The following is a 57671-nucleotide window of genomic DNA, read 5'->3' as shown; positions in this document are numbered from 1 at the left end:
ACTTTTCAAACATCGGAAGCAAGTAGGATTGGGGCTTCGGGCGTTTCAAACGCCCGGAGAAAGAGAAAAATCGAAGCCACAGTCGCTTGAGAGCTTTTCAAAAATCCGGAAGCAAATGAAAAAACAAAGTCACGGGCGTATTATGGATAAATCACGTATTGAGCTTGGATTTAAATTTTTGCTATTTAAATAGTACTCGTTTCATGTAGATAAGGACTTAGTTTAAACGTGATAAAATTTAAAAGCGCCCGTCTTATTGGCAAAATGCTCTGAGGTAAGGAAAAGTGATTTTTGTTGATTGTGTTATATTTCCCACGTAAACCATCTACCGTGGCCATCCGTTTCACCTATTTTTTTTGTGTATTCTTTTCCATTCAGATAATAATCAAGATGTAAGTCTCGATCCCATATATTATTGTATATGTGGAAGATTTCCCTCTTTTGGCCAATCTCTTTCACACTTTCAACTAACGTTCTTCTCGTTTCTATCGGCATTTGGTTGGCTACGTGAGTATGAAAAATGCAAATGGTGTGTTCTGTTGCAATATTCTTTGCTAAATCTTTTAGTAAGCCTACACCGTTCCCTTCGATTAATTCTAACTTACTTTCTCGCACATAATTGGCTGCTTTTGCAAACAGAGATCTCCTTTCATGGTGATTAGGCCAAATAAGCGAATTTAGCCAGAGAAAATCATCATCATTTGATAAATCAATAACATTAAGATCAATTCCAATCCTTGACGCTACAGGTGGCGGAGGTCCGTGTAAAAATGGGATGCTGCCACCTTTTATATCAGAGGATATATGAACTTTAGAATTTTGATTGCCAAAAACTTCAGATGTCCCGTAAGAATAACTATATTGGTCCCATAAAAGCTGTAAACCAGCACTAGTTCCAATTTCGATTAAAGCTAATGGTCTTTTAGTTATTTCAAAAACGTGTTTAAAAGCGGGATACAGATACGAACAACGTCTCACTTCATTAGTCTGGACTAATCTGCTTTTTAAAATATCTATAATTTCTTTTACATAACGTTGGCAGAAATTTTTAAATGCTAGAAATGAATCATTCGGTATCCTTGGATTTGTAACTATACTTGGATAATATTCTTTTAATTGATGGACATTTCCTTTTAATAATAAGTAATGAACGGCACCCAAAAACAAATTAGGAATTGGTTGGCCTTCTCTGGAGTTTGTAGCTAAATCAAGTAGATCCTTCTCTTCAGCGATTGCCAGAGAAAGAGATTTATATAATTCGCTTGAACCTTCACATTCTTTTTGTGCAAAATCAATAAATTTTTGAGAAAGATCGATTTCCAATATAATTCTCCTCTAATTAACGGGCATTTTTATTATTATTTTACCATCTGATGATGTATTTTGGAAACGCTCGCAAGTTTTCATTTGAGAGTGATATAATATAATGAATTAATTGAAATATTTGATATATGATAATAAAGGGACGTGAGTACATGCAAAATCCTTTAACTTTTATTGATTGGATGGACGTGAATGCTAGCTTAAATAAGTTACTTAGTTTTCAAGAAACTCTACAGATTCTTCCGATGAATTCTGGGTTTGAAGCTGAAGTTGTAAAAATTTGCTTAGATAAAGAGTGTTTCGTACTTAAAACATGGAATAAGAGCTCCAAGCCAGATATACAATTCCAGTATCAATTGTTGAAAAGACTTTCAGAATATGGCCAGTTTGTTTCCAAACCTGTTTCTTGGGGGATCGATAAAGACGGGAACCAAGCTTTGCTAACTCCATTTGATGGATATCCACTTCGTAAAATTGATAATGAAATGCTAAAGGAAATTGCTACCATTTTCACTAGTATTCATCAAATTCCAATTAGAGATTTGGTAGATTTAAATATTCCAAAATACGAATTCATTAACTATTTTTTTCCAGATATCTGTAACTACCCAGACCTTTATCCGCTTTTAATTCATATAGTGGACGCGGCCAGTTTGCGACAAGATCGGCTCATCCATGGTGACTTTCATTTGGAAAATATAGTCGGAGATCAAGGGGAACTAAAAGTTATTGATTGGACAAACGGGCAGCTTGGAGACTCAAGGTATGATTTTATCTGGTCACTGGCACTTTCGAAAATATATAATCCGATCAATGAATTTCCTCCCATTTTCGCATCTACTTATTTATTACAACTTCCAATGGAAAAAGATGAGATTGATATTTTTGAAGCACTAGCTTATATGAGATGGATTTTACTGTATCGAAACGGTCATGTACCTGTGATCCATAATACGATTAAAAAAGTAAGAGAGTTCATAAGCAACAATCGATATCTAAAAGAAAAAGACTTGTTGTGAAAAAATGGAAATATATTACAAGGTATGAAGCAAGGGAGTAGAGAAAAATGAAGGATTACATAATCCCAGCATTAATTTCTTTTGTAGCAGTTGTTATTTTATCACCATTATTAATTAGATTTTTGAAAAATATGGAACTTATTCAACCTATTAGAAAAGAATTACCTGAAAATCATCAACTAAAAAAAGGCACTCCATTAATGTTTGGAGTGATCCTCTTTGTTGGAATTGTCGTTGCATTGTTTTATTATCCTACTCCATTTATGTTTTTCTTATCCATTACTTATATTTTATTTAGTTTTATTGGCTTTTTAGACGATTTTTGGAAAGCCTCTCGGAAGGATCCCGGAGGCGTCTCTGGCAAGACAAAGTTAATTTTCCAATTTGTTTTTACAGGTCTTTTGCTTTTATATATTATTTGGGAGTTAGGATTAGATACTGAAATTCACATTTATAAAAATCTTTCTTTTGAGCTTCCCATAGTACTTTATATCATCATTATCGCTTTATTTGTAGTAGGTTCGGCTAATGCTATTAATTTTACGGATGGTTTGGACGGTCTTTTAGGAATTGTGGCGATACCTACGTATTTTTTCTTTTTTATGATATCAGAGAGGGTAGAGGTGCAAGCATTTAGTTTAATTATGATTGGCTGCTTGTTAGGTTTTCTCATCTATAATATCTTTCCCGCTAAAGCGTTTATGGGGGATACTGGTTCTTTGGCGATTGGTGGCTCACTTTCTATTCTAGCTGTCTTGGAAAAGGTAGAAATTTTAATTCCGGTATTATTTTTAATTTATTTTGCAGAACAGTTATCTGTCATTCTACAAGTCTTTTATTTTAAGCGTACAGGTAAAAGGATTTTCAGAATGACCCCGATCCATTACCATTTTGGTTTAAAATACGGATGGTCAGAAACGTCGATTGTAACGATATTTGGATTTATCTCTTGGGTTTGTACATTTATCTGTTTTGTTTATTGGCGATATCTCCTTCATTCATGAATGGAGCAAGAGTCATGCCTAGGATTAGTAACGGAAACCAAGCAATACAGACAACGATGGAAAGTAAAAAGGGACGGGAATCTGCAACCGCATAAAGTGAGGCGCTTAGGAAAAATCCAACCAATAAGTAAAGAACGGTTATTTCCATAAAGATCAGACTCCTTTTTAACAGTATATGGAGAATGATTGGGAATGTTTGGGGAAAAGGAGTGGCCCTTCATTTTGTGTTCATGCACAACTAATAAGTGGCTTTGAATTGGGGACTAGTCTTAAGGCTGTTTTATCCTTTAGCAGTCTAATAGAATATGAAAATCTGTTTTGTATTGACTGATAACAAGATAAATAATAAAATTAAGAAAAATAAAACTTATTTTTTTAAGGGAATAACAACAGTAGTATCTGAATTGAATAAAAGAGACAAAAAATTTAAGTTCGTTTACATTTGTTGGCGAAATCACGGGTTTCCCGTCCTTTAGGATGAATTTATGGGGGCCTTTTATTTTATATTAGGGAGTGGAGAAAAGATGAGTCAGACGAGCCAAGTAGAGAAAGGTTATTTCGGAGAATTTGGTGGCAGTTTTGTCCCGCCGCAACTTGAAAAAGTGTTGCAGATTCTCGCAGATCAATTTGAGAAGTATAAAGATGATGAGGAGTTTAACAGGGAGCTACAATATTATTTTGAAGACTATGTTGGAAGGGAGTCTCCGCTTTATTTTGCCGAACGGTTAACGAATGAATTGGGTGGAGCAAAAATTTATTTAAAGCGTGAGGATTTAAACCATACAGGGGCTCATAAAATTAATAATGTTCTTGGACAAATACTGCTAGCCAAAAGAATGGGTGCTAAACGAGTGATCGCCGAGACAGGTGCAGGTCAGCACGGTGTGGCAACGGCAACCGTTTGTGCGATGTTTGGAATGGATTGTACGATTTATATGGGGGCAGAAGATACGAAGCGCCAAGCTCTCAATGTTTTTCGGATGGAATTACTCGGCGCGAAGGTAGTTGCTGTAACAAAAGGGCAAGCTCGTTTAAAGGAAGCGGTTGATGAAGCATTAGCTGATTTAGTTGCAAACTATGAAAATACATTTTACTTATTAGGGTCTGCTGTTGGACCACATCCATTTCCAACAATGGTTAAGCATTTTCAATCGATTATTAGTAAGGAAAGTAAACGACAAATTCTCGCCAAAGAAGGCAGACTTCCTTATGCAGTTCTTGCTTGTATAGGGGGAGGAAGTAATGCTATCGGTTCTTTTGCTGATTATCTTGAAGATGAGGAAGTGCGCTTAATTGGCATTGAACCAGCTGAAGCAGCTACTTTAACAAAAGGAACAACAGGTGTCATCCATGGATTTAAATGTCTTGTTTTACAAGATGAAGAGGGAAATCCACTTCCAACATATTCAATAGCAGCTGGATTAGATTATCCTGGTTGTGGTCCAGAACATAGCCAATTGAAAACTACTGGTCGGGCAGAATATGTTACTGTTACAAAAGCTGAGGTTTTAGAAGCTTTCCAAATTTTATCTAAGACCGAAGGAATTATTCCTGCGCTTGAAAGTGCTCATGCTGTAGCTTACGCATTGAAACTTGCTCCAACGGTAGGTAAAAAAGAGAGTATCATTATCAACATTTCTGGTCGTGGAGATAAGGATGTTGAACAAGTGTTTGCAATGTTGAAAGATCAATAAAGTAAAAGGCTTCCATAAAAATATTGGGAGCCTTTTACAATTATATATGTTACAAGAAACAGAAAAGCCCCCCGATTGAAGGGGACTTTCTCATAGAGTGAAGTGTGTACTTTCATAACAATTAAAGGGCGTTTGCTTTTGCCTTAGTTGGTTATGGGTGATGGGTCAATAAGTAAATGGGAACGGGTCATTGGTTAGCGCTCTCAACTAATATTGAAGGAACTTCACTCCATGCCTTGGCAGGGAGTCTCACCCGACCAAGGTTAGAAATATTTTTCGTCATTAAAATCGAGCGTAATGGAATAATTTTTTGCATTGATTAAATTTGATAATTTATGTGCATCTTTTTCGAGTTGAAGCGCTTGGATCCGATAGGCTTCAGGTTCAAAAAGTGCCACACGGTAAACAGTTGTATTTTCTGCATAGCCATACTGGATTTCTTCTTTATTTGCTGCACCGAATTCTTTGTAGAGTCTTGCTTTAGCACGAAGTTGGGTCGCAAGTTCGATCGCTTCAACGATAGATAATTCTTCATTTTTATATGTGATCGTATTATCAATATTTGCACGATACATGAGTTTGTCCAATAGACGGGCATCTGACCTGACGTCGTCAAGTTCTAGTTCAACTTGAGCGACTGTTCTAGGACCAGGTTCGACTTTCTCGCCCTTTTCCACATTGGTGAACGCAACGCGATGAATCTCTTCTTCAAGTTCATGTATCCTTTTTGTTAAAATACTTTTTAACTTTACTGCTTCCGCAAGTGTTATTTTCCCCATATTATCTTGGTCTCCTGTCCGTTATTTTCATTTGTATTGGATAAGAAAGTTTAAATAATGGGCTAACGCTTGGTCTAGACTTCAGCCCCTATGCTTTTCTTAGTTTATCATGGGAGGAATCATAACAGATGTATTTTATTTTAGGCATATGGTAAAAATTGGATATATAATGAACATTCCGTGTCAGTTATTGCATGTTTGTCAATTATTATATATAATATTAAAGTCGACTTTAGAAGAAGGAAAATGCGGGTGTAGTTTAGTGGTAAAACTACAGCCTTCCAAGCTGTTGTCGTGGGTTCGATTCCCATCACCCGCTCCATACATACCAACGCAGGGTCTCGTATCAAAAAAGAACGAGGCTTTGCGTTTTTTTGCAACTGAAATTGTTTTTGGAATGCATGTCTGATTGGAGGGACACTTATGGATTATCGACAACTAAAAGAAGATATTATCTCGTATAGTAAGAGAATTGGTATCGATAAAATCGGTTTTGCGAGTGCCGATCCTTTCAGCGAGCTTAAAAATAGATTAATTCGCCAGCAGGAATTAGGATATCAATCTGGTTTTGAACATAAGAACATTGATGAACGAACAGAGCCTTCTCTCATTTTCGATCAGCCTCGCTCGATTATCGCAATTGCACTCGCTTATCCTTCCAGAATGGAAGAACCCCCAATTGGGAAAAAGGGGGCACGGCGTGGATTATTTGCACGAGCTTCATGGGGAATAGATTACCATGTTCTAGTCCGGGAGAAATTAGAACAATTAGGCGCTTATATTGATAGTTGTGTACCAGAAGCGCGCTTTAAATGGATGGTGGATACTGGTGAGCTTGCTGATCGCGCTGTAGCCGAAAGAGCTGGGATTGGTTGGAGTGGGAAAAATTGTTCGATCATTACACCTGAATTTGGTTCATTCGTATACCTTGGAGAGATGATTACTAATTTACCCTTTGAACCAGACGAGTTGATGGAAGAACAGTGTGGCGAATGCCGAAAATGTTTAGATGCCTGTCCTACAGGTGCCCTTGTTCAGGGAGGGCAGCTAAATGCACAACGTTGTATTTCCTTTTTGACACAAACAAAGGATTTCCTTCCGGATGAATTCCGTACGAAAATCGGAAATCGCTTGTATGGATGTGATACGTGCCAAGTTGTTTGTCCGAAAAATAAAGGGGTAGATTTTCATAATCATCCTGATATGGAACCTTATTCTGAAGTCACAAAGCCGCTTTTACAGCCACTTTTAAAAATTTCAAATCGTGAATTTAAGGAAAAGTATGGCTTTATGTCTGGCTCATGGCGGGGAAAAAAGCCGATTCAGCGCAATGCTATCATTGCCTTAGCCCATTTTAAAGAGGAAGAAGCAGTGGGGGATCTAGTAGACGTTATGAATGGGGACCCTCGCCCAGTAATAAGAGGAACTGCCGCCTGGGCACTCGGTAAAATCGGTGGTGTGGAAGCTGAAAATGCACTATTAGAAGCGAAAAGCCGAGAGCAAGATGAAGATGTTCTTATTGAAATAGAAAAGGGATTGCAATTTTTTAGCAAGGAGTAAAAATGTGTGAAAAAAGACGAGCTGGCCATGCCAGTCTCGTCTTTTTTCATCTATCCGAGTTTCGACAAAATTCGGGTGGTGACAGGCACGGGGTGTGCATATATATCAGTGAGGAGGGATGGTTGTGCGCAAGCAGTTGGCTAAACAATTGGAGGAACGGATAGATCAGGTCGTGAGAAGGCGTAAGGTTGAGGAAGAAAAAATCGCACGGAAACATGAGTTATTTGCAAAACGGAATGCTGAGATTGTAAAAGTTATGGCGACTGGAAAGGTATTATCTAGAAATTCCGGTGAAGAGTTTGATGATATTCATTATCGGGTTCATTTGAAATATTTAATAAAGCAACCTGGGAAGATCTATATTGAGGAAGAAATAGAGAATCGACAAGCGGCGGTGTTTAAAGAGACGATTGTAGAAGATCGAGAAATAGCAGTGCAATTTCCTACTGGTACAGATGATTTAACTTTTTTTTATGAGGAAAATTCAGAAGAGAATAGGTCTGCTTTTACGTATAATCGATTAGAGGTCGTTCGTTACGCGGAGAAATGGTGGGATAATTATAATCCTGCATATGAAGCATTTGAGGTAGATTGTACGAACTATGTTTCTCAATGCATTCACGCAGGAGGGGCACCGATGCGCGGATATCCAAATCGTTCAAAGGGTTGGTGGTATCAAAATAAGAATTGGAGTTATAGTTGGTCAGTTGCAAATGCGTTAAAAAATCATTTAGGGAGTTCGACTATCGGTTTACGAGCAAAAGAAGTCAAAGATCCTCGTGAATTACAACTAGGTGATGTTATTTGTTATGATTTTCAAGGTGATGGCCGTTTTGACCATAATACAATTGTGACAGGAAAGGATGCGGCTGGAGAGCCACTTGTCAACGCGCATACGTATAATAGCCGAATGAGGTATTGGGCATATGAGGATTCCACTGCTTATACACCCAATATTCAATATAAAATGTATACAATTATAGATGACGCTTGAAAACTTATTGTATAATGGCACAGTGGGGAAAAGAAAGAGAACTTTATCTACTTTTATAAGATTTTTGAATGAGGTGAACACTAGTGCCAAATCACGTTGTTTTATATCAACCAGAGATTCCGGCAAATACAGGTAACATTGCTAGAACATGCGCGGCAACAGATACACAATTACATTTAATTAGACCACTCGGTTTTTCGACAGATGATAAAATGTTGAAGCGTGCTGGACTTGATTATTGGCAGCACGTCGATATTACTTATTATGATTCTCTAGATGAGTTTTTTGCGAAGAATGCTGCTGGGGAATATTATTATTTATCTAAATTTGGAAAAGTTCCACACACATCGTTCGACTATTCGAACTCAGAAAAAGATCACTATTTTATGTTTGGCAGGGAAACAACTGGCTTGCCGAAGGATTTAATTGCCGAGAATCAAGAAAGATGTTTGCGGATTCCAATGAATGACAATGTACGGTCACTAAACTTGTCAAATACGGCAGCAATTCTCGTATATGAAGCATTAAGACAGCAAAACTATCTAGGTTTGCATTAAAAAATTTGTTAAACAGAAAAAAGAAATCTCTGTAGCCTTTTTTGGCTATGGAGATTTCTTTTTTTCCGAGTGATGTAAATATTGCTGTGTAAGATCAATAATATCTCTTATTTCATTTGTAAAAAAGGTTATTGTCATTTTTTCTTCAATATATAATAAAACACTTTCTATTAAAAAAATACGTGGTTCGTTTGTCTGTAGTTCTGTATAAAGAAACTTAATGGTCTCTTGTTTTTCCTGTTCACTTTCCATGCGTGTAAGAAGGATTTTTAATTTTGTTATTAATTGAGTTTTCAGATCCTCTACACTTTTACCTTCGTTCGTTTCCAAACTAGAAAGCCAGTTAGATGGAAAGAAGGGGCGCTTATCCTGATTTTCGGCTTTAGCAATCGCCTTTAATTTATTTAAAGCAAAATAGGTCATTTCTCTAAATTCAAAACTCTTTTTTGTGCCAAGCATCCAAACATGGATCATTTGTTGAATTGTCCCCAAAAAAATGCAAGCGTAATCGAGAGCATATTTTCTTACCTTTTCTCCAAGTACATCAATGATTCTCTGTGATATCCAAATTAATTCCTTTTCAAAATACTTTTTCATAAAAACCTTTAAATCTGGATCTTTAGAATGAAAGACAGATTCAAATAGAGGAAGTAAATTCTGTTCTCGATTCATTTTCATACGCACTAATACTTGCTCTATAAATACATCCTCATCATCTTTAGCTTTTCCTAGAGCCAGTTCTTCGCGCACTTCCTGAGCATTGCTTCTAACAAGTTCAAGAATAGCAATTAAACAATCATTTTTCGAGGCGAAGTGATTATAAAATGTGCCTTTCGCAATTTTTGCATTTTCTAATATATCTTTAATAGAAGTAGCTTGGAAACCTTTTTCAAGAAATAGGCGGTGAGCTACTTCGATAATTTGTCTTTTTCGTTGGTTCATGTTCTCACCTTTATACTATTGGTCTATTTTTATTTTACATATATGACGGTGTTTAAGCAATTTTATTGTTGTTTTTAAAATTTATTGTTGCTTTTTATAGACCACGAGTATAGAATGTTTAAAGTAAACAATCGAGCCTATAATATAAATGATATATAAATTGATTGGGGGAATTAATTTGGATATAGAATCCATGCAAAAGAAGCCGCCATATGGAGCAATTGCGGTTCTTTTTATTGGTGCTTTTGTTTCAATATTAAATAATACATTAATTAATATTGCGTTACCATCCATTCGTGAGGAATTTGCAATTGGTCCCGCTACAGTACAATGGTTGGCAACAGGATATATGCTTGTGAATGGAATACTTATTCCAGCAAGTGCTTTTTTAATTCAGCGTTTTTCAAATCGTAAGTTATTTATTACAGCGATGAGTTTGTTTACTTTAGGTACGATACTGGCTGCAGTCGCCCCAAGTTTTGCTTTGTTGCTAGCTGGAAGGATGACGCAAGCCGCAGGTTCTGCTATCATGATGCCTTTATTAATGAATGTTATGTTGACCGCTTTTCCAGTAGAAAAAAGAGGAACGGCAATGGGATTTTTCGGCCTCGTTATGATTGTTGCTCCGGCGATTGGTCCTACGTTATCTGGGTATCTCATTCAAACTTTTAATTGGAGAGCTTTGTTCTATGTTGTTCTTCCAATTGCTGTAGTCGTTTTACTTTTGGCAATCTTTAAATTGAAAAATATTACTCCTCTTAGGAAAGTTAATTTAGATTTTCTTTCGTTGCTACTTTCAAGTATAGCTTTCGGAGGAATTTTGTATGGCTTTAGTTCTGCTGGGGATACAGAGGTTGGTTGGGATTCGCCAAGAGCCTACGTTCCTATTGCAGTTGGAACTGTTATGCTTCTTCTCTTTATTGTTCGGCAATTAAAATTAGATGAACCTTTACTTGAATTCCGTATTTATAAATATCCGATGTTTGCATTATCGTCTGGAATTTCAATCGTTATCGCTGTTTCGATGTTCTCAGGGATGATCTTAACGCCAATTTATGTGCAAGAGTTAAGAGGGATATCTCCGATGAATTCTGGATTATTGATGTTACCAGGTGCTTTAATGATGGGGATTATGTCTCCGATCACGGGCCGTTTATTTGATAAATATGGGGCGAGGATTCTTGCTGTTGTTGGATTATCAATCATGATTATCACAACATACCTATTTTCGAAATTAACGCTCGAAACATCCGTTCTACACCTTATGTTTCTTTATACATTTAGAATGTTTGGAATGTCGATGGTTATGATGCCTGTTATGACAAATGGGATGAATCAGCTTCCAATGAAGGATAATCCTCATGGAACAGCCATTAATAATACTCTTCAACAAGTTTCCGGTGCGATTGGAACAGCATTTATGATCACTGTCATGTCAAAAAGGGCTTCTAGTTCGGGTGAACAATTGGCCGCTAACGCAGCTTCTAAAGCTGATCCGAATGTGCAGCCGACACCAGAAGCACTTGAGCAAATGAAAACAGCAATCGAACATCAAGCAATGTTGGATGGAATCACCCATGCATTTTTTGTTTCAACATTAATAGCTGCTTTGGCATTAGTTCTGGCTTTATTTATGAAGAGGGTAAAACCACCAATGCCTGAAAAAGTCAATATGGAGAAAGTGGCAAGCACGAAAAAGGTTGCAACAGAATAGAGAGGAAGAGGAAACACGGCGAGAAATAAGCCGTGTTTTTTTCTTTGGCACAAGATTGTCAGTCCTAATTAAAAAACCCCCTTTAGTTAGATTATTAATCCAACTAAAGGGGGCATTGCACAAACGATGCTTTAAAATTTATTGTTTATTCGTTCCTGGTTTATCCTCATAACCAGATGTAAAAATAGCGGCTAAGAATGCGATGCAGACGCCAATAATGATGATCACTTTCATCTGTATGTATGCCTCCCTTTTAATCAAGTACCTCTATTTCTTATTATAGCCCATTTTTTTAAGATATGGTCTATTTTTCTAAAAAGTTTCATGGCAAAAGTACGAAACATTTGTGAATTTGACAAGCTAATGGAATTAATCATGTTTAGTTGTCCAAGCGCATAGAATGAAATAATCATCTCTCATCACACCAATTGGGGAGGTTTCTATGGATATTTTAAAGAAGATTGAACAGTACCGATCACATGAAGAGAATTTGAAATGGGAAGGAACATTATCGGAATATTTGGAGCTGCTGGAAGAGAAGTCTTGGATCGCACAGTCCGCCCACTCTCGAATATATAATATGATTAAGGATGCGGGTGTTGAGGAGGAAAATGGCAGGAAGAAATACCGTTTTTTTAGTGAAGATATATATGGGTTAGAAGAGGCGCTTGAAAAATTAGTGGAGGAATATTTTCATCCTTCTGCAAAACGTTTAGATGTAAGAAAAAGGATATTGTTATTGATGGGGCCTGTAAGTGGTGGTAAATCGACACTTGTCACATTATTGAAAAGAGGATTGGAAGCTTACACTCGGACTGACAATGGGGCTGTATATGCGATTAAAGGTTGCCCAATGCATGAAGATCCCCTTCATTTAATTCCACCGCATCTTCGTGACGATTTTTATCAGCAATACGGGATTCGAATTGAGGGGCATTTATCACCGTTAAATACATTACGTCTAGAAGAGGAATACGGAGGACGAATTGAAGATGTGATTGTCGAGCGTATTTTCTTTTCGGAGGATAAACGTGTCGGTGTCGGAACATTTAGCCCTTCTGATCCAAAATCTCAAGATATAGCTGATTTGACCGGAAGTATCGATTTTTCTACGATTGCCGAATTTGGATCAGAATCAGATCCTCGTGCTTATCGTTTTGATGGAGAGCTTAATAAGGCGAATCGAGGCTTGATGGAATTTCAAGAAATGTTAAAATGTGATGAGAAATTTTTATGGCATTTATTATCGCTAACCCAAGAAGGAAATTTTAAAGCTGGAAGGTTTGCACTAATATCAGCAGATGAATTGATCGTTGCACACACAAACGAAACAGAATATCGATCGTTTATTGCTAATAAAAAGAATGAAGCTCTTCATTCCAGGATTATAGTAATGCCAGTTCCTTATAATTTGAGGGTGTCTGAGGAAGAACGCATATACGAAAAAATGATTCGTGAAAGTGATGTAGCTGATGATGTTCATATAGCACCACACACACTTCGAGTAGCAGCTATGTTTACAGTTCTTACAAGATTAAAGGAAACGAAACGTGGCGATGTCGATATAATTAAGAAAATGCGCCTGTATGACGGTGAAAATGTGGAAGGCTTTAATTCTGCTGACGTCGATGAAATGAAAAATGAATTTCAAGAAGAGGGTATGAGTGGGATTGATCCACGCTATGTTATAAATCGGATTTCATCAACGATCATTCGGAAAGGAATTACTTCCATAAATGCCTTGGATGTATTACGTTCTTTAAAAGAGGGGCTTGATCAGCACCCATCCATCACTCAAGAGTTAAAAGAGAAATATTTGAACTTTATTTCAATGGCCCGAAAAGAATATGACGACATTGCCAAGAAAGAAGTTCAAAAAGCGTTTGTTTATTCCTATGAAGAGTCTGCAAAAACACTTATGGATAATTATTTAGATAATGTAGAAGCTTATTGCAATAAGTCGAAACTAAGAGATCCTTTAACAGGTGAAGAAATTAATCCAGATGAAAAATTAATGCGTTCCATCGAGGAACAAATTGGTGTTTCTGAAAATGCAAAAAAAGCATTTAGAGAGGAAATTTTAATTCGCATTTCGGCACTTGCACGGAAAGGGAAAAGCTTTGATTATAGGTCACATGCTAGATTGCGTGAGGCGATCCAGAAAAAACTTTTTGCTGATTTGAAGGATGTAGTCAAAATCACTACTTCTTCAACAACGCCTGATGAACAGCAATTGAAGAAAATTAACGAAGTTGTCGCCCGTCTAATTGATGAACATGGGTATAACTCCACTTCGGCTAATGATTTGTTAAGGTATGTAGGTAGTTTATTAAATAGATAAGTGAAACAATATTAGAATTTGCACTAACTTTCAGAAAAAAATAGGCTATCCTTGGAAGAAAGGATAGCCTATTTAATATGATAAGTAGTGCTTAATATAGCGGTTTGCTTCAGCTACTTGTCCACTACGAGTATTGTCCAAATCTAAAAGTAATTTGTAAATAAATTCGTTTTTTTGCATAGGATAGAGTAATTAACGCTTACAAGATCATTAGCTAAAAACCCACTGCCATATACTATGCAATTTTTCGGTAAGTGTGAATAAATTGAAGGAGGGTAAAATGGTGAAAAAGGAAGATCAACACCAGTTTGTGATTTCTCAGGAAGATTGGTCCCTCCATAGAAAAGGTCATGATGATCAACAGCGTCATCAGGAAAAAGTGCAGGACGCTATCCGTCAGAATTTACCTGATTTAATTACGGAAGAGAGTATTATCATGTCCGATGGACGGGATGTAGTGAAAATACCGATACGATCATTAGATGAATATAAAATTCGTTATAATTATGATAAAAATAAACATGTCGGCCAAGGAGATGGAGATAGTCAAGTAGGGGATGTTGTTGCCCGTGACGGATCTCCACAAAAGGGGCCAGGTAAAGGTCAAGGGGCTGGAGATGAGGCTGGAGAAGACTACTATGAAGCAGAAGTATCGATGATGGAATTGGAAGAAGCTTTGTTTAAAGAATTAGAATTACCTAATTTACAACGAAAAGAACAAGATGCAAATCAAGTAACACATATTGAATATAACGACATACGTAAGACTGGGCTCATGGGCAATATTGACAAGAAGAGAACGATGCTCTCTGCTTTTAAACGAAATGCCATAAAAGGAAGCCCAAGTTTCCACCCTATTTATCCAGAAGATTTAAAGTTTAAAACATGGAATGAAGTTCACAAGCCTGAATCCAATGCAGTAATCCTTGCAATGATGGATACGAGCGGCTCAATGGGAATCTGGGAAAAATATATGGCGCGGAGCTTCTTTTTCTGGATGACACGCTTTTTGCGAACGAAATACGAATCCGTCACTATTGAATTTATTGCCCACCATACGGAAGCAAAAGTAGTGACAGAAGAAGAGTTTTTCTCTAAAGGAGAAAGCGGCGGGACAATATGTTCTTCGGTTTATCGAAAAGCTTTGGAGCTAATCAATGATAAATATGACCCGAGTCGATTTAATATTTATCCATTTCATTTTTCAGATGGAGATAATCTGACTTCAGATAATCCGCGTTGCTTAAAACTGGTGAATGAAATCATGGAAAAAACAAATATGTTTGGATATGGAGAAGTTAATCAATACCAACGAAATTCTACTTTAATGTCGGTTTATAAACATATAAAAAATGAAAAGTTCTATTATTATATTTTGAAGGAAAAAGCGGATGTTTTTCATGCGATGAAGAGTTTTTTTAAGAAAGAGGTTGAACAGCAGATCGTCTAAAAAATATGCTAAAAATCCTGAATTCTGTTCAGGATTTTTTATTTGATTCCACTTTAAGTAGATTCAGCTTTTTCTACTTTACCGCGTTGAACTATTGACTAAATCTGTGTTGAAGTGTAATATAGCATAAATATTATTACTAGAATAAAAAATTGCTATTTTACAAAAATAGGGGGAATCGAAATGAGAAAGAGTTGGAAAGGACTGACGTTGGCAATCTTCTTAGTGACTTTGCTAGTAGGGTTAGCAGCATGCGGTCAATCTTCATCAACACCTGAAACAAATGGTGGTAAATCTGAACCTGAGGAAAATCAGCCAGAAAAAAGTGGAGAGAAAGAAAATGAGAAAACATTTAAAATTGGAGTTACACAAATTGTTGAACATGACTCTTTAAATGCGGCTTTTGATGGTTTCAAGAAAGCATTGGAGGATGCTGGTCTTAAAGTTGAATATGATATTAAAAATGCCAATGATGATAAGAGTGTCAATACGACTATTGCCTCCGATTTAGTTAATTCTAATGTCGATTTAATTTTTGCAAATTCAACTCCTAGTGCTCAAGCTGTAGTAAGTGTGACAGATGAAATTCCTATTGTATTTACTTCTGTAACGGATGCTGTTGGAGCGGAATTAGTTGAGTCGATGGAAAATCCCGGTGGAAATGTAACAGGAACAATTGATACTCATCCTGACGCGATCCCGAATACAATTAAATTTTTGGCTGAGGAACTTGGAGCAAAGAAAATTGGAATGGTTTATAACTCAGGGGAACAAAATTCCCGTGCGCAAGTAGATATTGCAAAAAAGGCTTTAGAAGGAACAGATGCTGAAATTGAAGAGGCAACAGTCGCTACTTCAGCAGATGTTAAACAAGCAACAGAATCTCTAATTGGAAAAGTCGATTCTCTCTATATTATTACTGATAATACTGTTGTTTCTGCTCTTGAATCAGTTATTACTGTAGCGAATGAATATAAATTACCATTAATGGTTGGAGAATTTGATTCTGTACGTAAAGGTGGACTTGCAGCATACGGCTTTGAATACTTTGATATTGGTTATGAAGCTGGTGAGATGGCAGCGAAAATCTTAAAAGGTGAAGCGAAACCAGCTGATTTACCTGTACAATATCCACAAAATTTGAAATTCGTCCTTAATGAAGAAACAGCTAAGACAATTGAATTGGACATTAAAGATGAGTGGAATGCAGAATTGGAATAATGGATAGGAGCTGATTCGAATATGTTTGCAGCAATGTTTGGCTCCGTTGAACAAGGAATCATTTATGCGATTATGGCACTCGGGGTTTATCTTTCCTTCCGAGTGCTTGATTTTCCAGACTTAACGGTGGATGGTAGTTTTGTTACAGGGGGAGCGGTTGCCGCCTCGATGGTCGTTCTAGGATATAATCCGATTGTTGCTACTTTATTTGCGTTAGTTGCGGGCTTCCTAGCAGGCTGTTTGACGGGACTTCTTCATACGAAAGGAAAGATCAATCCGCTTCTTTCCGGGATATTAATGATGATCGCCCTTTATTCGATAAATTTGCGAATTATGGGTACGACGACAGAGCATTCTGTAAGCCGTCCGAATATTCCGCTTATGAAAGAGGAGACGATCTTTACGAAGTTCGTTGAATTTTGGAGTTCTTTAGGAATTGATCAAGCATTAAACGGAATGTTAGCAAGTATGGGAGTGAAATTTCCGCCGTCCACTTGGGGAATTCTTTTTGTTATGATCATCGTCACACTGCTTTTTAAATTGCTGACGGATTGGTTATTACAAACGGAAATCGGTCTTGCCATACGAGCGACTGGTGACAATAAAAAAATGATAAACAGCTTCTCAGCAAATACCGACTACTTGATTATATTTGGCTTAGGACTTTCAAATGCTCTAGTGGCGTTTTCAGGAGCAATTTTTGCCCAGTATTCGAAAAGCTCTGATGTCGGAATGGGAATTGGGATGATTATCATCGGTCTAGCATCGGTTATTATAGGGGAAGCAATTTTTGGTACAAAGACATTAGTAAGAACGACTATGGCTGTTGTCGTAGGCGCCATTATTTATCGGATCATCCTTGGTCTGGCTTTAAGGGTAGATATACTTGATGCAAGTGATATGAAATTAATTACTGCTGTTATCGTTATCTTGGCTCTTGTCATTCCACAATTATTTGAGAAGCAAAGGGAAAAGAAACGAAAGGCAAGGCGACATGCAGAAAGAATTGCAGCCCTGAATGTTTCTCGTGGAAAGGGGGCGGATTCGGTTGCTCAAACTGGAACAGATCGGTAAAATTTTTAATGAAGCGACACCTGATGAAAAAATTGCTCTCGATCAGATTAATCTTGAGTTGCAGGCAGGTGATTTTGTCACAATTATAGGCAGTAATGGAGCTGGAAAATCCACTCTAATGAACATGGTATCTGGTGCATTATCACCTGATATAGGTGAAGTATGGATCGATGGAAAACAAGTAACGAAAATGCCTGAATTTAGAAGATCAAGGTTTATTGGTCGCGTATTTCAAGACCCAATGGCTGGGACAGCACCATCGATGACAATTGAAGAAAACTTAGCGATGGCCTATTCGCGTGATAAAAAAAGAGGGCTTCGAAAAGGTGTCGATAAAAAGAGGAGAGAATTCTTTAAAGAATCATTAGCAACACTTCATCTCAATTTGGAAAATCGTCTGAATGCAAAAGTTGGTCTCTTATCAGGTGGAGAAAGACAAGCTTTATCCTTATTGATGGCGACTTTTACACAACCAGCAATCCTATTATTGGATGAACATACTGCAGCGCTCGATCCCGCAAGAGCTGAACTAATTACGAATTTGACAAAAAAGTTAGTAGAACAATATCGCTTAACAACGTTAATGGTTACTCATAATATGCAACAGGCGATCGAACTTGGAAATCGATTGATTATGATGGATAAGGGTCAGATTATCGTTGAAGTGGATGAAGAAACGAAACCAACCTTAACAATTGATAAATTAATGGCAGAGTTCCAGCGAATCCGTGGAGAAAAATTAGCGGATGATAAGACATTACTTAGTGTTTAGTTGAAAAAAGAGGCTTCCACATTGGAATGCCTCTTTTTTCGTAATTAGTGTGGAAGAAAGACTAGCTGGATCAAGAAGAGAATACCGAAAACATAAAGAATCGGGTGAATTTGTCTCCAATTTCCTGTTGCTAATTTTAAGATTGGATAGGAAATAAAGCCTAGGGCAATTCCTGTTGCGATACTTGATGTTAATGGCATGCTAAGGATAATAATAAAGGCTGGAAAAGCTTCATCAATTTCTCCCCATTTAATTTTTGCAACAGCTCCGATCATCAAGCTTCCGACAATAATTAATGCAGGGGCTGTGATAGCTGATAAACCTGAAACAGCACTAACGAGCGGGCCAAAAAAAGCAGCAATGATAAATAAAATCGAAACAGTCAAGGTTGTTAATCCTGTTCTTCCGCCAGCTGCAACTCCTGAAGTTGATTCGAGAAAGGCGGTTGTAGGAGTTGTTCCAAACATGGACCCCAATGTAGAACCAATTGAATCAGACAGCAAGGCTTGACGTGCACGAGGAAATTTATTACCTTTCATCAAACCAGCTTGTTCAGCTACTCCAATCATCGTTCCCGTTGTATCAAAAATAGTTACAAGTAGGAAAGAAAAGACTACCGCATATAAACTATGTTGAAAAACATCAGTGAAAGCTGTTATAGGATTTGCAATTATAAGTCCTTCCGGTAACTTAGGTATTTCAATAAACCCTTTGTCGAACGATAATTGCCCCGTTAATAGGGCCACAATGCCTGTCACAATCATACCAAAGAAAAAGGCACCATTAACCCTTAAAGCCATTAATACTAATGTAACCGTTAGGCCAAGTAAAGTAAGTAAAACGACTGGGGAATGCAAATCCCCTAATTGCACAAGATTCTCTGGATGGCTTACGATAAGGTTTGATTGTCTTAAGCCGATGAATGCAATAAACAAACCAATACCGGCTGTGATACCATGCTTTATATTGTCAGGAATAGCCTCGATTAACACTTTTCTAAATTTAGTTAGTGATAGAATGATAAAAATGATACCTGCTACAAATACCGCTGAAAAAGCAGTTTGATAAGTGATTCCACCATGAGAACCGACCACCGAGTAAGCGAAATACGCGTTTAATCCCATGCCAGGAGCAATTGCAATTGGGTAATTTGCAGCTAATGCCATCCACAAAGTTCCAATTACAGTAGCAATTACAGTAGCTGTAAATACTTGTTCAAAAGGCACTCCAGCGTCCTTTAAAATAATTGGATTGACGACAATGATGTATACCATTGTCATAAACGTTGTAAAACCTGCGATAAGCTCAGTTTTAACATTGGTATTGTTTTCTTGCAGCTTAAACATCAACATTCCTCCTGAAAAACGAACGATATTAATTCCGTTTAATATAATATTCGTTTTTGGATTAAATTACAAGTTTTATTATCGAATGTGTTTTTTAAAATAAAAAAAGAAGCTTTCAATGTACTTCAGTGCTCCTTTTTTAATAGTTTTTACATAAATGTGAGATTTATGTTTTTTTGATTTGAAACTACGCAGTTATCTTAGTAAAAACTTTCAACAATTTATGATAAAAATCGCTTTCTAATTTTGGGGTTAGGGAGCATGCAGGTGTCGTTTTTACCAAACCATTTATAACGATTTCTAGCAATAAAATCATAAAGGAGATTTCGAATTGGGGCGGGAACAAGTATTAATGGATAAAGGAGTTTCCAAAATCCGTTTAAATGCTTGCAAATTCGGAGAGCAGCAGTACTTTTGTAGTAGACTTGGTCATTTTCGTGTAGAACGAGGCTATCAATGCTCAAATTTGCATTCGCCTTCTTCAATAATCGCTGACCAAACTCCCCCTGTAAGGAGGTAAAATGGAAGTACCCATTGGAATCGCGTTTGATAATAAATTGTACACTTGCTTGACAAAAGTGACACTCACCGTCAAAAAAGATGATGGGTTCCATTTAAATATCTCCTTGCAGAAGTTTTATCTTCATTATAGATCGAAGGCTTTACATAAACAAGTTTAAAATAAAGTAAATCATAGCAGCGAGTAATGCGCTGATTGGAAGAGTAATGACCCATGTTACAATCATTCTTTGAGCAGTATCCCATTTTACTCCCTTTACTCTATGCGAAGTACCAACTCCTAATATCGATGAAGAGATTACATGGGTCGTACTTACAGGTAAATGAATATATGTCGCGCCAAAAATAATAATGGCGGAGCTAAGATCAGCGGCAACTCCATTAACCGGACGGATTTTCATAATCTTTCCTCCGACAGTTTTTATGATTTTCCAGCCCCCGATTGAAGTTCCGAGAGCCATAGCTGTAGCACAAGATACCTGAACCCAAAAAGGAATATCCGTTGTTTTATGAAGTCCGCTAGCCATTAAGGCCATCGTAATAATACCCATTGATTTCTGAGCATCGTTTGTCCCGTGTGTATAAGATTGTAGTGCAGCAGTTGCGATTTGAATGTAACGAAATCGTTTGTTTGTTTTAGGAAGATTCAAGTTTTTGAAAGAAAGCTTAAAAATTGTGTAAATAATGAACCCTAATGCGAAAGCAATCAAAGGGGAGACAATAAGAGCTTCAATGATTTTCAGAAATCCACCATATTTAATTGAATGAAAACCGGCAGACATAATAGCTGCTCCAGCGATTGATCCGATTAGTGCGTGTGATGAGCTGCTTGGTATTCCAAAATACCAAGTGATCAAATTCCATGCGATCGAAGAAATTAGGGCAGCCATAATGACAGTAGTACCATTTCCTAATGTGAAGGGATTCACAATATCTTTTGTAATCGTTTGGGCAACTCCCGTAAAAGTTAAAGCACCGATAAAGTTCATCACTGCTGCAAGTAGAATAGCTACTCGAGGTCTTAGAGCTTTTGTCGATACGGAAGTTGCGATTGCATTGGCTGTATCGTGAAAACCGTTAATAAAATCAAAAGTTAACGCAAGAAATACTATAATTATTGTGATAAGTAAGACAGAATCCATAAAATAAACTCCTTAGGCGTTTTTCATAACGATGCTTTCGAGCGTATTGGCTACGCCTTGACAACTGTCAGTAATTTGTTCAAGGTTCTCATAGATTTCTTTATATTTAATTAAGCGAATAGGATCAGTTTCGATAGTAAACAGGTGTTTAATACTTTCCCTTAATACTTCATCACATTTCGATTCATAGTCCTTTATTTTAATGGCATGTGGGCGAACATCGGGAAGTTTTTTACTGAATATTAGTCCAATCGACATCTCTATTTCATCCACACATTTAACGATTGCATCTACAAATTTGTACATATAATCATCTGCTTGGATAATATTGTACATATGAAATAAGGCTGCTGTGTTCTCCATACCATCAAGGACATCATCCATTATCATTGACAAAGCCATAATATCCTCACGTTCAATAGGAGTAATGAATGAAACATTAAGTTCTTTGATGATTTCATGAACGTAATCATCACCTATTGATTCAAAATCTTTCATTTTAGCGGCGAAGATCTCCGTGTCTTCAATCGTATTTAATTTAAATTCTGCAAAATAAATTGAACTTTCTTTTAGATTGGCCGCAATTTTTTCAAGTAATGAGGAAAATTTATCTTTTTTATTTCTAAAAGCCATTTTCTAGCCCCCTATTTAATTTTCAAACGTAATTATTTTACCGCAAAAAGGTAAGAAAATAAAATTTAAAGTTACTATAGAAGTTTTCATTATTGTTTGCTATTTGCGCCTAGACTAATCATTCCTTTTAAAAAAGCGATCGAATATTGCTGGTTCATCGATGAATGGTGCTTGAATTTCTAGTTTTTTTAAAGAAAACGGATGTATAAAGGTAATTTTTCGAGCATGGAGCGCTTGACGATTAAAAAGTGAGCTTCCATCGTATAATTTATCTCCAGCAAGGGGATGTCCTATATGTTGGAAATGAACACGAATTTGATGTGTTCGGCCTGTTCTTAGAGTACACTCGATCAATGTGAGCTGTTCCTTCGGAAATGTGCTTAACACACGATAATCCGTTACTGCAGATTGACCTGTATTAGAAACTCGTCGTCTTGTTGAATGGTGACGATCTCGACCGATAGGAGCGTTTATTATCCCCACCTTTTTATGAAGTAAACCATCGGTAAGTGCCCAATAAGTTCGTTTTATCTTTCGTTCTTCTAGCATCCGATCCAAAATTGCATGACTGAGGGGGTGTTTGGCAAATAAAACGGTTCCTGTTGTATTTTTGTCGAGTCGGTGAATATGACTGGCATAAGAACCGTTTAGATAATAAATTACGGCATTCAGTAGTGTATTTTTTTCATCTACATTCGGGTGAGTTATCATAGTAGCTGGTTTGTTCACAACTAATAAATGATCATCTTCATATAAAATGTCAATGGAGAAATAAGTTGGTTGAATTGTTTTCTTGTCTTTTTCTGAAATGGAAATCTCTAATTGATCGCCTGTTTTTAGAGATTCTGTCCAAAGCGTGACTTCGCCGTTCAACAAAACAGATTTTTCCATCCGTAAATTATGTACCAGTTTCTTGGGAGCTTGCCATTTAAGTTTGAATAAATCTTGTACAGAAATGTCATTCCATTCTTTTGGAATGGGGATTTTTATTTTATTATCTATCAAATTTTATACCTCCATTTATAAAGCGTCGCTAAACGGGCACTTCCGCTTTTCATTGTCTAGCTCCAGTGCCCAGCGACTAGCAAACTTCCTGGTCTTTTCCCTACGATAAGTCAACATCGGTTCATCCTAATCGGATTCACCGTGTTTCCTTTATCTCGGGCCAACAGGACGTTGGTCAGAACGGCGCGTCATTAGCCGTTCATCCTTATCCTTGAAGTTTGTACGTCGCTAAACGGGCACTTCCGCTTTTCATTGTCTAGCTCCAGTGCCCAGCGACTAGCAAACTTCCTGGTCTTTTCCCTACGATAAGTCAACATCGATTCACCCTATCGGGTTCATCGTGTTTCCTTTATCTCGTCAGAAGCTTAAAAAGTTCGTACGTCGCTAAACGCCGACTTCCGCTTTTCTTCTTGAAATTACCATGCTAATCTTTTGCTTTCATATGTTATTCTATATAAAAAGAGCGACAAAAGGTAGGTTCTTCAAATGAAAGTTGTTATGGCCTCCACTGAGGAGCAAGTTGAAAAATTAAATGAATTAATTCAGTATGTGTATACTTCAATTTTTCCACGCTTTTTTACGGATCAGGAAATAAAAGAATACATATCATTAGAAATTTTACACTTTCCGCAAGAAAAGGAAAATAGGCTATATACGCTTGAAACGGCTTTTCGTGCGATTACTAGTTTAGAGGTAATTATTTCAATTCTAGAAGGGTTACCTTCTTCGGACCCTAGTCATCTATTCGAAAAAAACGCTAAAATATTGAAGGAATCAGGCCTATCCTTTCCCTTTTCTTATCAAAGTTTCTTAACTCGTAATGAAACAAGTGATATGTGTAGTCAATTTGCAAAACCAGCAAATGAATATCTTGTCTAGTCTGAGTGGGCTGTCTCAAAATGGGACGGTCTTTTTTCTTTTAATTGTCTAGCTCCAGTCGGCAGCGACTAGCGAACTTTCAGCTTCTTCCTACGATAAGTCAACATCGGTTCGTCCTATCGGACTTACCGTGTTTCCTTTATCTCGTCAGAAGCTTAAAAAGTTCGTACGTCGCTAAACGCCGACTTTCGCTTTTCTTCTCATACTAAAGTTGTAGTGAGGATTCGGACGAATAGATAATGAACTGATAGGTGTTATTCTTATATAATATAATGGGATTGAAATAGGTTTGGAGGGAATTTTGTTGCATCAGGAAAATCTTGAAAAGAACTCCAATTTACGTATTTTAAAAGAAATTGCAGAATTATTAAATGAAGGTACCGAAATTTCACCACTTTTATCAGGTGTTTTAAAAAAACTCCTTCAAGTGACAGGGGTTACAACTGGTTGGATCTTTCTAATCGATAAAGAAGGTCGCCATACATTAGGAGCTGCAGAAAATTTACCTCCAGCCCTTTGTAAAAATGATTGTGAGCCTTTGAAAAGAGGGAGCTGCTATTGTATCGAGGGATTTAAAAAAGGGGCCTTAACAAGGGCATCAAATATTATCGAATGCAGAAGACTTGAAAGGGCGTTAAATTTTGAACATGCCGAAACGAAGGGAATTCGCTATCATGCTACGATTCCACTGCAATCAGGTGATGAAGTATTTGGATTATTAAATGTTGCTGCTCCTGGAAAAAAAGAGTTTGGTCGTAATGAATTAGCTCTTTTAGAATCGATCGCTTTGCAAATTGGTTCAGCGATAAAACGAATACGATTAACAAAAAAAGAAAAGGAAATGGCTCTTATTGAAGAAAGGAACCGGCTTGCTAGGGATCTTCATGACTCTGTTAATCAACTTTTGTTTTCTCTTACCCTGACAGCTCGAGGGGGAATGGAGATGACGGAAGACCCCCAGACGAAAAATACATTTTATCATATTCAAAATTTAGCGCAAGAGGCTTTAACAGAAATGCGTGCTCTCATTTGGCAACTTAAGCCGAGCGGGTTAGAAAAAGGTCTAATCGAAGCCATTAAAGGATATGGTGAAATGCTTGGTCTTCATGTAAAAACGAAATTATCAGGACTTGTGTCCTTACCATCAAATATTGAAGAGGCGCTATGGCGTGTTAGTCAGGAAGCACTAAATAATTGTAAGCGGCATTCTGGACAAAATGATGTACTCGTATCCATTACGGTAAAACCTTGTAAAGTATATATGACGATTAGTGATGCCGGTTGTGGTTTTCATTATGAAAAAGGAAACGAACTACCTTCACTTGGAATCGAAAGTATGCAGGAAAGAATTGAATCCCTCGGGGGTAATTTTGAACTACAAAGTGAGCCGACCGTTGGAACAACGATTATTGCACAATTACCTTATTAGGAGGGAGACAGTTGACGATTCATGTTTTGATAGCAGATGACCATCATGTCGTAAGGCGGGGGCTAATTTTTTTCCTCCAAACACAGAAGGATATCGAGATTGTTGGTGAAGCGAAGAATGGGTTAGAAGCGGTTGAGCTAGCCTCCAAATTAAAACCTGATATCGTATTAATGGATTTGGTCATGCCTATTATGGATGGTATTGAAGCAACAGCAAAAATTAAAAATTCTAACCCCAATATTGAAATTATGATCTTAACTAGTTTTGCTGATCAAGATCATGTTATTCCTGCTATTGAAGCTGGTGCTTCTGGATATCAGTTAAAAGATATTGAACCAGATGACCTTGTTTCATCGATTAGGAAATTAATCGGTGGTGAAAATACGCTTCACCCGAAAGCAACCAACATGCTTATCAATCGTATGAATCAGAAAAATCCTCCTGATGATCTTATTTCAGCCTTAACTCTAAGGGAAAAACAAGTGTTAGCAGAGATTGCTAAAGGTAAAAGCAATAAGGAAATCGGAGCTCACTTAAATATAACGGAAAAAACAGTTAAAACCCATGTGTCCAATATATTTTTGAAATTAGATGTTTCTGATCGAACTCAAGCTGCTTTATATGCAGTTAAAAATGGGTTTGTTGAAGCTTAATGGTATTGGCTACTAGTGAAGGAGCGAATGTGGATGAATATCTTAATCATCAATGGGGGTATGCCAAAGGGGGGAAGAACTGAACTAATTACACATTTCATCGCTAATAAATATAGCTATGATCGTTTAGATATTCGAGCAGCTCATTTGCCTATAATGACTGGAGAACAGGATCAATGGGAGTTGCCTTCGGTTATTTCTTTTAAGGAACGAGTACAAAAGGCGGAAGGAATAATTCTAATTTCTCCAGAATACCACGGAGGGATGAGTGGTGCCCTTAAAAATACACTCGATTATTTGTCAAGTGAAGAGTTAGCTCATAAGCCAGTTGCTTTGCTTGCCACTGCTGGTGGTGGGAAAGGCGGGATTAATTGTTTAAATAATATGAGGACAGTTATGCGAGGATTCTATGCGAATGTAATACCAAAACAAATTGTTCTTGACCCTGATTGTTTTAATGACCTAGATGGAAATCTTTGGGAACAACCACAAAAATTAGTAAATGAAATGGTTGAGGAATTAAAAATGTATGTAAATATAAGCGCATTTATTGCAACTGAAAAATAATGACTATACTGTCCTTAAGGGCAGTTTTGTTTTATAAAAAAAGAAAAGAGTACGGTCGTCCGAAAAGTTCTCAGGCGACCGTCTAAAATATTTCATTCTTATTCTATATGTTTAATGCATAATTCCCATCCTGTTCATGACCAGTGCCAACAGCTTGATTGGCATGGTCTAGGTAGCGAAGAAGAGCGTATAACTTTCGCTCAATGACAGAATAATCCCGGGAAAATTGATAAGCATATAAGAAATGCTCAATCTTTTTTGACAATAAGTGGTCATTCGTTCGTACCATTAATATAAGTAAATTATCCCATTCAGAGCGATGGGTATAATATAAAGCGCGATCGTAATCCAAAATATCCATATGCTAAAATCCCTCCTATATTGGAGTTAAGATTATTATATGTCCAATGCTTGTATTCTTCCCCTGTAAATGTTGTCATCTCATTTCTTTCGATTTTGCTTGTTATTTCGTAACACTTGGTAAAAATAGCATTGAGATCAAAATAAAAAAGTTCTGCTCATTTTCATGAATCCCTCTTTTTTTTCATACATTGTGGGTAAAGGAGGGACTAGTAAATGAATACGAACTCAAAAGCATTGGACTATGCTATACGAGAAATAACTGAAATAGCCAGTGGATTTGGACTCGATTTTTATCCGATGCGATATGAAATATGTCCGGCCGATATAATTTATACATTTGGTGCATACGGGATGCCTACAAGATTTTCGCACTGGAGTTTCGGTAAACAATTTTTTAAAATGAAACTTCATTATGATCTTGGCCTTAGTAAAATTTATGAACTCGTGATTAATTCCAATCCATGCTATGCTTTTCTTTTAGATTCAAATTCATTGATACAAAATAAATTAATCGTTGCCCACGTGCTTGCTCATTGTGATTTCTTTAAAAATAATGCACGCTTTCGTAATACGAAAAGAGATATGGTGGAAAGCATGGCTGCGACCGCTGAACGTGTTCGCCAATATGAAATGGAGTTTGGAAAAGCCGAAGTGGAAAGTTTTTTGGATGCTGTTCTTTCCATTGAGGAACATATTGATCCCTCCTTACTGCGCCCTACATTAAATTGGTCAATGGAAGAAGATGAGGGATGGGAAGAAGAAGAGCAAATACGAAAAACGGAGTATGATGATTTATGGTCATTAGATGATAGAACAAAGAAAAATACGAGGCGTCGTAGGGGGAAAAAATCCTTTCCTCCCGAACCTGAAAAAGATATTCTCTTGTTTATCGAGCAATATAGCAGGGAGCTAGAAGATTGGCAACGTGACATAATGACGATGGTTCGTGAAGAAATGCTTTATTTCTGGCCACAGCTGGAAACAAAAATTATGAATGAGGGATGGGCTTCCTACTGGCATCAACGAATTTTAAGGGAGTTGCATTTAACAAGTGATGAAGCGATTGAATTTGCCAAGTTAAATGCTGGGGTCGTTCAGCCATCCCGTACGAGTATCAATCCTTATTACCTTGGATTGAAAATATTTGAAGATATCGAAGAACGGTGGAATAACCCTACTAAGGAAATGAAGGAGTTGGGGTTTGAACCTAATTCTGGAAGAGAAAAGATCTTTGAAGTGCGAGAAGTTGAATCAGATATTTCCTTTTTACGAAATTATTTAACAAAAGAGTTGGTTCACCGTGAGGATATGTATTTATTTCAAAAGCAAGGTCGAGATTATAAAGTGGTGGATAAAAAATGGACCGAAGTACGTGATCAATTAGTTAGTATGAGAGTTAATGGGGGATTTCCGTATATCACTGTTAACAACGGAGATTATATGAAGAGCGGTGAATTGTATTTAAAACATTGGTTTGAAGGCATTGAATTAGATTTAAAATATTTGGAAAAAGTAATGCCTTACGTATATCAACTTTGGGGCAGAGCCGTCCATCTGGAAACGATAGTAGAAAATCGGCCTATTCTTTTTAGTTATAGCGGAACGAATATACAACGTAAATTTATTTAATCCTAATTTCAAAACTTATTGGTTTGTGGTAGCTGCGAACCAATAAGCTTTTTTTTTATTGTATTTTTCCGAAATTTCATATAAATTGATTATAACTATAGCTATGAAAAACATCTTGATATTAGCTCCCTTGCTGAAACTAAAGTATGTGGAGGGATTTCTTTGCATTCAAAAATACTAAGTGTCCTTATTGTGGACGATGAAGTCCCTATACGGGAGGAACTTCGCTTGTTTAATTGGGAATCTCACAATGCGGTTCTTGTTGGGGAAGCCGAGAATGGAATAGAAGCTATTAATTTTTGTTCGGAGTATGTACCTGATGTTGTGATCACTGATATTACGATGCCAAAAATGGATGGGATTGAGTTAGCTCATTTTCTTAGGGCGAAATATCCACAAATTCAAATCGTTATATTAACTGCATACAGTGACTTTTTATATGCTAAGGAAGCTTTGAAAGTAGGTGCGCTTGATTATCTTGTAAAGGTAATGTGGGATGAAGAAATGTTGGGTGAGATCCTTAATAAAGCGCGAAGCATTATTTTACGTGAGAGACATTATTTGTACAGTTCACGCGAAGAACTAAGATGGAAAAAATCAGAAGTGTTTTCTCAATTTATAAAAGCTCGTTCTACATCCCCGGAACAATTTCTTACGGAATTGGAAGATTTGGGGATGAGCATTAGTTACCCATTTCGAATGGCGAAACTACAAATTAATGCAGTCGCTGAAGATATAATGTTTATCGACCGAATGTTGCAACAGCTACTAGCTGAATCAGAACAGAATCATAATCCAGTATTTACATGGTTTCCGATTAAAGCAGGACAATATGCTTTTATATTCGGTATGGACTCTTGTCATATAGATAAATTAAAACGAGAAATGGAGGACTTACTGAAAAGGTTACGTATCCGTTTAAATGAAAGTCTGCCATATTTGAGTTCAGAAATGAATATGAATGCAGTATTTAGTGTACCTATTAATACTTCCGATGAATTGGATAGAAAATGGCGAGATGTGAATAGAATCGATTACTTAGGTTTTTTTGAGTTCGAACCTACTGTAAGGGGGATTGAGGAACTGAATTATACTCCGTTAACTCCAGAGTTACAAAATGGGATTGAACGAAAAATGAGCGAGTCAATCACTGAAATTAACCTGTTAACCGATTTTTTACAACAAGATTTTATTCAATGGTGCTTGCAGATGAGGGTTCATCCAGGTGATATTAAAAGTTTGCTTTTAAAATGGCGAAGTGACTGGCTTGCCATCTTTAGAGTGAATAAGCAATTAGATCCTAACCAGCTGTTGTTACAATCACCTACACTTTTACTATTTATTCAATCATTAGTAAAGGAACTTAAAATGAACTATAACTATGAAAAGAAATATAGGTATGAAATTAGAAACATGATTAATCTTATTGAGCGAAATCTTTCCGATACCATTACATTATCCTCTATATCTTCAATGGTAGGGCTTAGTCCCAATTATTTAAGTCGATTATTTCGTGAAGAAACAGGAAAATCTTTTAATGAATTTGTTACGGAAATACGAATGGAAAAAGCGATAAATTTACTTAAAAATACAAATTTAAAAGTCTATGAAATTGCGGAATCTATTGGAATTCCTAGCTATCGCTATTTCTCTGTTTTATTTCGGAAATGGACAGGAAGTACACCAAAAGATTTCAGGAATCGGTGAAGAGAATGAAGACATTCTTTTTTTGGTATAGAAATTTTAGTATCGCGACAAAACAGTTTATTTTCTTATTTATATCTACATTACTCATATTTGGTTCACTATTATGGAATAACCAAAATGATTCAGAAAAATTGTTTCGGAATCAAGTAATCTACGACTCTCAGAAAATACTTGGCAATACGAACATGTTCTTAAATGCCTATTTGGAAAATATCCAAAATATATTACTAACTTTGTCTTTAAAGGATGAATTATTACTTAGCGAAAATGCCGATAAGATAAACAATGAATTACGTACTTATGCTGATATTCATTCCTCAATTGTGAATACGATTTATATGATTAGCATGGATCAGAAAGTCTATTCTAGTCACAACGTGTTTTATGAGATACTAGGAAATCCTGAAATATCTCATCTATATGAACTCTCGAAACAGAATTATGGTGGAATTAATTGGAGTGAACCGTATCACTCGCCAATGTCTGCTGGCAACACGGTTGGATTTGTAAGCCCTATCAATAGCGGCAATGAGTTTATTGGTGTCGTCGTTATTGAAATTGATTTGCAACAGTTAACAAGTCATCTTTCCCCGATGTTATTAAATAAAAACCAGACTTTTATGATTCTTACCTCAACTGGTGCGATTGTATCAACAGATATTAAACAAAATTCGATCATTCCTAAAGCTGAAAATGAATATCCACTACAACCAAGTAAATCTTTCATTCAAGTATTGAATCAACTCCCTAATGGAGTACATGATCTTGAAAATTTTCAACTTCCGCTAGTATCAATTAAATCTGATAAAAACAGATTAGGTTGGAGTCTAATTTCATTAATTGATGAAAATATCTTTTATGAAAATGTAAATAAGTTATATGATAATTTTAAAAATGCAGCGATTTTTTTAATTGTCAGTTTGCTCCTTAGTACTTTTACCCTTAGTCGCTATTTCACTAAACCAATTAGAAAACTAGCAAAAGAAATGGATGCGGTTACATCTTTGAATAATCTGTCCAAAATCCCTGTTGACCAGTATGACGAAGTTGGAAATTTGACACGAAGTTATAATGAAATGGTCGACCGAATTCAATTCTTATTTAAAGAGAATAGAAGGGTAGAACGATTAAGTAAGGAGTATGAATTGAAGATGTTGCAAAGCCAAATAGGTCCCCATTTTCTCTACAACACACTTGCCTGTATTGGCAGTTTAGCTAAACAGAATAAGACTGATGAAGTGAGAACCACAATCCGATCACTTGTTGGTTTACTATCCTTTAGTTTTGATAAGCGCGCTGAATTGGTGACGTTAGCTGAAGAACTAGAGAGTTTAAATTACTACTCCCAGATTCAAGAAATGCGCTACCGAAATAAGTTTTCACTAAAAATTCTCGTTGAACCTGAACTATATACATGTAAGATTCCGAAACTAACTTTACAGCCCTTTGTTGAAAATGCCATCTTTCATGGGATTTCTGCTAAAGATGGTCTTGGTGAAATTCAAATAAAAGGAATTCTTTCTCGAGGGAAAATCTATATAACGATTCGAGATAATGGCGTGGGAATAGAGAAAAAGAGGTTAAAAGATTTATTGAAACAACCAGCAGCAAAGCCGATGTCTGATCGTTTTAATAATATAGGAATGACGAATGTCCATGAAAGAATTCGTATTTATTTTGGTGATGAATATGGTATCCGAATTAAAAGTATGGAAGGAATAGGTACGGTTGTTCGCATTGCACTCCCAAGTATAACAGAACAAAATATACCTACTAAATCTGTAGTTTAAACAATCCCTGGTATTACCAGGTTTTTTTATTTCTAATAAGTAGTCTTTTTTGTACAAAATCATTGTTTTTGTGTATATATTTGAAACATTTATAATTTTATAATTTATGTAAGGAGGTTGATGCCATGAAAAGTAAAGTTTTATAAATCTTTATACCGATCATTATAGAACAAAGGCAGGTGGTGACATGGCATTTGATCCAGTGCTCGATAAGGCTGTACCTATAATAAGAAAAAGTAAAATAAAGAAACTGTTGACACTTATTTGGAAGAATAAAATTTTTTATTTAATGCTACTTCCAGGTTTAATTTATTTTGTTATCTATAAGTACATGCCAATGTACGGAGTAATTATTGCATTTAAAGATTTTAATATTATGGACGGTATCGTGAATAGCAGTTGGGCTGATCCATGGTATAAACATTTTAAAGCTTTTTATGATTCACCCTATTTTACTGAATTAATAACGAATACCGTCCTCATTAGTTTTTATAAACTTATATTCGGTATTGTTCCTCCGATTATTTTTGCTTTGCTACTGCACGAATGCCGCTTAATGTGGTACAAACGGATTGTTCAAACATTAAGCTACATGCCTCACTTTTTATCCTGGGTCATTATTTACGGAATCTTACTTGCATTTCTATCCGAGAGCACAGGACTTTTAAATCGTTGGCTTAGTGATGTAGGCGTTGGCCCTATTAACTTTTTAACTTCCCTTGATTGGTTTAGAACCGTATTGGTCGGATCGGATATATGGCAGAACATGGGCTGGGGCGCAATCATATATTTAGCTGGGATGTCAGGAATAAACCCAGAATATTATGAAGCGGCAAGAGTCGATGGTGCAAGTCGATTAAGGATGATTTGGCATATTACTTTACCAGGAATTCGAAATTTAATCATCTTACTATTTATTTTGCAACTCGGCCGATTTATGGACGCAGGATTCGAACAGATCTATATTCTTTACAATGTCCAGGTTTATCCTGTAGCAGATATTATTGATACATGGGTGTTTAGAGTAGGTTTGCAACAGATGAACTTTAGTTTAGGAGCAGCAGTAGGATTCTTTAAATCTATCATTGGATTAGTGCTTGTTTTAGGTTCCAATAAACTAGCTAATAGATGGGGGGGCGGCATATGGTAAGAGGAATAGAGGATAAAATTTTTAATACAATCACCTACCTCATTTTAGGAATAGTTGGTGTTGTTTGTGTCTTTCCCTTACTTTATGTACTTTCCGCTTCCATAACTCCGTATGGACAAGTATTAAAGCATGGAGGTTATATCGTTATTCCCAGAGGCTTTACTCTAGATGCTTATCGCCAACTATTAGCAGGACATGAAATCGTTCGAGCTTTTGGTATTACCGTGTTTATCACGGTTGTAGGAACACTTGTTAATATGGTTTTAACAACTTTAATGGCCTATCCACTCAGTAAAAAAGATTTACCAGGTAGATCTTTCTTTTTATTTATCATTGTCTTTACCCTATTATTTAGCGGGGGAATTATCCCAACGTATCTTATCGTACGGAGTACCGGATTGATCGATTCCATTTGGGCGATGATTATCCCTAATGCTATTGGGGCATTCAATTTACTCATTATGAAAAGCTTTTTTGAAAACCTCCCATCTGAACTTTTTGATTCCGCTAGAATTGATGGTGCTAAGGAATTAAGGATATTGTTACAAATTGTTGTTCCTCTTTCTTTACCTGTGTTGCTAACGGTTGGATTATTTTACGCAGTTAGTCATTGGAATGAATTTTTCCAAGCGATCATGTATATAACCGATTCCGACCTCTACCCAATGCAAGTAGTGATTCGAAATATTTTGATGCAATCGCAAAATGTGGAGATTATGGTTGAGGAGTATGTACCAACAACAACCTTACAAATGGCTGCAGTTATTATTGCGAGCGCTCCCATCATAGTTATATATCCGTTTATTCAAAAACATTTTACGAAAGGAGTTATGCTTGGATCGATTAAAGGGTGAATCATTTTAAGTGAAAGATAAAATTTTGATTGAGGGGGAAAGTCATGAGGAAATTTTCATTATTTGGGCTAGCAATTCTTATCGTTGTTAGTATGTTACTTGCAGGATGTACGTCTGAATCCACTCAGAAACCGAACACGAGTGCACCTAAGGAAACGGAAAAGGAAAACGAAAATCAGGGTAAAGAATCAGCTGAGCCAATGGAAATTGAAATTGCTCAATCTGGAACTGGATTTCCTGATCCTGACCCAATTGCAGAGGCTTTAAATGAGGCTTTGGGGATTAAGTTAAAAATTAATGCTTTAGCTAGCTCTGAAGACTATTTTAATCAGCTAAACGTGCGCTTGGCTGCTGGAAATTATCCAGACATCATTCTTACACAAGATCGTCAAAGAATGGCGGAATATGCACGTAAGGGGATGCTTTTGGATTTGACTCCTTATCGGGATAAACTACAGCCTGTTGTCGATTTCGTTGGAGAAGATAATTTTAAAAAAGGGTTTCTTGATGGACAACAAGTTGGAATACCAAGAATTCCAGATGTTCCTTTCTCAACATGGTGGGTACGAAAAGATTGGTTAGACAATCTCGGACTTGAAGCGCCAACAAACTTAGATGAAATAGTTGAAGTAGCAAAAGCGTTTACTTTTGACGACCCTGATCAAAATGGAAAAAATGATACTTATGCTATGACTGGAGGAGGGCTCTCCGCATTTCTCGGAATTTTTAGTGCCTATGGTGTAGGCCAACCCGGTAATTTCTATGTGAAAGATGGAGAAGTAATCAATTCATTATATGACCCAGCAATGAAAGATGCACTTGCGAAAATTAAAGAGTTAATTGATTTAGGAGTTGTAGATCCAGAGCTAATTGCTAATACTGCTAGACAGCATATCGATAAAATGTATAAAGGACAATTCGGTTTAGTTTATCACCCATGGACGGATATAGCGAAAACAGAGGCACAAGAACAAATAAAAATGGTTAATCCAGATGCTGAATGGCTCCAAATTAAAGCTCCGACTGGTCCAGGTGGTAACCTAGATGGTGTCTATGATGTGGCTACCGTTTCTCGTTTATGGTCACTTCCAAAGTCAATGGAAAATGATCCTGAAAAGCTTGATAAAATACTGGAACTCTTTAATTATGTATCTGAAAGAGAAGGTAATTTACTAGTCATGTATGGGATTGAAGGGAAAAACTTTGATTTGAAAGGGGATACAGTCGAGATTACGGATCCAAAAGGAGTAGAACACTCTCACTATTATCAAATGACTGGTCGACCCAATGCAGAATATTTAGCGGTAAAATTCGGCTACGCACAAAAGGAAATTGATTTTGCAATAGAGCAACCTCGTGTTGAAATCTATGATAGCTTAGTTACATTGCCAGATGGCTATGTATCGACAGATGCTGAACGTTATATTAGTGAAGAGATGATTAAATTTGTATATGGCAACAGATCATTGGATGAGTATGATGATTTCTTAAAGACGTTAGAAACTACTTTTAATTATAAAGTTTATTTGGATGCAGCAACAGAACAGATTACAGAGTTTATTAATCAGTAAGTCTAGTAACCATTTTGAAATTTTGCTAGTTGCTGGTCGCCTTTTAGAATGCCAGCCAGCCTAGATTCAAACCAGCACTAGCTAAATTTTATATATTTTTATCCCATAAAAAAGGAGCTAGATCGAATGTCTAATCTAGAATACGATGTTATTGTTGCAGGTGGAGGTCCAAGTGGAATAGCAGCAGCAGTTGCTTCGGCGAGAAATGGTGCTAAAACACTTTTGATCGAAAGATATGGATTCTTAGGTGGGGCGGGTACTGCTATGATGGTGAACCCGTGGATGACCTATTCAGCAGGCCCGAAACAAATAATTTATGGTGTATTACAAGAGCTAATTGATGGAATGTCCGATTTAGGAATGTATGGTCATCCTAAACAGAAAACAGCTTTTGATCCAGAGGCTTTAAAATATGTAGCAGAGCATCTTTGTCTAGATGCAGGGGTTGAGTTGCTTTACCATACTTTTCTAGGTGGCGTCAAATCAGATGAAAATAACCGTTATATAAAATCGGTTCAAGTGGCAAATAAAGCAGGGATTATGGAATTTAAAGCAAAGGTTTTTGTAGATACAACAGGAGATGCAGATTTAGCAGGGCTTGCTGGAGCTGAAGTGGAAAAGGGGCGTGCAGTCGATAGTTTAAGTCAACCAATGACATTAAACTTCCGAATGGCAAATGTTGATATAGACCGAATTCCAAGCCGTGAGGAGATGACAGAGCTCTATATAGAGGCCAAAAAGCGTGGGGAATTAAAATGCCCACGGGAAAACATTCTTTGGTTCTATGCAAATCAAGAAGGAGTTATTCACTTCAATCAAACACGTGTTATTAAAAAAGATGCAACAAATCCATGGGATCTAACGGCTGCTGAGATTGAAGCACGTGAACAGGTTCAAGAGCTTGTCGTTTTTCTTAAAAAGTACGTAAGGGGCTTTGAAGACAGCTACTTACAAACAACAGCTCCACAAATTGGAGTAAGAGAATCTAGAAGGGTAATGGGTGAGTATAAATTAACAGCTGATGAGCTTCTAGCTGCATGCAAATTTGATGATGTTGTAGCGCTAGGGTCATACCCTGTAGATATTCATAATCCGGCAGGTGAAGGAACGATTATTCAAAATCTAAAACCTGGTGAGTGGTATGATATTCCCTATCGATCATTAATTCCAAAAGATTTGGATAATCTCATTGTTGGTGGTCGACCAATTTCTGCTACACATGAGGCCCATTCAGCATTACGTGTACAACCAATCGCAATGGCTATTGGTCAAGCGGCGGGTACAGCAGCAGCCGTATGTGCGACCCAAGGGCTGCTGCCTCGTGAAGTAGATGTGAAACTAATTCAGAAATCTCTCTTGGAACAAGGGGCTTATTTAGGACCTCAATTTGAAACCGAAAAGGTATAATAGAGAAATATTAAAAGGCACACCTACATTATAATGAAATGTAGGTGTGTTTAGTGTTTGGTTGCTAAAAATATAATGATTATTAGAGCGGATAAGAGTGGTATGATGGGACTAAAGAAATGTTCATAAAAATAGACTAGTAGGAGGAATTTCTATGAATATTGTTGATCTTCATTGCGATGTACTTATGAAATTATGGGAGAGAAAAGGTTCTATATCTTTCAAGGACTCTGAAGTTTTAGATGCCAACCTAGAACGTTTGAAAAAGGGGCAGGTCAAGATCCAATGCTTTGCTATTTTTATTCCACCCGAAATGAAGGCAGAGGAAAAATTTCAAGCTGCATTAGATCAAGTTGATTATTTCTACACAGAAATCCTTGCGAAGCATCAGGAAATCAAGCATATAAAAAATTGGAGCATGGTTCATTCGCTAAACCCTGGTGAAATTGGTGCGATTTTAACACTTGAAGGTGTTGATTGTATTGGTAATGACTTACATAAACTAAGCATTTTATATCATCTAGGTGTTTTGTCTGTCGGTTTAACTTGGAATTTTGCTAATCTTGCAGCAGACGGAGTAGGGGAGCCGAGGGGAGCGGGACTAACAAAGTTTGGCAAGGAAATCGTTGCTATTAATAATGCCAATAAAACTTTTACGGATGTATCTCATTTGGCAGAACGGGGTTTTTGGGATGTAATGGAACTGGCGGATTATCCAATTGCAAGTCATTCTAATTCAAAAACAATTTGCGATCATCCACGAAATCTAACTGATCAACAGGCAGAGGCACTTTTTCAAAAAAAGGCGATGATCCATGTTGTGTACAATCCGCCATTTACCTCTACTGGGAAATTGGCAACGATTTCTGATTTAATCAAACATATTGATCATTTTTGTACATTAGGTGGAATAAACCAAATTGGTTTAGGATCTGACTTTGATGGGATTGATCAAAAAATCATCGGCTTAGAGACGGCAGCTCAACATCAAAACTTGATCAACGAACTGTTGAAACATTTTACTGATGACCAAGTGAAAGGATTCGCAGGTGGTAATTTTTTAAAACATTTACCAGTATAACGTAACCGCTTGAATTTACTATAAAGTAACCGATATTAGCTTAAGAGGAATATATTGCAGCTAGAATGAGAGGAAGTAAGACATGAAAGAAAAAAACCGCCTAACTTTAAAATTGGGCACAATCATCATGAGTATCCTTATTATTTGTATTATTGTTATATCTTTATCAATGTATTATTCCAGTTATAAAGAAATAAAGAAGGCTGCAGGTATTGAGCTGTATGGTTGCGCAAATATAACGACCGCTTTAGTTGATCCAACAGATATAGAAAAAATCCTGGCAGGTGATTCATCTGTTTCAAGGAAAGTTGGAGAAACGATTAGCTGGACGATTGATCACAAACATATTTTCGAGGGTCAATATATTATCGATCATGCGGGTACAGTTTTGGCGGTTGACCAGAATGTTGAAAAGCAAGGTATACAAGTTGGTGACCAATTTTATGTAGACGAAGAAGCGATTTCGAAATTATTAGAAACAAAAGCACCTACATACTCAGATGTTTATACCTTTAATGGAATGAAAAGATTAACTGGCTATGCCCCTATTTTTAAAGATCATAATCCTGATAATGAAATTATCGCTATTAGTGCCATTGATTTTGAGGCTGGAATTTTACACGACCGAACTTTAGAAATGGTGAAGAGCAGTTTGTTGTTTTCAGTTATTCCAATTATTTTATTAGGACTTATTACGATATTTCTTATTAAAAAATCGACAGACCCGTTAAATAAAATTATTGTCCACGCTCGAAAAGTAGCTAATGGAGATTTGTCTGTTAAAGATCTAAAGTTAGATAGTAAGGATGAAATTGGTCAACTTTCTTTAGATATTAATCAATTAGTTCATAATTTACGCGAAATTATTGGGCAAGTTTCGATCAGTTCTGAACAAGTTGCATCTGCCTCTGAACAGCTTGTTTCAGGTACAGAGGAAATAGCTAGCTCTGCAGAACAAAATTCAGTCGATGTACAAAATGTTCAAATCAGTTCACGAAAACAGCTCGCTATTATTCAGCAATCGAATGCAACCCTTGGTCATATTTCAGGGAAAACAGATCAAATTCGTGATCGTGCACAAGCTTTAAATGAAGAGTCTAATCTAACTTTAAAAGAGGCAGAAAAGGGTCAAACGGAGATTAACCGAGCCATATCGCAAATGAGCATTATAAATTCTAAAGCTGATAATTTAACTAAATCTATGAACGTTCTAATGACTAAGTCAGATCAGATCGATCATATTTTAACGGTGATTACGACAATATCGAATCAAACTAATTTACTTGCTCTTAATGCGGCCATCGAAGCCTCGAGAGCTGGTGAATTCGGAAAAGGATTTGCTGTAGTTGCTTCAGAAATAAGGAAGTTAGCGGAAGAATCTGCTACCGCGACTAATCAAATTGGTCAATTAATCGGAGAAATTCAAGAGGGTACAAAGGAAGTGTCATTAGTTACTACCGAAAGTGTGGAAGCTGTTCAAACAGGTACAAGCATGATTGAATCTGCTGGAAAAGCATTTGATGGTATCCAACGATCTATCTACAAGGTAGCCGAAGAAATAGATAGCGTGTACCATGAATTTACAGATATTAACCACAATCTTCAAGAGATCGTTGGGGCTATCATTAATCTAGAAGCAGCAGCCAATGAAAATAACGAGAATACCATTGATATTACCTCTCATACGGAAGAGCAAACAGCATCTCTCGAAGAAATAACATCACTTATGAGTTCGATGAAATCGATGGCGGAAAATCTGAAAGACAAAGTTCATAAATTTAAACTTTAATACCGAAATCCAGCACCTTTATCATAAGGGAGCTGGATTTTTTAATTCACCCCTATTACTGAATCAACTTGGAACGTATGTTATATTTAACATATGGAATTTCGAAAGGATGTTTTAATTAATGGCAAAAAGTGTTGTAATTGCTGAGAAACCTTCTGTCGCACGTGATATAGCACGTGTGCTTAATTGTAATAAAAAAGGCAATGGTTATCTTGAAGGCAATAAATATATTGTAACGTGGGCACTGGGGCACCTAGTCACACTTGCTGATCCAGAAAATTACGATATAAAATATAAAACTTGGAATTTAGAAGATCTTCCTATGCTCCCTGAGCGTTTGAAGCTGACTGTTATTAAACAGACTGGAAAACAGTTTAATGCCGTTAAGAGTCAACTAATTAGAAAAGATGTCAACGAGATAGTCGTGGCAACGGATGCAGGAAGAGAAGGAGAATTAGTTGCACGCTGGATCATTGATAAACTTAAAGTCAATAAACCACTTAAGCGTCTTTGGATCTCATCTGTGACAGATAGAGCGATTAAAGATGGCTTTGCCAATTTGAAGCCAGGTAAAGTTTATGACAATTTATATGCTTCAGCTGTTGCTCGTTCAGAAGCCGACTGGTATATAGGCCTTAATGCAACACGAGCATTAACAACCAAGTTTAATGCTCAACTCAACTGTGGCCGTGTACAAACACCTACTGTCGCAATCATTGCAGCACGTGAAGAAGAAATAAAAAACTTTAGACCTCAAAACTATTATGGAGTAGAAGCTGAAACAACTAAACAATTAAAGCTAACTTGGCAAGACGCAAAAGGAAATGGTCGAAGCTTCGATAAAGAAATAATCGATTCAATTGTAAAAAAGTTGGGTAATCAAAATGCTATTGTCACGGAAATTGAAAAAAAGCCTAAAAAATCCTTTTCCCCAGGGCTTTATGACTTAACGGAACTGCAACGTGATGCGAATAAGATTTTTGGTTACTCTGCAAAGGAAACTTTAAACATTATGCAAAAGCTATACGAGCAACATAAAGTTTTAACGTATCCTCGTACAGATTCACGTTACCTCTCTTCAGATATTGTAGGGACGCTTCCAGAACGCTTAAAAGCATGTGCAGTTGGAGAATATCGTCAGTTAGCCAATAAAGTATTAAAGAGACCTATTAAAGCTTCTAAATCATTTGTTGATGATAGTAAAGTATCTGACCATCATGCGATCATTCCGACAGAAAGCTATGTGAATTTTTCCACTTTTACAGATAGAGAACGTAAGATTTATGATTTAGTAGTAAAACGTTTTTTAGCGGTATTGTTTCCAGCATTTGAGTATGAACAATTAACACTCCGTGCGAAAATTGGCGATGAGAACTTTGTTGCTAAAGGAAAAACAATTTTAGCGATTGGTTGGAAAGAAGTATATGAAAATCGCTTTGAAGATGATGATACAGCTGATGGTCTAAAAGAACAAATCTTACCTCAGATAGAAAAAGGCGATCCTTTAACAATCAAACTAATTGCACAAACATCTGGGCAAACAAAGCCACCAGCACGTTTTAACGAAGCGACATTACTTTCAGCTATGGAGAATCCTACGAAGTATATAGAAACAAAAAACAAACAACTTGCAGATACGTTAAAATCGACCGGTGGATTAGGAACTGTTGCTACACGTGCTGACATCATTGATAAACTATTTAATACGTTTTTAATCGAAAAGCGTGACAAGGATATACACATTACGTCTAAAGGGCGTCAATTGTTAGATTTAGTACCTGAAGAGTTAAAATCTCCCGCATTAACGGCAGAGTGGGAGCAAAAACTCGAACAGATTGCTCATGGAAAGTTGAAAAAAGAAGTATTTATCCGTGAAATGAAAAATTACACTAAAGAAATCGTTGCAGAGATTAAGGCAAGTGAAAAGAAATATAAACACGATAATATTTCTACAAAACATTGTCCTGACTGTGGAAAACCAATGCTTGAAGTGAATGGCAAAAAAGGTAAAATGCTTGTGTGCCAAGATCGCGAATGTGGTCATCGTAAAAACGTCTCCCGAATTACAAACGCACGTTGCCCGAATTGCCATAAAAAACTTGAGCTACGTGGCGAAGGGGAAGGCCAAATCTTTACATGTAAGTGTGGTCATCGTGAAAAACTGTCTGTATTTGAAGCACGGCGCAAAAAAGAGTCTAAAGGGAAAGTCGATAAACGGACAGTACAAAAGTATTTGAAAAAACAACAAAAAGATGAAGAACCTTTAAATAATGCATTAGCAGAAGCTTTAAAAGGAATTAAGTTGGATTAACAATGTGTTCATGAATACTTGAAAAATTTATTGAAAAAATATTGCGACCGTCCATACCTATTTTTGAACTCTTGAATAGTATATGGAGCAAGGGTGATATCACTCTAATCCTGATCAGGAGGTGATAAGTATGGGCTACGGATTTGGTGGCTGTGGCTATGGCGGCTATGCAGGCGGCGGCGGTGGCGGCGGCTATGGATATGGTCGTGGCTTTGCGTTAATCGTTGTGTTATTTATCCTGTTGATTATTGTAGGAGCAGCTTGGCTTTAATTAGCCGTATCCTTAGTACTGTCTAAGGGACGCTGTTTGAAACAGGAAAAGTGGAGAGATGGACTGCTATCATCTCTCCACTTTTTTTGTATATTTCTCATTCCCGAGCAGCAGCTTTTACGATATGCCTCTACTGATTGAAGTTACGTTTTATCATGGGCAATTTAATTGTAAATACTGTATTTTCGTCATTAGATGTACAAAATAATTCTCCATGATGTTTCTCAATAATCTTTTTACTTATGTACAAGCCTAAACCCGTGCCTGAGCTTTTTGTCGTAATGAAAGGTTCAAAGATTTCATTAACCATAGTTTCTGGTATTTTTGGTCCGCAATTGGCTATTTCTATTATTGTAAAGCCCTCTTTTGAATATCCGTAAATATTGATTTTTGAAACTCCGACTTGGTCCACCATAGCTTCCATAGCATTAAACAGTAAATTAATCAAAACTTGTATTAATTCCTGTCTATACCCGTTTATAAATAGGTCCTCATGTATTTCTTTCATCAACTGAACTTTGAACTCTAATATTCTCGGGAGAATGATAATGTCAATTTGCTCAAACAGACTTTTTATGTTTATTACTGATTTTTCATTCTCCATTATTTCGTGATTGGGTAATAATAAAAATTGGGTTGTTTGCTTTTTTAATCCGTCCAATTCTTTTAATATGATATCCAAATACGGAAGATCAGGGTAACCGGACCTAAGCAATTGGACAAAACCTTGAATAACGGTTAAGGGATTTCTGAATTCATGAATGAAACTGGAGGTTAAAAGTTTAGTAACGACTTCATCATTAGAGAAATTTGTTTTTATTTCATTCGAGGACTGTATATCATTCGTTTTTTTCAACATTTCCACCTCGTCCATATCTCACTTTTTGTTCGCTATATCGTCGTAATGTGGCTTTTTCTGTCATTTTTTTATTGATATTAGTTTACACCTTATCTTTATAATTCTCAATAGAGAACGGAGGTGAGATTGTTGTTAGGATGGTACGAAGTAAATATAGAAAAACTTGTCGAAAAGTATTATAGTATATGTGGTTGTGAAAGTAGGTTGTAAACAATGAATGTAAAAACAATATGGAATAAAATTAGAATAAAATGGAAAAAGGCACATATGAATCAAATTTTGCTCTTAATGGGTGCATTACTTGTTTTGGGAGTGCTAGTATATTTTGCATGGTTAGCGAGTTCTGCAAACGTGGAGACATTAAAGCAAGGGCTCGCCCAATCAACGACTATCTATGATAAAGATGGGGATGAAGCAAGTAAGGTTTCTGCAAATAGGGCAGAGGGTGTAACAATCGATAAAGTCCCTGAACAGTTGCAAAATGCAATTATAGCGATTGAAGACCATCGATTTAGAGAGCATAAAGGATTTGATGTCAAGGGAATAGGTCGTGCATTTTTTTCAAATTTGAAAGCAGGAAGGATTACCGCTGGTGGAAGTACGATTACACAGCAGTTAACGAAAGTGGCTTTATTATCTCCAGAAAGAACATATAAAAGGAAATTAGAAGAAGTATTTCTTGCTGTAGAGCTAGAAAAGACATTCACAAAAGATGAAATATTAGAAATGTATATGAATCAAGTTTATTTTGGAAGTGGTGCATGGGGAGTACAAAATGCTTCACGGAAATATTTCGGAAAAGATGTTGAAAACATTAATTTGAGCGAAGCTGCAATGCTCGCAGGAATCATTAATCGTCCATCTGCTTTAGATCCTTATAAGAATATGGAAGGTGCGATCGATCGTCGAAACACCGTATTAGGACAAATGGAAAAGTTTGGAATGATTACAAAAGAACAACGAGAAGAAGCTCAAAATACTACAATTGCCCTTTCTAATAAGGGTGGAGATCCATTAAAAGGGAAATTCCCTTACTATGTTGATGCAGTTATTAATGAAGCTATTAATGTCTATGGGTTAACACAAGATGAAATTTTAACAAAGGGTTATAAGATCTATACAGAAATGGATCAAAATTTACAATTTACTATAGAAAAGGTATACCAAAATGATTCCCTATTTCCAGTAGCGAGTGATGGAACACTGGCACAAAGTGGTTCGCTTTTACTGGATCCAAAAACAGGTGGAATTAGAGCTCTAGTAGGAGGCAGGGGGCAACATACATTCCGCTCCTATAATCGAGCTACTCAACTAACCGCACAGCCAGGATCCATTATTAAACCATTGGCCGTTTATACCCCAGCACTGGAAGCTGGTTACACTGCGTATTCAACACTAAAAGATGAACAAGATCTTTCATTTGATGATTATCAACCAAAGAATGCAAACCAGCAATATTTAGGAGAAGTCCCTATGTATAAGGCAGTAGAAGATTCTTTAAATGTTCCAGCAGTGTGGCTCTTAAATGAAATCGGGTTGGACAAAGGCCTTAAAGCTGTGGAAAAGTTTGGATTGCCTACACAAACAGAAGATCAGTATTTAAGCTTAGCTTTGGGTGGAACAAAAACAGGATATTCACCTAAGCAGATGGCAGAAGCATATTCGGCCTTTGCGAATGAAGGTAAGCGAGTAGAAAGTCATATCATTACAAAAATAATTGGCCCAACAGGAAACGTTGTTGCAGAAGCACAGCCAAAAACAATAAGGGTAACCGACAAAAAAACAGCTAAACAAATGACCGAGATGCTTTTAAATGTTGTTGAAACAGGAACAGGGAAAAGAGCTAAAATTGATGGCTACTCGATTGCAGGAAAGACGGGTTCTACTCAAGTCTCATTTACATCGAACGGTACAAAAGACCAATGGTTTGTAGGATACACACCTAATTTAGTCGGAGCTACTTGGCTTGGCTATGATATAACAGATCAAGAGCATTATTTAAAAGGGAGTAGTGGGGATGTAGTAGTTCCTGTTTTTAGAGCGATTATGAAGGATAGCCTACAGTTTATAGAAAATGAAGAATTTCAGATCAACTCTATAAATGATCATCTTGAGGAACAACAAAAGAAAGAAGAGCGTTCATTTAAAGAAAAGTGGAATGAATTTGATGAGAAAATGTTAAAAGAAACAGAAAAATGGAAGGATAAAGTGGATAAAGGGAAGAGTCAATGGAAAAAGTTCGAAGATAAACTCAAGGAAAAATTGAAAAACCTTCGCTAGAAAGTAGAACGCGTTCAATAGTCAATGGATCACGGCTATTAGAACGCGTTCAATTCTTATGGATGCTTGTCAATAGTAAAGGAATCAGTTTTACTTCATTAGACTGTTATAAGATTGTTGTTTTTCACCATATCGTTTCTATTCAAAAAATTATTACGACTAGTAGATGAAAATTTTATCAAATTATGAGAAAATAAAGAGTGTGAAAGTAAGACAGGAGGCATATACATATGGAATACCGTATTGAGAAAGATACGATTGGAGAAATCAAAGTTCAAAAGGATAAGTACTGGGGCGCACAAACGCAAAGAAGTAAGCAAAACTTTAAAATTGGTACTGAGAAAATACCAATGGAAGTTATTAAAGCGTTTACTCATTTAAAAAAAGCAGCAGCAATTGCTAATCATGAGCTAGGTAAACTTTCCGATGCCAAAAAATCTGCCATTTCGGTAGCTTGTGACGAAATACTAGAAGGGAAATTTAATGAGCATTTTCCTCTTGTCGTATGGCAAACTGGAAGCGGTACCCAATCCAATATGAATGTAAATGAGGTCGTTGCGAGAAGAGCGAATGAAATTCTAGCTGAACAAGGCAGCGAAGAGAAAGTGCATCCGAATGATGATGTGAATATGTCACAAAGTTCGAATGATACTTTCCCAACTGCTATGCATGTTGCCGCATATGAAGAAGTACAAAATCTTTTATTACCCGCGCTTCAACAACTTAAAGGAACATTGAAGGAAAAAGAGAATGCTTATATGAACATCATTAAGATTGGACGGACTCATCTTCAAGATGCTACTCCACTAACACTCGGTCAAGAAATTAGTGGATGGCGTGCCATGTTGGATAGAAGTGAGGTTATGCTTAAAGAAAGCATTGAACATCTTCTGAGCCTTGCAATTGGAGGAACAGCAGTTGGAACCGGGATTAATGCTGACCCTTCTTTCGGCGATAAAGTAGCCAAACAACTTGAGAAGCAAACGGGTTACGCATTTATCTCTTCGGATAATAAATTTCATGCTTTAACAAGTCATGATGAAATAGTTTATGTTCATGGGGCCTTAAAAGGATTAGCTGCGGATTTAATGAAAATTGCTAATGATGTACGTTGGCTTGCTAGTGGACCACGTAGTGGAATTGGGGAAATTACTATACCAGCAAATGAGCCAGGAAGCTCGATTATGCCAGGGAAAGTAAACCCTACTCAAAGCGAAGCATTGACAATGGTCGTTACTCAAGTCTTTGGGAATGATGCTGCAATCGGATTTGCTGCAAGTCAAGGGAATTTTGAACTGAATGTTTTTAAACCAGTTATCATTTATAATTTCCTTCAATCCGTTCGCTTACTTGCTGATGGAATGGTTTCTTTTGACGAAAATTGTGTTCAAGGACTTGAGCCGAATCTTGACGTGATTGAGGAAAACATGAATCGTTCACTAATGCTTGTAACTGCTCTCAATCCTTATATTGGCTATGAAAAGGCAGCTGAAATTGCTAAGCTTGCATTTAATGAAGGAACTACACTTAAACAAGCAGCCATAAAAACGGGTTATTTAACAGAGGAGCAATACGAAGAATGGATCGACCCTAAGAAAATGGTTAATTTGCCCGAATAACATTTAATAGTAGCCCCCGGAAATTCCGGGGGCTAAGCCATTTTTATTTAGTTTTTAATTAACGAGATCCACCAAGTTGGTTTTGAGCCATTGAAACTAAACGCTTTGTAATTTCTCCACCAACAGAACCATTGGCACGAGAAGTTGTGTCAGCTCCAAGGTTTACACCAAATTCTTGTGCAATTTCAACCTTCATTTGATTGATTGCTTGTTCTGCACCCGGTACTAGAATTTGGTTAGAGTTGTTAGAATTGTTGTTAGCCATTTCTGTCATCTCCTTGTTGTTTTTTTTTTTTGGTTGGGTCAGCCGGATTTGCACCGGCACACAAGGGTGTGCACCAACTATGGTTGAACCCAGCGCTTTAAATTTTTTGTTTGTATTTTGTAGTATGTTTTTTTGGCAGAAAAATATTCGCAATTTGTAACAGGGAATTTATGGTGATTCCATGAAATAGAATCTAGATGATGACATACAACTATTATTTTCTAAAAACATATAAAAAAACCTGTCAATTTTCATTGACAGGTTTTTTGTTAGAGTATATTAACGAATTCTTAATTCAGTTGAAATATCGAAGAAGTGAACTTTATTCATATCGAGCGCTAGATCCATCATTTGTCCTGGTTCAGCAATTGTTCTCGCATCAATTTTGGCTACAAAATCTTGGTTACCAATAGAAGAATAAAGTTGAGTTTCAGCACCTAACAGTTCGGAAACTTCAATTTTTACCTCGATTTTTGATTTAGGAGAAGCTTCGATGAAAGCAGGTTCATCATGAATATCTTCAGGGCGAACACCCATTACTACTTCTTTACCAACATAGCCTTGCTCACGAAGCATTTTCATTTTTCCTTCAGGAACAGCTACTTTATTTCCTCCTTCGATATCAAAACCATCATCAGTCAGTTTTCCATGGAAGAAGTTCATAGCAGGAGAACCTATAAAGCCACCAACGAAAATATTGTCAGGATTATCATAAACTTCTTTCGGACTTCCTACTTGTTGAATAACGCCATCTTTCATAACAACGATACGAGTTGCCATTGTCATAGCTTCTGTTTGGTCATGCGTTACGTAAATAGTCGTAGTTTGTAGTCTTTGGTGAAGTTTAGCGATTTCAGCACGCATTTGTACACGAAGCTTAGCATCAAGGTTAGATAAAGGTTCGTCCATCAAGAATACTTTAGCATCACGAACGATCGCACGGCCTAGGGCAACACGTTGACGTTGTCCACCTGAAAGAGCTTTTGGTTTACGGTCTAGGAAGCTTTCAAGTCCAAGAATTTTTGCAGCATCATTTACACGGACTTCAATATCTTTCTTCGGCATTTTACGTAATTTCAAACCGAATGCCATGTTATCATATACTGTCATATGAGGATAAAGGGCATAGTTTTGGAAAACCATCGCGATGTCGCGGTCTTTTGGTGCAACATCATTAACTCTTTTATCGTCAATATAGAAATCACCTTGTGTAATTTCTTCTAGACCAGCAATCATTCGAAGTGTAGTTGATTTACCGCAACCGGAAGGACCAACAAATACAATAAATTCTTTATCTTTAACATGCAAATTAAAGTCGGAAACAGCTGTAACTTTATTATCATAGACTTTATAAATATTATCTAAGCGTAGTTCTGCCATCTATAAATCCCCCTAAAGTGTATTTATTTCTTGATTATTAGTTTACAGAATCCGCTTTCACCTGGCTATGGACAAGGTGCACAAAGACTATCAAGCTTTTTTGGGCATAATGCATATTACTCATCAAAAATATGTAAACAAGCTAAATATGTGAAAAATGCTCCATGAAAGGATTTAATATCAATTCCTGTTTTTTCAATAAACTTGTCTATGCGATATTGTAGACTATTTCTATGCATAAAGAGCTTCTTAGCTGTTAATGTGGCGTTCGATTGGTTTTCAATATACGTTTTAATCGTTTTCGATAGCTCAGGGTCATCCGCTAAAATAGTATGTATATCACTAAACAAAATTTGCCGATCCTTTTCTAAAAGATTTTGATAGGCATAGATGGGCATTGACTTTTCCCTCGTGAAAATCCGCTCTTCAGGATGTTCCGACAATGAAAGTTCTAATAATTTCTTTTCTAATTTAAACAGGGCTCGCAAGTTTTCGTGAGGCGCTTTGAAATGACTTATAAAAAAATGAATTTTAATAAAAAAGTCACTTTCAAAAGCTTCAATAGCAGAGAATAGCTCTGTTTCGGTTATCGCTAAATTCCTTTCTTCTTCTATAATTACACCATGATGATGACTTAGAGGAACTATTAAAACCTCGTTGGAGAATAGGCTCTTGACTGCTTCTTTCCATTCATCATATTGAAAGTCACTTCGAATATTCGTAATCATGTAATGAATAAAGCGGATATTTTCCGAATGAAAAGGAGGGAAGGGTCCATCAAGTATAAGATAATTCCGCCATTCCTTTGCGATTGGTGAAAGTCTTAACGTAGGATTAGTATGATCTATTGGAAATAATGTGTTTAATAACGTTATCTCACCTTCTGATAATCGTTCAATAGGAATGCCGATAAAGGAATTCGTTTCACTATCTTTAACCCATAAAAGCTGTGGATTTGCACTTGGTTGTGAGCTTATTACTGCGTCCGGATAAATTTGTAATAATTGATTAAACATACAGTCTGAAATCTCCTCTTTCTTAGAAAAATGCATACGTCCTTAATTGCTAGGCGTGCCATCTGTCCATTTTGGGCGGGATAGCACTAGAATTTAATTAAAGAGACGAGCAATGAAGCTCGCCCCGCTATTCATTCATATTTTCTTCGGCTTATCTTCTGGAAATAGATCAATGGTCTCTTCTATGTTCGTGGAATCGTCCCGCATGAATACATAACCGCCAGACATTCCTTCGTTAATCATACGGTCGACATCTACATATAGTTCATCGCGACCTTCATATTCTACATCGGGCAAGAATTGCTCTTTATTATTTTTATTCTTTGACATACCATCAGCCTCCTTACTAAATAGTCTGGAAACCAAATGGTCGCATCATTCGCGGTAAATAATGTTCAACGCATCCGATCATAAACATGAAAGATCATTAAATCATGCACTTGTTTTTCCAATTCTGTTTTTACATTATCTGGAACGTTAGAAGTCCAGTGAATTTGACCATCAGCCTGATATAATCCTGTCATTTTTGTTTGTTGAAAATAAAATGAAAAGGTCCAGCCTGGAAGCTGTTGATTGGAAAACATAGATTGAATTTGGAAATGCAGTATCACATATTTCACCTCAATTCTAGTGTATCAAAAAAAATCCTGACTTAAAATCATTTCAAAAATTAAATGAGAACAGTCTATAATAAAGAAAGAAACTTTTTTCTATATGAAACGTAAATGTACAAGCAGGTGAATCAAAGATATACGAACTCAACCTGCCTGTGGGAGGTTTAAAAATGAATAGTTTATTTACGATCTTTTTTATGGTTTTAATAGGAGCCGTTATTGGAGGGTTCACCAATTTTTTGGCAATAAGGATGCTATTTCATCCTTATCAACCAATTTATATCGGGAAATGGCAGTTACCTTTCACACCAGGGCTAATTCCAAAACGACGAAATGAATTGGCCGATCAAATTGGAAAATTAGTTGTTAATCACCTCGTTACGCCTGAAAGTATTCAAAGGAAACTGGCTGAAGATACGTTAAAAAAAGAAATGGAGACTCTTTTTCGAGAAAAATTTAACAGCTGGTTGGATCATGGAATAACACTTGAGGAATTTTTAATAAAGCTGCAGCTGGAAGATCCGGTGGAAAAAACAAATACCTTCATTAATAAAAAGATTGAGGGTCAATATAATTCTCTAAAAGAAGTTTATTGGAACCGATCCATTGGGGATCTTATCCCCGTGGAATGGAGTGCACAAGTTGAAGAGAAAGTTCCATTGGTCGCTGATCAAATTATTAATAAAGCAACAGATTATTTTTCTAGTATGGAAGGTAAGCATAAAGTAAAAACGATGATTGAAAATTTCTTAAAAGAGCGTGGAAAGCTTTGGAACTTAGTACAAATGTTTGTCGGGAATGATTCATTAGCAGATCGCTTTCAACCAGAGATTATTAAGTTTTTAAATAACGAAGGAACGAAGCAAATGTTGGTCCATGTGCTAGAAACTGAATGGACTAAGCTTGAAAGTCGTTCTTTGCAGGAACTAATTCCAAGTTGGAACGATGAAAAGATTTTGGCTAATATTCAATCATGGTTTGCCAATACAATTCAAATTGAAAAAGTTTACCACCAATCTATTGCTGAACTTATCGCTCCGATCAAAGATAAAATCGATGAAAAATTTATACCTTTTTTATTGGAATTAGGAGGTAAGTATTTGACGAAGCGTTCTGGGGAGATCATCGAACGTTTTCAAGTTGAAGCAATTGTCCGGGAACAAATTGAATCTTTTTCATTAGAGAGGTTGGAAGAACTTGTGCTTTCTATTGCAAAAAAAGAGTTAGTAATGATCACTTATCTTGGCGCAATTCTTGGTGGTGCAATTGGACTAATTCAAGCAATCATTGTTCTGATTACCTCTTAATATGTTAAGATAGTCGGGAAAGGAGGTTTCTTTAAATGGCAACTAATCTAAATACATGTGCATTGGAGCTTGAAAAAGCTTTAAGAAATAGTGAGGAATTTCAAGAATTACAGAAAATGTATGCAACTGTGGAGCATAACGAGTCGGCTAAATCATTATTTGATGCATTCCGAAATGTACAAATTGAGCTTCAACAAAAGCAAATGGCTGGGCAAGATATTACAGAAGAAGAAGTAATAGAAGCCCAGGCGATTGCAAACAAGGTTCAAGAAAATACAAGTGTAACAAAGTTAATGGAAGCTGAACAGCGAATGAGTATGGCAATCCAAGAATTAAATAAAATTATTATGAAACCACTTGATGAACTTTATGGATCAATGGGTGGAAAGTAATAAACAAAACTACTTGATTGAAGGTAAGAAGGGGCTGTCCAAAAAGTGGAAGATCACTTCCCTTTTTGGCTGCCCCTTTTTAGTTGTTTTAAACGAGGGTGTTGATTTCCGCAGAAGGCACTCGCTTTCCGCGGGCATGGCTTGAGCCTCCTCAGTCGCTGTGCGACTTGCGGGGTCTCAAGGCTCATGTTATTCCCGCAGGAGTCTCGCGCCTTCTGCTCCAATCAACGTGCTTAAAATGAAACGATTATTTTTAACATATCTAAAAAAAGTGCACAAAAAAATCGTCCTATCTAGTAAAATGAAGTTACCACACAACATTCATAGAGAGGACGATTTTTATGTGCAATCCGAAGATTACTACTGAGAGGACGATCTATTCATCTGTCCGAATGGACAGAGAATCATTTTTAAAAGGGATCAAAACAAGAAAAACGCCTCAGGATTTGTGCAAAGCTACAAGATTTACCAATGTGAATACTGTTCGGGTTGCCCATTGAAAGAAGTCTACACAAAAGCCAAAGGTGATCGTAAAGTTCATTGGAATCCGATTTTCGAAGAAATGAAAACAAAAGCAAAAACAGCCCTTGAATGTGATAAGAAGGCAGCTATCTACGCTCGGCGCAAGATTGAGGTGGAAAGCGTGTTCGGTCACATCAAGGGCAATCGGTCATTCCGTAGATATTTACTACGGGGTCTTGAAAAGGTCCACACTGAATTCGGAATTGTGGCCTTGGCTCACAATCTCCTGAAAATAGCCAGCTATTTTCAGGTAATAAGCAAAAAAACACAAAAACAGGAGGAGAAAAAAGTGTCATTTTTCTCCTCCTGTTTTATTCGAGGGACTTATAGGACAGCCCCTTTATTCATCCGTTTTCATTAACTGTATATCAATATATAATTGACAATTCATTAGAAAGCTATCAAATTGAATTGAAGTTAATTCTGCAATTTGATTTAATCGATATTTTAATGTATTCGTGTGAATATATAATTGTTCAGCTGATGGCTTTAAACGACAGTTATTTAATAAAAACAACTCTAATGTTTCGATTAAGCTTGTTTGGCTTTCCTCATCTTTCTGCTTTAAGATTAATAAATCACTATTAGTATAATTTAATTTTGTGTGATAGCTAGAAATCGTTTCAAGATACCGCAAAATCCCAAGGTTTTTGTATTCGAAAGAGGGGAGCTTGCCTAAACCTAGGAATTTTCCCGTTTTTATCACTTCAAGTGCTTCTAAGTAGCTATGTTTTAATTTGAGAACAGATGAGTGTTCATTACTGATGCCAGAATAAATGGTTTGTTCTGGAAAATGATCTAAAATAAGGGATGTTAAGTTTTTGGTACTTTCCGTTAATTCGCGAGAAGGAGCTAAGTCACTTCCAATTAAAACGATAATTTTTAAATGATCTGTAAATAGATGAGTAGGGTATTTTAAAGTATTTAAATACAGTATTATTCTATCTAAAAGATCGTTAAAAATATGTTCGTTTTCTTGAGGTACGGAAAATACATTTAGAATAAAAAATTTTGGGAACTTAACATTCACATTAGCTGCTGCCGACTTCATTTGTTTCTCTGTTTGATAAAAGTCACCTATAACTTTTTTGAAAAATATATCTTTTTCTTGGCTTTTCTTAAGTTTATTTTGATTGTTTTCATATAGTAGCTTAGCAATATGAGAAGAAACCTCGTGTATGAATGCAAATTCTTTGTCAGTCAGTAGAGGAGCTGTTTCTTGTATCCATATATAGCCTAAGATTGTCCCTTTATATTTAGCGCTTACAACAACCCTCTGATTAAGGCCAATTTCTTTCATTTCCTTAACTCTGAAAGGTTTTGAAGATGTTTTAAGTTGGTCCACAATCCCTTCATCGAAAAATTTTTCTACAATGGAAATTGGCCAACGTTTTGCAAAGATCGTTAATTTGTTTACCTCATCAAACCGGTCAATGTAAAAGGAATTATAGGCCAATAAAGAAAATTGATGATCTTCAATAATGATCGGTTTTTTTAAATGATTGCTTATTAAATCGGCTATTTCATCAATATCAGATAGTGTAAAGATTTTTTCTAATAATGGCTTCAAGAATATTCACCTCGCAAAGCATTCTTACCATAGTCTACCATAGTGATAGCTTAGACAGTAAAAAAAGCTAGAGATAAAGGAGACACTCCCTTATTTCTAGCTCGATGCATGCAATTTGTTCAGAGCTCATCCCCTATGATAAGTCAAAGGGACCGAAGTTTGTACTTCGCTAAACAGTGCATTTTCGCTTTCCTTATTCAAAGCATTTCCGAAGTTGTTTTTGCTTGTAAATGGAGGAGGAGATAATCAGGACCGCCTGCTTTCGAATCTGTACCTGACATATTGAAGCCTCCAAATGGTTGATAACCAACGATAGCACCTGTACAGCCACGATTGAAATATAGATTCCCAACATGAAAATCTTCGCGCGCTTGTTCTAAATGATCGCGGTTATTTGAAATGACTGCTCCTGTTAATCCATATTCTGTGTTATTGGCTATTTTGATTGCGTGCGTAAAATCCCTAGCTTTAGAAAATGCTACTACAGGTCCAAAAATTTCCTCTTGCATAATCCGAGCATTAGGGTCAGCATCTGCAAAAATGGTCGGCTGTATGAAATAGCCTATTGTGTCATCACCTGCTCCACCAATCATTAACCGACCTTCATCCATGCCAATTTCAATATAGTTCATTATTTTATCAAAAGCATTTTGGTCATTAACTGGCCCCATAAAATGATCTGGATTTGTTGGATCCCCTACGGTTAGTTCTTTCGTTAATTCAACCGCACGGCCTAAAACTTGATCGTAAACATCCTCTACAATGATCGCACGGGAACATGCAGAGCATTTTTGTCCGGAGAAACCAAAAGCTGAACGAACTATGGATTGGGCAGCCAGTTCTAAGTCAGCTTCTGTATCAACGATAATCGTGTCTTTACCTCCCATTTCAGCGATGACACGCTTTAACCAAATTTGTGACTCATTTACTTTTGCAGCACGTTCATAAATGCGAGTACCTACTTCTCGAGAACCAGTAAAGCTAATAAATCGTGTTTTAGGATGATCGACAATGTAATCACCAATTTCCGATCCACTACTTGGTATAAAATTTACTACACCTTTTGGTAAGCCAGCTTCTATTAACACCTCAATAAATTTTGCTGCAATAATCGGTGTCGTTGATGCAGGTTTTAACAGTACCGTATTCCCTGAAACAAGTGCAGCTACGGTAGTTCCTGCCATGATTGCGAAGGCAAAATTCCACGGTGAAATGACCACACCTACGCCGAGTGGAATATAGTCATAGCGATTATATTCACCAGGTCTACTCTCCACTTTTTTTCCGTTCTTCATTTCTAACATTTGTCGTCCATAATATTCCAAGAAATCAATGGCTTCCGCAGTATCTGCATCCGCTTCGTTCCATGGTTTTCCAGCTTCCTTCACTAACAATGCAGAGAACTCATGTTTACGGCGACGAATAATGGCACTAGCTTTAAAAAGGATATTTGCTCGAACTTCAGGTTTCGTTTTTTTCCATGTTTCAAATGCCCTTAAGGCACTTTCCATTGCAAGTTCGACCATTTTTCGATCTGCTTTTGAGACACGTCCTATAACCTCTTTTTTATTCGCTGGATTAATAGAAATAATATGATCTTCCGTAGTGATAGACTCGCCATTGATGATTAGCGGATAGTCTTTTCCTAGATAACTTTCAACAAGTTGTATAGCTTTAGCAAATTCTTTTTGATTTTTTTCTTTCGTAAAATCAGTAAAAGGTTCATGTTTATACGTAATCAATACTATCACTCCTAAAAAATGTATTTAACTATTTTTTTGTTAGTCCCTTAAATGCAAAAGCAATATTTGCAGGCCTTTCTGCTAACCTTCTCATAAAGTAACCGTACCAATCCTCACCATAAGGTACATAAACCCTCACTTTATAGCCATCCTGAACTAGGANCTCGCTTTCCGCGGGCATGGCTTGAGCCTCCTCAGTCGCTGTGCGACTTGCGGGGTCTCAAGGCTCATGTTATTCCCGCAGGAGTCTCGCGCCTTCTGCTCCAATCAACGTGCTTAAAATGAAACGATTATTTTTAACATATCTAAAAAAAGTGCACAAAAAAATCGTCCTATCTAGTAAAATGAAGTTACCACACAACATTCATAGGGAGGACGATTTTTATGCAATGATTCTCTGTCCATTCGGACAGATGAATAGATCGTCCTCTTCTTGATATGTCCACTTGATGTCATTTTTATATTTACGCGTCTTTTCCTTTACGTATGTTCCATACGGATCAAGAAATCGAAACGCGGCTCCTTGTCCTCACCAATCGCATACAGAATGACTTTCAGCATTATTTTTGGATGATAGGAACTACGGCCGCCACCCGTATAATACGCAAAGAGTTGTGCATCGGGAATCGCCTCCACCATTTCATCCACCACACGCGCAATATGTTTTTCCGAAATGAACTCCTGAACATCGAAGATGGCAAAGCTTTAAATCTACAAGATTTACGAATGAGAAGACTGTTCGGGTTGCCCATTGAAAGAAGTCTGCACAAAAGCCAAAGGTAATCGTCAAGTTCATTGGAATCCGATTTTCGAAGAAATGAAAACAAAAGCAAAAACAGCCCTTGAATGTGATAAGAAGGCAGCTATCTACGCTCGGCGCAAGATTGAGGTGGAAAGGGTGTTCGATCACATCAAGGGCAATCGGTCATTCCGTAGATTTTTACTACGGGGTCTTGAAAAGGTCCACACTGAATTCGGAATTGTGGCCTTTGCTCACAATCTCCTGAAAATAGCCAGCATTCGCCAGCTATTTTCAGGTAATAAGCGAAAAAACACAAAAACAGGAGGAGAAAAAAGTGTCATTTTTCTCCTCCTGTTTTATTCGAGGGACTTATAGGACAGCCACTTGTTTTTATTGTTTAGAGGCTGATTTGATATCTTTTACAATTTGTTTAAAAGGAACATCTTCATTACCGGGATATTGGGTAATAACTTCTCCATTTTTATTAATTAGATAAAAACTGACTCCGTGAATGACTTGATCGTTATTATCCGGTTTTTTAACCCATTCTTTAAAATTCTTATAAGCATAATCCTCAATGACTTCTTGTTCATAGCCTGTTAAAAAATGCCATGTTGAAAAATTGGCTCCGAACGCTTCTCCATATTTTTTTAGAGCTTTGGGCGAGTCTACTTCGGGATCGACACTAAAGGAAACAAAATGAACATTGTCAAGCCCCTGTTTTTCGACCATTTGTTGAAGTTCTGTCATATTAGCAGTCATTGGCGGGCAAACTGTAGTGCAATTTGTAAAAACGAAATCAGCTACCCATACATTTCCCTTT

Annotated in this window: 52 protein-coding genes, 1 tRNA gene and 3 pseudogenes; 35 read left to right on the top strand and 21 right to left on the bottom strand. The window is 36.7% G+C overall.

The features are described from left to right. Positions 1 to 303: 303 nt before the first annotated feature. The gene (locus BN1243_RS06405; RefSeq protein ID WP_195892151.1) at positions 304 to 1329 is read right to left on the bottom strand and encodes a DUF2332 domain-containing protein; all 1026 of its coding nucleotides are present in this window, start codon (positions 1327 to 1329) and stop codon (positions 304 to 306) included. A 146-nt stretch (positions 1330 to 1475) separates the two neighbouring features. Here BN1243_RS06405 and BN1243_RS06400 point away from each other — a divergent pair, with 146 nt between their 5' ends. Both BN1243_RS06400 and mraY read left to right on the top strand, forming a co-directional pair. After that, positions 1476 to 2342: a phosphotransferase gene (locus tag BN1243_RS06400; protein WP_062105386.1), complete on the top strand. Its 867-nt coding sequence runs from the start codon at positions 1476 to 1478 to the stop codon at positions 2340 to 2342. Between the two features lie 47 nt (positions 2343 to 2389). Continuing rightward, the gene (gene mraY / locus BN1243_RS06395; RefSeq protein WP_062105385.1) at positions 2390 to 3346 is read left to right on the top strand and encodes a phospho-N-acetylmuramoyl-pentapeptide-transferase; all 957 of its coding nucleotides are present in this window, start codon (positions 2390 to 2392) and stop codon (positions 3344 to 3346) included. Here the strand turns inward: mraY and BN1243_RS06390 are convergent. Continuing rightward, positions 3306 to 3494, bottom strand: coding sequence for a hypothetical protein (locus tag BN1243_RS06390; protein ID WP_062105384.1), 189 nt, complete (start codon positions 3492 to 3494; stop codon positions 3306 to 3308). The two genes, mraY and BN1243_RS06390, sit on opposite strands and share 41 nt — an antisense overlap. A 376-nt stretch (positions 3495 to 3870) precedes the next feature. Here BN1243_RS06390 and trpB point away from each other — a divergent pair, with 376 nt between their 5' ends. Continuing rightward, complete coding sequence (gene trpB / locus BN1243_RS06385; protein WP_062110448.1) at positions 3871 to 5040, top strand: tryptophan synthase subunit beta; 1170 nt, start codon at positions 3871 to 3873, stop codon at positions 5038 to 5040. Between the two features lie 263 nt (positions 5041 to 5303). Here the strand turns inward: trpB and BN1243_RS06380 are convergent, their stop codons facing one another. Further along, positions 5304 to 5819, bottom strand: a complete 516-nt coding sequence (locus BN1243_RS06380) for a hypothetical protein (RefSeq protein WP_062105383.1) — start codon at positions 5817 to 5819, stop codon at positions 5304 to 5306. 248 nt (positions 5820 to 6067) lie between these two features. Between BN1243_RS06380 and BN1243_RS06375 the strand changes: the two genes are divergently transcribed. The 4 genes from BN1243_RS06375 to trmL all read left to right on the top strand — a co-directional run bounded on the left by BN1243_RS06375 (position 6068) and on the right by trmL (position 8930). Beyond that, positions 6068 to 6141 (top strand) — tRNA-Gly (locus tag BN1243_RS06375). Positions 6142 to 6242: 101 nt separating this feature from the next. Further along, positions 6243 to 7379, top strand: coding sequence for a tRNA epoxyqueuosine(34) reductase QueG (gene queG / locus BN1243_RS06370; protein ID WP_062105382.1), 1137 nt, complete (start codon positions 6243 to 6245; stop codon positions 7377 to 7379). Between the two features lie 118 nt (positions 7380 to 7497). Beyond that, the gene (locus BN1243_RS06365) at positions 7498 to 8373 is read left to right on the top strand and encodes an amidase domain-containing protein (protein ID WP_407638849.1); all 876 of its coding nucleotides are present in this window, start codon (positions 7498 to 7500) and stop codon (positions 8371 to 8373) included. A gap of 83 nt (positions 8374 to 8456) precedes the next feature. Further along, a complete protein-coding gene (gene trmL / locus BN1243_RS06360) occupies positions 8457 to 8930 on the top strand; it encodes a tRNA (uridine(34)/cytosine(34)/5-carboxymethylaminomethyluridine(34)-2'-O)-methyltransferase TrmL (RefSeq protein ID WP_062105380.1) in 474 nt (157 codons plus the stop codon). 45 nt (positions 8931 to 8975) lie between these two features. Here the strand turns inward: trmL and BN1243_RS06355 are convergent, their stop codons facing one another. Continuing rightward, entirely contained in the window at positions 8976 to 9872 is an 897-nt protein-coding gene (locus BN1243_RS06355; RefSeq protein WP_062105379.1) for a TetR/AcrR family transcriptional regulator, read from the bottom strand. 148 nt (positions 9873 to 10020) lie between these two features. On the opposite strand from BN1243_RS06355, the gene BN1243_RS06350 reads away from it, so the two are divergent. The 6 genes from BN1243_RS06350 to BN1243_RS06325 all read left to right on the top strand — a co-directional run bounded on the left by BN1243_RS06350 (position 10021) and on the right by BN1243_RS06325 (position 18444). Further along, the gene (locus tag BN1243_RS06350) at positions 10021 to 11586 is read left to right on the top strand and encodes a DHA2 family efflux MFS transporter permease subunit (RefSeq protein ID WP_062105378.1); all 1566 of its coding nucleotides are present in this window, start codon (positions 10021 to 10023) and stop codon (positions 11584 to 11586) included. A 442-nt stretch (positions 11587 to 12028) separates the two neighbouring features. Further along, positions 12029 to 13927, top strand: coding sequence for a PrkA family serine protein kinase (locus tag BN1243_RS06345; RefSeq protein WP_062105377.1), 1899 nt, complete (start codon positions 12029 to 12031; stop codon positions 13925 to 13927). A gap of 280 nt (positions 13928 to 14207) precedes the next feature. Further along, positions 14208 to 15377 (top strand): sporulation protein YhbH, encoded by a 1170-nt coding sequence (gene yhbH / locus BN1243_RS06340; protein WP_062105376.1) that lies wholly within the window; start codon positions 14208 to 14210, stop codon positions 15375 to 15377. Between the two features lie 183 nt (positions 15378 to 15560). Then, positions 15561 to 16598, top strand: a complete 1038-nt coding sequence (locus tag BN1243_RS06335) for an ABC transporter substrate-binding protein (protein ID WP_062105375.1) — start codon at positions 15561 to 15563, stop codon at positions 16596 to 16598. A 21-nt stretch (positions 16599 to 16619) separates the two neighbouring features. Then, positions 16620 to 17672: an ABC transporter permease gene (locus tag BN1243_RS06330; protein ID WP_062105374.1), complete on the top strand. Its 1053-nt coding sequence runs from the start codon at positions 16620 to 16622 to the stop codon at positions 17670 to 17672. Further along, complete coding sequence (locus BN1243_RS06325; RefSeq protein WP_062105373.1) at positions 17647 to 18444, top strand: ABC transporter ATP-binding protein; 798 nt, start codon at positions 17647 to 17649, stop codon at positions 18442 to 18444. Before BN1243_RS06330 ends, BN1243_RS06325 begins: the two co-directional genes overlap by 26 nt. A gap of 44 nt (positions 18445 to 18488) precedes the next feature. Here BN1243_RS06325 and BN1243_RS06320 read toward each other — a convergent pair whose 3' ends face one another. The 5 genes from BN1243_RS06320 to BN1243_RS06300 all read right to left on the bottom strand — a co-directional run bounded on the left by BN1243_RS06320 (position 18489) and on the right by BN1243_RS06300 (position 23089). After that, the gene (locus tag BN1243_RS06320) at positions 18489 to 19790 is read right to left on the bottom strand and encodes an NCS2 family permease (protein WP_062105372.1); all 1302 of its coding nucleotides are present in this window, start codon (positions 19788 to 19790) and stop codon (positions 18489 to 18491) included. 221 nt (positions 19791 to 20011) lie between these two features. After that, positions 20012 to 20404 carry a thiol-disulfide oxidoreductase DCC family protein gene (locus BN1243_RS06315; protein ID WP_062105371.1) on the bottom strand — a complete coding sequence of 131 codons (393 nt, stop codon included), beginning with the start codon at positions 20402 to 20404 and terminating at the stop codon, positions 20012 to 20014. A gap of 48 nt (positions 20405 to 20452) precedes the next feature. After that, positions 20453 to 21451: an inorganic phosphate transporter gene (locus BN1243_RS06310; RefSeq protein ID WP_062105370.1), complete on the bottom strand. Its 999-nt coding sequence runs from the start codon at positions 21449 to 21451 to the stop codon at positions 20453 to 20455. A gap of 12 nt (positions 21452 to 21463) precedes the next feature. Next, the gene (locus tag BN1243_RS06305; RefSeq protein ID WP_062105369.1) at positions 21464 to 22084 is read right to left on the bottom strand and encodes a DUF47 domain-containing protein; all 621 of its coding nucleotides are present in this window, start codon (positions 22082 to 22084) and stop codon (positions 21464 to 21466) included. Between the two features lie 114 nt (positions 22085 to 22198). Next, positions 22199 to 23089: an RluA family pseudouridine synthase gene (locus tag BN1243_RS06300; protein ID WP_062105368.1), complete on the bottom strand. Its 891-nt coding sequence runs from the start codon at positions 23087 to 23089 to the stop codon at positions 22199 to 22201. A 486-nt stretch (positions 23090 to 23575) separates the two neighbouring features. Between BN1243_RS06300 and BN1243_RS06295 the strand changes: the two genes are divergently transcribed. The 4 genes from BN1243_RS06295 (at position 23576) to BN1243_RS06280 (ending at position 26617) form a co-directional block, all read left to right on the top strand. Continuing rightward, positions 23576 to 23968, top strand: a complete 393-nt coding sequence (locus BN1243_RS06295) for a DUF5365 family protein (protein ID WP_062105367.1) — start codon at positions 23576 to 23578, stop codon at positions 23966 to 23968. Positions 23969 to 24272: 304 nt separating this feature from the next. After that, complete coding sequence (locus BN1243_RS06290) at positions 24273 to 25397, top strand: GAF domain-containing sensor histidine kinase (RefSeq protein ID WP_062105366.1); 1125 nt, start codon at positions 24273 to 24275, stop codon at positions 25395 to 25397. Positions 25398 to 25408: 11 nt separating this feature from the next. Beyond that, positions 25409 to 26050, top strand: a complete 642-nt coding sequence (locus BN1243_RS06285) for a response regulator (protein WP_062105365.1) — start codon at positions 25409 to 25411, stop codon at positions 26048 to 26050. A gap of 33 nt (positions 26051 to 26083) precedes the next feature. Continuing rightward, on the top strand, positions 26084 to 26617 hold the full coding sequence (locus tag BN1243_RS06280; protein WP_062105364.1) for an NADPH-dependent FMN reductase: 534 nt from the start codon (positions 26084 to 26086) through the stop codon (positions 26615 to 26617). A gap of 103 nt (positions 26618 to 26720) precedes the next feature. Here BN1243_RS06280 and BN1243_RS06275 read toward each other — a convergent pair whose 3' ends face one another. Further along, on the bottom strand, positions 26721 to 26978 hold the full coding sequence (locus BN1243_RS06275) for a YhdB family protein (RefSeq protein WP_062105363.1): 258 nt from the start codon (positions 26976 to 26978) through the stop codon (positions 26721 to 26723). Between the two features lie 215 nt (positions 26979 to 27193). Between BN1243_RS06275 and BN1243_RS06270 the strand changes: the two genes are divergently transcribed. The 12 genes and pseudogenes from BN1243_RS06270 (at position 27194) to BN1243_RS21560 (ending at position 42540) form a co-directional block, all read left to right on the top strand. Next, on the top strand, positions 27194 to 28609 hold the full coding sequence (locus BN1243_RS06270) for a SpoVR family protein (protein WP_062105362.1): 1416 nt from the start codon (positions 27194 to 27196) through the stop codon (positions 28607 to 28609). Positions 28610 to 28771: 162 nt separating this feature from the next. Continuing rightward, positions 28772 to 30316 carry a response regulator transcription factor gene (locus BN1243_RS06265; protein ID WP_062105361.1) on the top strand — a complete coding sequence of 515 codons (1545 nt, stop codon included), beginning with the start codon at positions 28772 to 28774 and terminating at the stop codon, positions 30314 to 30316. 5 nt (positions 30317 to 30321) lie between these two features. Beyond that, positions 30322 to 32106, top strand: a complete 1785-nt coding sequence (locus BN1243_RS06260; RefSeq protein ID WP_062105360.1) for a cache domain-containing sensor histidine kinase — start codon at positions 30322 to 30324, stop codon at positions 32104 to 32106. 289 nt (positions 32107 to 32395) lie between these two features. Continuing rightward, complete coding sequence (locus BN1243_RS06255; RefSeq protein WP_407638882.1) at positions 32396 to 33256, top strand: ABC transporter permease; 861 nt, start codon at positions 32396 to 32398, stop codon at positions 33254 to 33256. Then, the gene (locus BN1243_RS06250; protein ID WP_062105358.1) at positions 33250 to 34110 is read left to right on the top strand and encodes a carbohydrate ABC transporter permease; all 861 of its coding nucleotides are present in this window, start codon (positions 33250 to 33252) and stop codon (positions 34108 to 34110) included. Before BN1243_RS06255 ends, BN1243_RS06250 begins: the two co-directional genes overlap by 7 nt. A gap of 44 nt (positions 34111 to 34154) precedes the next feature. Beyond that, complete coding sequence (locus BN1243_RS06245) at positions 34155 to 35681, top strand: extracellular solute-binding protein (RefSeq protein WP_062105357.1); 1527 nt, start codon at positions 34155 to 34157, stop codon at positions 35679 to 35681. Positions 35682 to 35807: 126 nt separating this feature from the next. Then, a complete protein-coding gene (locus BN1243_RS06240) occupies positions 35808 to 37088 on the top strand; it encodes an FAD-dependent oxidoreductase (RefSeq protein ID WP_062105356.1) in 1281 nt (426 codons plus the stop codon). 154 nt (positions 37089 to 37242) lie between these two features. After that, the gene (locus BN1243_RS06235; RefSeq protein WP_062105355.1) at positions 37243 to 38169 is read left to right on the top strand and encodes a dipeptidase; all 927 of its coding nucleotides are present in this window, start codon (positions 37243 to 37245) and stop codon (positions 38167 to 38169) included. A gap of 82 nt (positions 38170 to 38251) precedes the next feature. Next, a pseudogene (locus tag BN1243_RS22995) lies at positions 38252 to 39019 on the top strand (HAMP domain-containing protein); the annotation flags it as partial. Next, on the top strand, positions 39002 to 39958 hold the full coding sequence (locus tag BN1243_RS22990) for a methyl-accepting chemotaxis protein (RefSeq protein WP_407638881.1): 957 nt from the start codon (positions 39002 to 39004) through the stop codon (positions 39956 to 39958). The pseudogene BN1243_RS22995 and the gene BN1243_RS22990, both read left to right, overlap by 18 nt. Before the next feature lie 121 nt (positions 39959 to 40079). Further along, the gene (locus tag BN1243_RS06225) at positions 40080 to 42269 is read left to right on the top strand and encodes a DNA topoisomerase III (RefSeq protein ID WP_062105353.1); all 2190 of its coding nucleotides are present in this window, start codon (positions 40080 to 40082) and stop codon (positions 42267 to 42269) included. A 130-nt stretch (positions 42270 to 42399) separates the two neighbouring features. After that, complete coding sequence (locus tag BN1243_RS21560) at positions 42400 to 42540, top strand: YjcZ family sporulation protein (protein ID WP_084781831.1); 141 nt, start codon at positions 42400 to 42402, stop codon at positions 42538 to 42540. Positions 42541 to 42670: 130 nt separating this feature from the next. Here BN1243_RS21560 and BN1243_RS06220 read toward each other — a convergent pair whose 3' ends face one another. Continuing rightward, positions 42671 to 43396, bottom strand: a complete 726-nt coding sequence (locus BN1243_RS06220) for a sensor histidine kinase (RefSeq protein ID WP_062105352.1) — start codon at positions 43394 to 43396, stop codon at positions 42671 to 42673. Positions 43397 to 43612: 216 nt separating this feature from the next. On the opposite strand from BN1243_RS06220, the gene BN1243_RS06215 reads away from it, so the two are divergent. Both BN1243_RS06215 and fumC read left to right on the top strand, forming a co-directional pair. Further along, entirely contained in the window at positions 43613 to 45679 is a 2067-nt protein-coding gene (locus BN1243_RS06215) for a transglycosylase domain-containing protein (RefSeq protein ID WP_062105351.1), read from the top strand. Positions 45680 to 45909: 230 nt separating this feature from the next. Continuing rightward, entirely contained in the window at positions 45910 to 47298 is a 1389-nt protein-coding gene (fumC, locus tag BN1243_RS06210; RefSeq protein ID WP_062105350.1) for a class II fumarate hydratase, read from the top strand. Between the two features lie 58 nt (positions 47299 to 47356). Here fumC and BN1243_RS06205 read toward each other — a convergent pair whose 3' ends face one another. The 5 genes from BN1243_RS06205 to BN1243_RS06185 all read right to left on the bottom strand — a co-directional run bounded on the left by BN1243_RS06205 (position 47357) and on the right by BN1243_RS06185 (position 50570). Continuing rightward, positions 47357 to 47563 carry an alpha/beta-type small acid-soluble spore protein gene (locus BN1243_RS06205; RefSeq protein ID WP_062105349.1) on the bottom strand — a complete coding sequence of 69 codons (207 nt, stop codon included), beginning with the start codon at positions 47561 to 47563 and terminating at the stop codon, positions 47357 to 47359. A 279-nt stretch (positions 47564 to 47842) separates the two neighbouring features. Further along, on the bottom strand, positions 47843 to 48943 hold the full coding sequence (locus BN1243_RS06200; protein ID WP_062105348.1) for an ABC transporter ATP-binding protein: 1101 nt from the start codon (positions 48941 to 48943) through the stop codon (positions 47843 to 47845). A gap of 116 nt (positions 48944 to 49059) precedes the next feature. After that, positions 49060 to 49959 (bottom strand): helix-turn-helix domain-containing protein, encoded by a 900-nt coding sequence (locus BN1243_RS06195; RefSeq protein WP_062105347.1) that lies wholly within the window; start codon positions 49957 to 49959, stop codon positions 49060 to 49062. A gap of 135 nt (positions 49960 to 50094) precedes the next feature. After that, positions 50095 to 50289 (bottom strand): hypothetical protein, encoded by a 195-nt coding sequence (locus BN1243_RS06190; RefSeq protein WP_062105346.1) that lies wholly within the window; start codon positions 50287 to 50289, stop codon positions 50095 to 50097. A 65-nt stretch (positions 50290 to 50354) separates the two neighbouring features. Beyond that, positions 50355 to 50570: a DUF5342 family protein gene (locus BN1243_RS06185; protein ID WP_062105345.1), complete on the bottom strand. Its 216-nt coding sequence runs from the start codon at positions 50568 to 50570 to the stop codon at positions 50355 to 50357. 173 nt (positions 50571 to 50743) lie between these two features. On the opposite strand from BN1243_RS06185, the gene BN1243_RS06180 reads away from it, so the two are divergent. The 3 genes from BN1243_RS06180 (at position 50744) to BN1243_RS06170 (ending at position 53155) form a co-directional block, all read left to right on the top strand. After that, entirely contained in the window at positions 50744 to 51880 is a 1137-nt protein-coding gene (locus BN1243_RS06180; protein ID WP_062105344.1) for a DUF445 domain-containing protein, read from the top strand. A 35-nt stretch (positions 51881 to 51915) separates the two neighbouring features. Further along, positions 51916 to 52272 (top strand): YlbF/YmcA family competence regulator, encoded by a 357-nt coding sequence (locus tag BN1243_RS06175; RefSeq protein ID WP_062105343.1) that lies wholly within the window; start codon positions 51916 to 51918, stop codon positions 52270 to 52272. Positions 52273 to 52654: 382 nt separating this feature from the next. After that, positions 52655 to 53155 carry a transposase gene (locus BN1243_RS06170; RefSeq protein WP_084781809.1) on the top strand — a complete coding sequence of 167 codons (501 nt, stop codon included), beginning with the start codon at positions 52655 to 52657 and terminating at the stop codon, positions 53153 to 53155. Here the strand turns inward: BN1243_RS06170 and BN1243_RS06165 are convergent. The 4 genes and pseudogenes from BN1243_RS06165 to BN1243_RS21980 form a co-directional block, all read right to left on the bottom strand. Then, entirely contained in the window at positions 53135 to 54364 is a 1230-nt protein-coding gene (locus BN1243_RS06165) for a PucR family transcriptional regulator (RefSeq protein ID WP_062104995.1), read from the bottom strand. The two genes, BN1243_RS06170 and BN1243_RS06165, sit on opposite strands and share 21 nt — an antisense overlap. Before the next feature lie 197 nt (positions 54365 to 54561). Then, on the bottom strand, positions 54562 to 56112 hold the full coding sequence (pruA, locus tag BN1243_RS06160) for an L-glutamate gamma-semialdehyde dehydrogenase (RefSeq protein ID WP_062110397.1): 1551 nt from the start codon (positions 56110 to 56112) through the stop codon (positions 54562 to 54564). A gap of 22 nt (positions 56113 to 56134) precedes the next feature. Then, positions 56135 to 56266, bottom strand: a pseudogene (locus BN1243_RS21985) (proline dehydrogenase); the annotation flags it as partial. A gap of 320 nt (positions 56267 to 56586) precedes the next feature. Next, positions 56587 to 56745: a hypothetical protein gene (locus tag BN1243_RS21980; protein WP_154669807.1), complete on the bottom strand. Its 159-nt coding sequence runs from the start codon at positions 56743 to 56745 to the stop codon at positions 56587 to 56589. A gap of 103 nt (positions 56746 to 56848) precedes the next feature. Here BN1243_RS21980 and BN1243_RS06155 point away from each other — a divergent pair. Beyond that, positions 56849 to 57223, top strand: a pseudogene (locus tag BN1243_RS06155) (transposase); the annotation flags it as partial. Positions 57224 to 57238: 15 nt separating this feature from the next. On the opposite strand, the gene BN1243_RS06150 reads toward BN1243_RS06155, so the two are convergent. After that, positions 57239 to 57671 (bottom strand): SCO family protein (locus BN1243_RS06150; RefSeq protein ID WP_062110444.1); only part of this gene is annotated, 433 nt, incomplete at its 5' end.

The sequence above is a fragment of the Bacillus niameyensis genome, assembly GCF_001375535.1.
GTDB lineage: Bacteria > Bacillota > Bacilli > Bacillales > Bacillaceae_C > Lederbergia > Lederbergia niameyensis.
Note: the sequence above shows the minus strand (reverse complement) of the source record. Positions and strands in the feature narration are given on the sequence as shown.

Excerpts from the sequence above, each read along its gene's own strand:
- BN1243_RS06400 (WP_062105386.1), top strand. The coding sequence starts at position 1,476 with ATGCAAAATCCTTTAACTTTTATTGATTGGATGGACGTGAATGCTAGC.
- mraY (WP_062105385.1), top strand. The coding sequence starts at position 2,390 with ATGAAGGATTACATAATCCCAGCATTAATTTCTTTTGTAGCAGTTGTT.
- BN1243_RS06390 (WP_062105384.1), bottom strand. The coding sequence starts at position 3,494 with ATGGAAATAACCGTTCTTTACTTATTGGTTGGATTTTTCCTAAGCGCC.
- trpB (WP_062110448.1), top strand. The coding sequence starts at position 3,871 with ATGAGTCAGACGAGCCAAGTAGAGAAAGGTTATTTCGGAGAATTTGGT.
- BN1243_RS06380 (WP_062105383.1), bottom strand. The coding sequence starts at position 5,819 with ATGGGGAAAATAACACTTGCGGAAGCAGTAAAGTTAAAAAGTATTTTA.
- queG (WP_062105382.1), top strand. The coding sequence starts at position 6,243 with ATGGATTATCGACAACTAAAAGAAGATATTATCTCGTATAGTAAGAGA.
- BN1243_RS06365 (WP_407638849.1), top strand. The coding sequence starts at position 7,498 with ATGGTTGTGCGCAAGCAGTTGGCTAAACAATTGGAGGAACGGATAGAT.
- BN1243_RS06355 (WP_062105379.1), bottom strand. The coding sequence starts at position 9,872 with ATGAACCAACGAAAAAGACAAATTATCGAAGTAGCTCACCGCCTATTT.
- BN1243_RS06350 (WP_062105378.1), top strand. The coding sequence starts at position 10,021 with ATGATATATAAATTGATTGGGGGAATTAATTTGGATATAGAATCCATG.
- BN1243_RS06345 (WP_062105377.1), top strand. The coding sequence starts at position 12,029 with ATGGATATTTTAAAGAAGATTGAACAGTACCGATCACATGAAGAGAAT.
- yhbH (WP_062105376.1), top strand. The coding sequence starts at position 14,208 with ATGGTGAAAAAGGAAGATCAACACCAGTTTGTGATTTCTCAGGAAGAT.
- BN1243_RS06335 (WP_062105375.1), top strand. The coding sequence starts at position 15,561 with ATGAGAAAGAGTTGGAAAGGACTGACGTTGGCAATCTTCTTAGTGACT.
- BN1243_RS06330 (WP_062105374.1), top strand. The coding sequence starts at position 16,620 with ATGTTTGCAGCAATGTTTGGCTCCGTTGAACAAGGAATCATTTATGCG.
- BN1243_RS06320 (WP_062105372.1), bottom strand. The coding sequence starts at position 19,790 with ATGTTTAAGCTGCAAGAAAACAATACCAATGTTAAAACTGAGCTTATC.
- BN1243_RS06315 (WP_062105371.1), bottom strand. The coding sequence starts at position 20,404 with ATGGAACCCATCATCTTTTTTGACGGTGAGTGTCACTTTTGTCAAGCA.
- BN1243_RS06310 (WP_062105370.1), bottom strand. The coding sequence starts at position 21,451 with ATGGATTCTGTCTTACTTATCACAATAATTATAGTATTTCTTGCGTTA.
- BN1243_RS06305 (WP_062105369.1), bottom strand. The coding sequence starts at position 22,084 with ATGGCTTTTAGAAATAAAAAAGATAAATTTTCCTCATTACTTGAAAAA.
- BN1243_RS06295 (WP_062105367.1), top strand. The coding sequence starts at position 23,576 with ATGAAAGTTGTTATGGCCTCCACTGAGGAGCAAGTTGAAAAATTAAAT.
- BN1243_RS06280 (WP_062105364.1), top strand. The coding sequence starts at position 26,084 with ATGAATATCTTAATCATCAATGGGGGTATGCCAAAGGGGGGAAGAACT.
- BN1243_RS06275 (WP_062105363.1), bottom strand. The coding sequence starts at position 26,978 with ATGGATATTTTGGATTACGATCGCGCTTTATATTATACCCATCGCTCT.
- BN1243_RS06270 (WP_062105362.1), top strand. The coding sequence starts at position 27,194 with ATGAATACGAACTCAAAAGCATTGGACTATGCTATACGAGAAATAACT.
- BN1243_RS06260 (WP_062105360.1), top strand. The coding sequence starts at position 30,322 with ATGAAGACATTCTTTTTTTGGTATAGAAATTTTAGTATCGCGACAAAA.
- BN1243_RS06255 (WP_407638882.1), top strand. The coding sequence starts at position 32,396 with ATGCTACTTCCAGGTTTAATTTATTTTGTTATCTATAAGTACATGCCA.
- BN1243_RS06250 (WP_062105358.1), top strand. The coding sequence starts at position 33,250 with ATGGTAAGAGGAATAGAGGATAAAATTTTTAATACAATCACCTACCTC.
- BN1243_RS06245 (WP_062105357.1), top strand. The coding sequence starts at position 34,155 with ATGAGGAAATTTTCATTATTTGGGCTAGCAATTCTTATCGTTGTTAGT.
- BN1243_RS06240 (WP_062105356.1), top strand. The coding sequence starts at position 35,808 with ATGTCTAATCTAGAATACGATGTTATTGTTGCAGGTGGAGGTCCAAGT.
- BN1243_RS06235 (WP_062105355.1), top strand. The coding sequence starts at position 37,243 with ATGAATATTGTTGATCTTCATTGCGATGTACTTATGAAATTATGGGAG.
- BN1243_RS06225 (WP_062105353.1), top strand. The coding sequence starts at position 40,080 with ATGGCAAAAAGTGTTGTAATTGCTGAGAAACCTTCTGTCGCACGTGAT.
- BN1243_RS21560 (WP_084781831.1), top strand. The coding sequence starts at position 42,400 with ATGGGCTACGGATTTGGTGGCTGTGGCTATGGCGGCTATGCAGGCGGC.
- BN1243_RS06215 (WP_062105351.1), top strand. The coding sequence starts at position 43,613 with ATGAATGTAAAAACAATATGGAATAAAATTAGAATAAAATGGAAAAAG.
- fumC (WP_062105350.1), top strand. The coding sequence starts at position 45,910 with ATGGAATACCGTATTGAGAAAGATACGATTGGAGAAATCAAAGTTCAA.
- BN1243_RS06205 (WP_062105349.1), bottom strand. The coding sequence starts at position 47,563 with ATGGCTAACAACAATTCTAACAACTCTAACCAAATTCTAGTACCGGGT.
- BN1243_RS06200 (WP_062105348.1), bottom strand. The coding sequence starts at position 48,943 with ATGGCAGAACTACGCTTAGATAATATTTATAAAGTCTATGATAATAAA.
- BN1243_RS06195 (WP_062105347.1), bottom strand. The coding sequence starts at position 49,959 with ATGTTTAATCAATTATTACAAATTTATCCGGACGCAGTAATAAGCTCA.
- BN1243_RS06190 (WP_062105346.1), bottom strand. The coding sequence starts at position 50,289 with ATGTCAAAGAATAAAAATAATAAAGAGCAATTCTTGCCCGATGTAGAA.
- BN1243_RS06180 (WP_062105344.1), top strand. The coding sequence starts at position 50,744 with ATGAATAGTTTATTTACGATCTTTTTTATGGTTTTAATAGGAGCCGTT.
- BN1243_RS06175 (WP_062105343.1), top strand. The coding sequence starts at position 51,916 with ATGGCAACTAATCTAAATACATGTGCATTGGAGCTTGAAAAAGCTTTA.
- BN1243_RS21980 (WP_154669807.1), bottom strand. The coding sequence starts at position 56,745 with ATGGTGGAGGCGATTCCCGATGCACAACTCTTTGCGTATTATACGGGT.